Origin of the sequence: Acinetobacter sp. UBA1297 (genome assembly GCF_002307755.1) — a bacterium.
Classification (GTDB): domain Bacteria; phylum Pseudomonadota; class Gammaproteobacteria; order Pseudomonadales; family Moraxellaceae; genus Acinetobacter; species Acinetobacter radioresistens.
Map to the genome: position 1 here is coordinate 1 of NZ_DBUF01000007.1, position 57671 is coordinate 57671.

60 protein-coding genes (1 of these 60 running past the window's edge) are annotated in these 57671 nt (G+C 41.1%); 17 read left to right on the plus strand and 43 right to left on the minus strand.

Annotation, left to right across the window (positions count from 1 at the left end; genetic code table 11):
• Positions 1-50: 50 nt before the first annotated feature.
• The 4 genes from B3R63_RS03630 to rnk form a co-directional block, all read right to left on the minus strand.
• Positions 51-971 (minus strand): hypothetical protein, encoded by a 921-nt coding sequence (locus B3R63_RS03630; protein ID WP_286728331.1) that lies wholly within the window; start codon positions 969-971, stop codon positions 51-53.
• Between the two features lie 57 nt (positions 972-1028).
• The gene (locus B3R63_RS03635) at positions 1029-2162 is read right to left on the minus strand and encodes a toxic anion resistance protein (protein WP_286728332.1); all 1134 of its coding nucleotides are present in this window, start codon (positions 2160-2162) and stop codon (positions 1029-1031) included.
• A 23-nt stretch (positions 2163-2185) separates the two neighbouring features.
• On the minus strand, positions 2186-2968 hold the full coding sequence (locus B3R63_RS03640; RefSeq protein WP_286728333.1) for a tellurium resistance protein: 783 nt from the start codon (positions 2966-2968) through the stop codon (positions 2186-2188).
• A 205-nt stretch (positions 2969-3173) separates the two neighbouring features.
• Positions 3174-3578, minus strand: coding sequence for a nucleoside diphosphate kinase regulator (gene rnk, locus B3R63_RS03645; protein ID WP_005019540.1), 405 nt, complete (start codon positions 3576-3578; stop codon positions 3174-3176).
• A 419-nt stretch (positions 3579-3997) separates the two neighbouring features.
• Here rnk and B3R63_RS03650 point away from each other — a divergent pair, with 419 nt between their 5' ends.
• Complete coding sequence (locus B3R63_RS03650) at positions 3998-4357, plus strand: hypothetical protein (protein ID WP_248122021.1); 360 nt, start codon at positions 3998-4000, stop codon at positions 4355-4357.
• 318 nt (positions 4358-4675) lie between these two features.
• Entirely contained in the window at positions 4676-5101 is a 426-nt protein-coding gene (locus tag B3R63_RS03655) for a hypothetical protein (protein WP_286728334.1), read from the plus strand.
• A 248-nt stretch (positions 5102-5349) separates the two neighbouring features.
• Here B3R63_RS03655 and glyA read toward each other — a convergent pair whose 3' ends face one another.
• The 3 genes from glyA to B3R63_RS13875 all read right to left on the minus strand — a co-directional run bounded on the left by glyA (position 5350) and on the right by B3R63_RS13875 (position 7316).
• Positions 5350-6603, minus strand: coding sequence for a serine hydroxymethyltransferase (gene glyA, locus B3R63_RS03660; protein WP_005019534.1), 1254 nt, complete (start codon positions 6601-6603; stop codon positions 5350-5352).
• 192 nt (positions 6604-6795) lie between these two features.
• The gene (locus B3R63_RS13870; protein WP_286728335.1) at positions 6796-6987 is read right to left on the minus strand and encodes a hypothetical protein; all 192 of its coding nucleotides are present in this window, start codon (positions 6985-6987) and stop codon (positions 6796-6798) included.
• A gap of 71 nt (positions 6988-7058) precedes the next feature.
• A complete protein-coding gene (locus tag B3R63_RS13875; RefSeq protein WP_286728336.1) occupies positions 7059-7316 on the minus strand; it encodes a hypothetical protein in 258 nt (85 codons plus the stop codon).
• A 339-nt stretch (positions 7317-7655) separates the two neighbouring features.
• On the opposite strand from B3R63_RS13875, the gene B3R63_RS03675 reads away from it, so the two are divergent.
• A complete protein-coding gene (locus B3R63_RS03675) occupies positions 7656-8348 on the plus strand; it encodes a 3'-5' exonuclease (RefSeq protein ID WP_111281678.1) in 693 nt (230 codons plus the stop codon).
• Between the two features lie 84 nt (positions 8349-8432).
• Positions 8433-9002: a hypothetical protein gene (locus B3R63_RS03680; RefSeq protein ID WP_119878824.1), complete on the plus strand. Its 570-nt coding sequence runs from the start codon at positions 8433-8435 to the stop codon at positions 9000-9002.
• 475 nt (positions 9003-9477) lie between these two features.
• Here B3R63_RS03680 and B3R63_RS03685 read toward each other — a convergent pair whose 3' ends face one another.
• Positions 9478-9915 (minus strand): hypothetical protein, encoded by a 438-nt coding sequence (locus B3R63_RS03685; RefSeq protein WP_119878823.1) that lies wholly within the window; start codon positions 9913-9915, stop codon positions 9478-9480.
• A 1299-nt stretch (positions 9916-11214) separates the two neighbouring features.
• Between B3R63_RS03685 and B3R63_RS03690 the strand changes: the two genes are divergently transcribed.
• Positions 11215-12288 (plus strand): aromatic ring-hydroxylating oxygenase subunit alpha, encoded by a 1074-nt coding sequence (locus tag B3R63_RS03690; RefSeq protein ID WP_286728337.1) that lies wholly within the window; start codon positions 11215-11217, stop codon positions 12286-12288.
• A 57-nt stretch (positions 12289-12345) separates the two neighbouring features.
• Positions 12346-13287 carry a PDR/VanB family oxidoreductase gene (locus tag B3R63_RS03695; protein ID WP_286728338.1) on the plus strand — a complete coding sequence of 314 codons (942 nt, stop codon included), beginning with the start codon at positions 12346-12348 and terminating at the stop codon, positions 13285-13287.
• A 108-nt stretch (positions 13288-13395) separates the two neighbouring features.
• Here the strand turns inward: B3R63_RS03695 and B3R63_RS03700 are convergent, their stop codons facing one another.
• The 3 genes from B3R63_RS03700 to mhpT form a co-directional block, all read right to left on the minus strand.
• Positions 13396-14085, minus strand: coding sequence for a GntR family transcriptional regulator (locus tag B3R63_RS03700; RefSeq protein ID WP_114541913.1), 690 nt, complete (start codon positions 14083-14085; stop codon positions 13396-13398).
• A gap of 165 nt (positions 14086-14250) precedes the next feature.
• A complete protein-coding gene (locus B3R63_RS03705) occupies positions 14251-14697 on the minus strand; it encodes a MarR family winged helix-turn-helix transcriptional regulator (protein ID WP_286728339.1) in 447 nt (148 codons plus the stop codon).
• A gap of 71 nt (positions 14698-14768) precedes the next feature.
• Positions 14769-16007, minus strand: coding sequence for a 3-(3-hydroxy-phenyl)propionate transporter MhpT (gene mhpT, locus B3R63_RS03710; RefSeq protein ID WP_114541911.1), 1239 nt, complete (start codon positions 16005-16007; stop codon positions 14769-14771).
• 262 nt (positions 16008-16269) lie between these two features.
• On the opposite strand from mhpT, the gene B3R63_RS03715 reads away from it, so the two are divergent.
• The 7 genes from B3R63_RS03715 to B3R63_RS03745 all read left to right on the plus strand — a co-directional run bounded on the left by B3R63_RS03715 (position 16270) and on the right by B3R63_RS03745 (position 24116).
• Positions 16270-17103 carry a p-hydroxycinnamoyl CoA hydratase/lyase gene (locus B3R63_RS03715; protein ID WP_286728340.1) on the plus strand — a complete coding sequence of 278 codons (834 nt, stop codon included), beginning with the start codon at positions 16270-16272 and terminating at the stop codon, positions 17101-17103.
• Positions 17104-17153: 50 nt separating this feature from the next.
• Positions 17154-18605, plus strand: a complete 1452-nt coding sequence (locus B3R63_RS03720) for an aldehyde dehydrogenase (RefSeq protein ID WP_286728341.1) — start codon at positions 17154-17156, stop codon at positions 18603-18605.
• Positions 18606-18681: 76 nt separating this feature from the next.
• The gene (locus B3R63_RS03725; protein ID WP_286728342.1) at positions 18682-20568 is read left to right on the plus strand and encodes a feruloyl-CoA synthase; all 1887 of its coding nucleotides are present in this window, start codon (positions 18682-18684) and stop codon (positions 20566-20568) included.
• 73 nt (positions 20569-20641) lie between these two features.
• The gene (locus B3R63_RS03730; protein ID WP_286728343.1) at positions 20642-21781 is read left to right on the plus strand and encodes an acyl-CoA dehydrogenase family protein; all 1140 of its coding nucleotides are present in this window, start codon (positions 20642-20644) and stop codon (positions 21779-21781) included.
• Between the two features lie 51 nt (positions 21782-21832).
• Positions 21833-23089, plus strand: coding sequence for an OprD family outer membrane porin (locus B3R63_RS03735; protein WP_414630832.1), 1257 nt, complete (start codon positions 21833-21835; stop codon positions 23087-23089).
• A gap of 52 nt (positions 23090-23141) precedes the next feature.
• Positions 23142-23678 carry a DUF3237 domain-containing protein gene (locus tag B3R63_RS03740; protein WP_286728344.1) on the plus strand — a complete coding sequence of 179 codons (537 nt, stop codon included), beginning with the start codon at positions 23142-23144 and terminating at the stop codon, positions 23676-23678.
• 48 nt (positions 23679-23726) lie between these two features.
• Positions 23727-24116 carry a PaaI family thioesterase gene (locus B3R63_RS03745; RefSeq protein ID WP_286728345.1) on the plus strand — a complete coding sequence of 130 codons (390 nt, stop codon included), beginning with the start codon at positions 23727-23729 and terminating at the stop codon, positions 24114-24116.
• Positions 24117-24192: 76 nt separating this feature from the next.
• Here the strand turns inward: B3R63_RS03745 and pcaG are convergent, their stop codons facing one another.
• The 8 genes from pcaG to B3R63_RS03785 form a co-directional block, all read right to left on the minus strand.
• Complete coding sequence (gene pcaG, locus B3R63_RS03750) at positions 24193-24822, minus strand: protocatechuate 3,4-dioxygenase subunit alpha (RefSeq protein WP_286728374.1); 630 nt, start codon at positions 24820-24822, stop codon at positions 24193-24195.
• A gap of 14 nt (positions 24823-24836) precedes the next feature.
• The gene (gene pcaH, locus B3R63_RS03755) at positions 24837-25562 is read right to left on the minus strand and encodes a protocatechuate 3,4-dioxygenase subunit beta (RefSeq protein ID WP_286728346.1); all 726 of its coding nucleotides are present in this window, start codon (positions 25560-25562) and stop codon (positions 24837-24839) included.
• A gap of 35 nt (positions 25563-25597) precedes the next feature.
• A complete protein-coding gene (gene pcaC / locus B3R63_RS03760; RefSeq protein WP_004892353.1) occupies positions 25598-25996 on the minus strand; it encodes a 4-carboxymuconolactone decarboxylase in 399 nt (132 codons plus the stop codon).
• An 83-nt stretch (positions 25997-26079) separates the two neighbouring features.
• The gene (locus B3R63_RS03765; RefSeq protein WP_414630833.1) at positions 26080-26862 is read right to left on the minus strand and encodes an alpha/beta fold hydrolase; all 783 of its coding nucleotides are present in this window, start codon (positions 26860-26862) and stop codon (positions 26080-26082) included.
• A gap of 5 nt (positions 26863-26867) precedes the next feature.
• The gene (locus B3R63_RS03770; protein WP_286728348.1) at positions 26868-28220 is read right to left on the minus strand and encodes a 3-carboxy-cis,cis-muconate cycloisomerase; all 1353 of its coding nucleotides are present in this window, start codon (positions 28218-28220) and stop codon (positions 26868-26870) included.
• A 78-nt stretch (positions 28221-28298) separates the two neighbouring features.
• Entirely contained in the window at positions 28299-29504 is a 1206-nt protein-coding gene (gene pcaF / locus B3R63_RS03775; RefSeq protein ID WP_286728349.1) for a 3-oxoadipyl-CoA thiolase, read from the minus strand.
• 131 nt (positions 29505-29635) lie between these two features.
• The gene (locus tag B3R63_RS03780; RefSeq protein ID WP_286728350.1) at positions 29636-30289 is read right to left on the minus strand and encodes a 3-oxoacid CoA-transferase subunit B; all 654 of its coding nucleotides are present in this window, start codon (positions 30287-30289) and stop codon (positions 29636-29638) included.
• A 19-nt stretch (positions 30290-30308) separates the two neighbouring features.
• On the minus strand, positions 30309-30980 hold the full coding sequence (locus tag B3R63_RS03785) for a 3-oxoacid CoA-transferase subunit A (RefSeq protein WP_286728351.1): 672 nt from the start codon (positions 30978-30980) through the stop codon (positions 30309-30311).
• A 286-nt stretch (positions 30981-31266) separates the two neighbouring features.
• On the opposite strand from B3R63_RS03785, the gene pcaU reads away from it, so the two are divergent.
• Positions 31267-32091, plus strand: coding sequence for an IclR family transcriptional regulator PcaU (gene pcaU, locus B3R63_RS03790; protein ID WP_286728353.1), 825 nt, complete (start codon positions 31267-31269; stop codon positions 32089-32091).
• Between the two features lie 135 nt (positions 32092-32226).
• Here the strand turns inward: pcaU and pobA are convergent, their stop codons facing one another.
• Positions 32227-33420, minus strand: coding sequence for a 4-hydroxybenzoate 3-monooxygenase (pobA, locus tag B3R63_RS03795; protein WP_286728354.1), 1194 nt, complete (start codon positions 33418-33420; stop codon positions 32227-32229).
• A gap of 155 nt (positions 33421-33575) precedes the next feature.
• Between pobA and B3R63_RS03800 the strand changes: the two genes are divergently transcribed.
• From B3R63_RS03800 to B3R63_RS03810, 3 genes are all read left to right on the plus strand, one after another.
• Entirely contained in the window at positions 33576-34385 is an 810-nt protein-coding gene (locus tag B3R63_RS03800; RefSeq protein ID WP_286728355.1) for an IclR family transcriptional regulator domain-containing protein, read from the plus strand.
• Between the two features lie 396 nt (positions 34386-34781).
• Positions 34782-36131, plus strand: a complete 1350-nt coding sequence (locus tag B3R63_RS03805; RefSeq protein ID WP_286728356.1) for an MFS transporter — start codon at positions 34782-34784, stop codon at positions 36129-36131.
• A gap of 71 nt (positions 36132-36202) precedes the next feature.
• The gene (locus tag B3R63_RS03810) at positions 36203-37471 is read left to right on the plus strand and encodes an OprD family outer membrane porin (RefSeq protein ID WP_286728357.1); all 1269 of its coding nucleotides are present in this window, start codon (positions 36203-36205) and stop codon (positions 37469-37471) included.
• 248 nt (positions 37472-37719) lie between these two features.
• Here the strand turns inward: B3R63_RS03810 and B3R63_RS03815 are convergent, their stop codons facing one another.
• The 23 genes from B3R63_RS03815 to B3R63_RS03925 all read right to left on the minus strand — a co-directional run.
• Positions 37720-38109 carry a hypothetical protein gene (locus tag B3R63_RS03815; RefSeq protein ID WP_286728358.1) on the minus strand — a complete coding sequence of 130 codons (390 nt, stop codon included), beginning with the start codon at positions 38107-38109 and terminating at the stop codon, positions 37720-37722.
• A 23-nt stretch (positions 38110-38132) separates the two neighbouring features.
• Complete coding sequence (locus B3R63_RS03820) at positions 38133-38837, minus strand: M48 family metallopeptidase (RefSeq protein ID WP_286728359.1); 705 nt, start codon at positions 38835-38837, stop codon at positions 38133-38135.
• The gene (locus tag B3R63_RS03825) at positions 38834-40225 is read right to left on the minus strand and encodes a type I restriction enzyme subunit R domain-containing protein (protein ID WP_286728360.1); all 1392 of its coding nucleotides are present in this window, start codon (positions 40223-40225) and stop codon (positions 38834-38836) included. The genes B3R63_RS03820 and B3R63_RS03825 overlap by 4 nt, the downstream gene beginning before the upstream one ends.
• Positions 40206-44201, minus strand: a complete 3996-nt coding sequence (locus tag B3R63_RS03830) for a tape measure protein (RefSeq protein ID WP_286728361.1) — start codon at positions 44199-44201, stop codon at positions 40206-40208. The genes B3R63_RS03825 and B3R63_RS03830 overlap by 20 nt, the downstream gene beginning before the upstream one ends.
• A 66-nt stretch (positions 44202-44267) precedes the next feature.
• Complete coding sequence (locus tag B3R63_RS03835; protein WP_252146063.1) at positions 44268-44678, minus strand: YqaE/Pmp3 family membrane protein; 411 nt, start codon at positions 44676-44678, stop codon at positions 44268-44270.
• Between the two features lie 100 nt (positions 44679-44778).
• Positions 44779-45363: a hypothetical protein gene (locus B3R63_RS03840; RefSeq protein ID WP_265768610.1), complete on the minus strand. Its 585-nt coding sequence runs from the start codon at positions 45361-45363 to the stop codon at positions 44779-44781.
• Between the two features lie 82 nt (positions 45364-45445).
• Entirely contained in the window at positions 45446-46030 is a 585-nt protein-coding gene (locus B3R63_RS03845) for a hypothetical protein (protein WP_265768611.1), read from the minus strand.
• 85 nt (positions 46031-46115) lie between these two features.
• Complete coding sequence (locus B3R63_RS03850) at positions 46116-46502, minus strand: hypothetical protein (protein ID WP_265768612.1); 387 nt, start codon at positions 46500-46502, stop codon at positions 46116-46118.
• 182 nt (positions 46503-46684) lie between these two features.
• A complete protein-coding gene (locus B3R63_RS03855) occupies positions 46685-46993 on the minus strand; it encodes a hypothetical protein (RefSeq protein WP_265768613.1) in 309 nt (102 codons plus the stop codon).
• A 188-nt stretch (positions 46994-47181) separates the two neighbouring features.
• Entirely contained in the window at positions 47182-47928 is a 747-nt protein-coding gene (locus tag B3R63_RS03860; protein ID WP_265768614.1) for a hypothetical protein, read from the minus strand.
• Positions 47918-48112, minus strand: coding sequence for a hypothetical protein (locus tag B3R63_RS03865; RefSeq protein WP_265768615.1), 195 nt, complete (start codon positions 48110-48112; stop codon positions 47918-47920). Before B3R63_RS03865 ends, B3R63_RS03860 begins: the two co-directional genes overlap by 11 nt.
• Positions 48113-48121: 9 nt before the next feature.
• Positions 48122-48544, minus strand: a complete 423-nt coding sequence (locus tag B3R63_RS03870) for a phage tail terminator protein (RefSeq protein ID WP_265768616.1) — start codon at positions 48542-48544, stop codon at positions 48122-48124.
• Positions 48537-49019 carry a phage virion morphogenesis protein gene (locus B3R63_RS03875; RefSeq protein ID WP_286728363.1) on the minus strand — a complete coding sequence of 161 codons (483 nt, stop codon included), beginning with the start codon at positions 49017-49019 and terminating at the stop codon, positions 48537-48539. Before B3R63_RS03875 ends, B3R63_RS03870 begins: the two co-directional genes overlap by 8 nt.
• Positions 49020-49028: 9 nt before the next feature.
• Positions 49029-49469: a gp436 family protein gene (locus B3R63_RS03880; protein WP_265768618.1), complete on the minus strand. Its 441-nt coding sequence runs from the start codon at positions 49467-49469 to the stop codon at positions 49029-49031.
• 8 nt (positions 49470-49477) lie between these two features.
• Positions 49478-49849: a hypothetical protein gene (locus tag B3R63_RS03885; protein ID WP_265768619.1), complete on the minus strand. Its 372-nt coding sequence runs from the start codon at positions 49847-49849 to the stop codon at positions 49478-49480.
• Between the two features lie 10 nt (positions 49850-49859).
• Entirely contained in the window at positions 49860-50939 is a 1080-nt protein-coding gene (locus B3R63_RS03890; protein ID WP_265768620.1) for a major capsid protein, read from the minus strand.
• A 5-nt stretch (positions 50940-50944) separates the two neighbouring features.
• On the minus strand, positions 50945-51319 hold the full coding sequence (locus tag B3R63_RS03895) for a hypothetical protein (RefSeq protein WP_286728364.1): 375 nt from the start codon (positions 51317-51319) through the stop codon (positions 50945-50947).
• A gap of 3 nt (positions 51320-51322) precedes the next feature.
• Positions 51323-52303, minus strand: coding sequence for a hypothetical protein (locus B3R63_RS03900; RefSeq protein ID WP_265768622.1), 981 nt, complete (start codon positions 52301-52303; stop codon positions 51323-51325).
• A 59-nt stretch (positions 52304-52362) separates the two neighbouring features.
• Positions 52363-53568 carry a phage minor head protein gene (locus B3R63_RS03905; RefSeq protein WP_265768623.1) on the minus strand — a complete coding sequence of 402 codons (1206 nt, stop codon included), beginning with the start codon at positions 53566-53568 and terminating at the stop codon, positions 52363-52365.
• On the minus strand, positions 53565-55079 hold the full coding sequence (locus B3R63_RS03910; protein WP_265768624.1) for a phage portal protein family protein: 1515 nt from the start codon (positions 55077-55079) through the stop codon (positions 53565-53567). Before B3R63_RS03910 ends, B3R63_RS03905 begins: the two co-directional genes overlap by 4 nt.
• A gap of 8 nt (positions 55080-55087) precedes the next feature.
• Positions 55088-56623 carry a phage terminase large subunit gene (gene terL / locus B3R63_RS03915; RefSeq protein ID WP_286728365.1) on the minus strand — a complete coding sequence of 512 codons (1536 nt, stop codon included), beginning with the start codon at positions 56621-56623 and terminating at the stop codon, positions 55088-55090.
• A complete protein-coding gene (locus B3R63_RS03920) occupies positions 56624-57079 on the minus strand; it encodes a DUF2280 domain-containing protein (protein WP_101159983.1) in 456 nt (151 codons plus the stop codon).
• Between the two features lie 58 nt (positions 57080-57137).
• Positions 57138-57671: the 3' portion of a putative metallopeptidase gene (locus B3R63_RS03925; protein ID WP_265768679.1), read on the minus strand. It continues 108 nt past the right edge of the window; 534 of the gene's 642 nt are visible here — the last part of the coding sequence; its start codon lies beyond the right edge, outside the window; its stop codon occupies positions 57138-57140.

Here is a 57671-nt window from a genome sequence, read left to right on the forward strand (position 1 = left end):
AAAGAACAGAGCCGGTTTTTCGGGCCTGTTCTGATCTTGTTTTTCATGACTTAGCTGTTTAGGCGGTGTGTAATTCGCTCGGTTCTCAGTTGCAGACGGCGAGACAGTAAATAAAATATCAGGCTTAAAACAGCGCTCATTAAACTTATAGCTATGATTATAATATTTGCCCAATATGAAAGCTGTTGAGCCTGTCTTACCTGTGGCTCAACACTTTGAGCTAACGGTGTTAAAGCCTTTCCATAAACCTGGTGCTGCATGATCCAAAGCTGTTCTGGTTTAAAACCATACTCAATAAAGTCTGGATCAGTCTTCTCTGCTTTGACCAGTTCCACTATATAGGGAATAGCTGTATTTTTATCTGCAGGCTGGTGCAATAAGGCCGTTTGCGCGAGTATATAAGCTTGAACCGGTTTTTCTACATTTTCCTCAGCCAAGTAGTGTGCAATCGCACTATCTTGAATATTACGCTCATAATGTACCAGCTCATGCGCAGCTTCTTTTTCTTCATTGTTTAGGTCATATTGCACATAAGTCAAACCTGACCAGATAATGATAAATGCAATGAGCCATCCAACGAATTTTAAAATAAATGACTGAAAGCGAATATAAAAAAAATGAAATTTTCTGAGAAAATAAACTGTGAAAAATGCACCAAAGAAAGCTGCAAACAGTTTTAAGAATAACCAGCCAAACCATGACAGTAAATTAAAAAAATAATCGTGCTGTGGTGCAAGATCTGTCAGGCTAGCTTCGAGAGTTAAAGGTAAATGTAGTTGTTCTACTTGTTGAGAAAGACCAAAAAAACTATAGATAAAATCCTGCTGTAAAAACATGGCAACCACACTTGCAATAAATAAAGTACTGGTCGTTACGCAAAGTAGCATCACTTTATGCTGACGCTTTTTCAATACCAGCATCCCTGTTTCGATCTGTTTAGAACTCAACGCATATTCATCTAAAGGTGGCAAATAATATCTCCAAAGATTAATCAGGTATACTTAGGCTATTAATATAACAAAAACAGCTTAAGGTTTATTTGTCCCCGAATTTGATTCAAGCACAAGTTGATTCAGATTATCTTGTAACATACGCAATCGGCTGGTAGCTTCCTGACGTTTTTGCATACCTTCTTTCTGTACCTGAATCACATCATTTACTGTTTTAATGAGGGTATTTTGGACATGTTCAAGGGTTTCAATATCAATGACTGACCGCTGGTTGGCTTTAGCAGTATCTACAGAGTTCTGATGCAAAAGCTCTGCGTTACGGCGTAGTAATTCATTGGTTGCATCATCAATACTATTGGCAAGCTGTACACTGTTTTTCTGCTCGTTAAGCGAAATAGCCAAACTAATCTGGTTTTTCCAAGCCGGTAAGGTAATGTTTTTAATGGCATAAAACTTGTCCACCAGCATCAGATTATTGGACTGAATAATCCGGATCATTGGCAAAGTCTGCATAGCAGATTGCTGTAAAACCTGAAGGTCACTGATACGTTTTTCCAGATTATTCGCTAGATGATTTAAATCATAAATTTTTTGTGTAGTCGGCTGGTCTTGGGGGGGCTGTTCACTGAGCTTAGCGATTTGCTGCTGAATATCTTGCTGTTTAAGTTTTCCCGCAGCGACATAAATACCCAGCTGCCGATACTCATCCTGTACCCCATTAAACATTTTATCCAGTGTATCAACCCGGGCTTTTAACCCGGTCTGTGAAATTTCAATTTCTTTTACCAGAACATCAATCTGCTCTTTAGTAGTATGAAACTGCTGGTCAAAGTTCTGTTTGGCACCTTTAATCTTACCCAGCAAATTACCCAGAAAACCTGAACTTTTGGGTTTGTTTAAAATACTGGAAGTATTCAGCTGCTGAGCAACCTGTACTACCTGGTTGAGTTTCTGGCCGGTAGCATCGAGGTCTTTGTTCTGGACTAAATCTAGCAATTCATCCGTATAACAAGAGGTTTTAGTCGCAATATTTTTCCCATATTCAGCGACAGTATGATGACTCATATCATTTAACTCTTTATGGGCATTCTGGACTTCTGTAAAGTCTGAACCCTTTAACCCTATTTCCTGTAAATTTAGTTGCTGAAAATCCTGCTCCGATAAGTCTCTCGAAGTAACTATCGTTAAATCATTTTTTTCCAGATCGGCCATAATTCACCCTGCTTCGGTTTACTTTAATGTTTCTCTAAAGACTTCTTCAATGTTCTGATCAGATTTTCCCGGCTATTATCCAGCTTCTCTAATTCTGCATCGGAATGCTTTAAATTTGTCTGCTGCACATGGTATTGCCAAGCAGGAATCAGTACTTGCTGAGCTTCTTTAAACCGGTCTAAAAGACTAAAAGAAAGCTGCTGTGAAAGACGTATTTGTGTAATGGCAATATCATTACTTGCCTGTAACGTTTGTAATGTATTAATTTTTTTAGATAATCTTTCTGCAAAATTATCTAATGGATGCTGGTTTTTAATAAAGGCTGGATATTCATTAAGAAACTCCTGTGCAGCTACAATATATTTCGCCATTTGTTCCCGTAAACCCAGTAATTGCTGAAAACGCGCCTGTGATTTCTGAATCTCAATCTGTAACCGTTGACTCAAATGATCAGCCTGAGCAAGTAACCGGTCCAGATTTCTATAATATTCCACCTGCCCTGATTGATACTCGATATCAATTCCCAGCCATTTCTGTAATGCATTGAAATTACGTTTTTTCAGATATTTTTTAGAGTCAGCTAAAGCCTGAATCAGCTGTTCAATAGTCTGGCTTAACTGCCGGGTTAATTCAGGGTCTACTCCATTGAGGAGTACGGACTGTGCTTGAACCAGATGCTCGGCATAATGATTTAACCGGTATTGATCATAAATCAGAGGAACCAGATCATTGCGTTTTATGGTCAAAGTTTCTTGAGGAGTAACCTCAATCTTGGACAATGGAATGAGTTCTTGGAAATGCTGCATATAGACGCCGGGTATCGCCTCAAACAGTAAAATAGACTGATAATAAAATAACAGAACAATATGAAGTGAAGCTGAAAGCTATATTTTCAATTTAAACCAAATCTTTCAGACTACAAGCCGAAATAGCAGTTTTTACGTTTAAGTTTTGTCATAGTTAATTGAATAACTACAAAGAATAATGCCGTGAAATTTCACGGCATTTGATCTAACGATAATCACCCTCTCGCTCAGGCTGATATAGCACCTTTTCAATTTTTACTTTCATAAGGTGACCATCAGGTTGCGGCCATTCAATTTCCTGGCCTTCTGCCAGCCCTAAAATAGCAGCACCTATAGGAGCAAGTACATTGACTTGTCCTTTATCACCGCGAAAATCATGCGGATAAACCAGCTGGATTTCAGTCGGTTCAGTTGAAGGGGCTATCGTGATCAGCACTCGGGTATTCATGCTGACCACATTAGCTGGTATTTCATGTGGCTCTACTACTTCAGCCCGAGCAAGTTCATCTTCCAGATGTTCTATAGTCTGAGTCATATGAGATTGATGCTCGAGCATGGTTTCAAGACGATGCAAGTCCTGTGAAGAAATAATAATATTTGGTTTAGCCATATAAACTGACTCCTTCCATTTTAAATAAATATTGCAACGCTATAGATGTATATTTTCTGGTCTAGAAATAATTAATTACTTATCAGAAAAGTATTTTTCCACCCTGTTGTTTTTTATAAAACAACAAAAAGCTCCCCTTAAGAGGAGCCACAAAACATATAAAATGTAAAGAATGAAAAAAGTTATCCTTTACTGTATCCAGTTAAATGAAGAACGCTAATCTTTAAACAATAAGTTAAGCCTATTCATAGATGTAACATCTTAAACCAAGTTTCTCAACCATTTAATTTATAGCTTCTCAAATACTGATATAAGTTACCAAAATTAAACTTATACTTTTGGCTTACTATTCCACCACAATCATATATTTTCTTTTATTATTTTCATCCTATACTTTTTTAATCTTCCCCAAAATAAAAATGAATATGAAAGAAAAAATTCTTATGACTGTTTTTTTATCTTTATCAATCGCAGCTTGTCAAAGGCAGCCACAAGAGACAGACACGGCTCAACCATTGGACTCCAGCTCTCCTCTCGCCGCTCAGCTTGATCAGGCAGGTGAGAAAATTGGAAAATATCTGGATCAGTTAGACAATCCTAAGACCTCTCAACAAAAACGGATACAGATTTTATGCAAAGATTACCCTACCGTATATAAAACTGAATATATGCCTGCATTACTCAAACTACATTCAAATGAATATACTGCTGAAGGTTTACTTTTTGATCTGGATATTGTCTTAGACTTTTATAAAAAGGGCGCGAATATAGAATGCTAGACTTTCTATATTGCTCATATTATTTTATTAACCAAGTTATTCTGGTTATCTTCTTTTACTAAAATATTGAATATAAATTTTTTATAAACTTTCTTATTAGCAGAAATTCCTCTATTAAAAAATTTTTGATGTGAGCAAAAACAGAACTCATATTTTTACCATACAGAATAAGCCAGTTATCTTAAATATAAAATAGTGCTTTTAACTTTTTTATTCTTGCCTTAAGTTTAAATTGTTAGACAATGTCATTGTCTTTGTAAGCTATTGCTTTATATTGCTATAGACACGGCGTACAACAACAATAAATGGTAGATCATAATGGAATTAGAACTATTAGGTGAGCTATTTGGTGTAGAAATCCACCGACCTCTGCAAAGAGAAGAAATAAGAAAAGCGCTTATAGCCCGAAACGAACTAAGAGATCAATTAAAACAGGAGAAAAATCTTAGTAGCGACCATATTACATTGCAACTTAACGACAAGATTCATGTATTTGCCTACAGACTCGAAGAGAGTGAATCAGAACAATTTTATAATTATTTAAGTGAAGAATGTAAAAAACTAAAACCTGAACAAGATGAGCAGAGTCTTATCTCTACCTCTAATAATACACTTAAAACAGAAATCTCTCCCCTCTCTAGTGAAACTATGGAAGAGAAACAACCCATGATATGGAAATTTTTACCTTGGGTACTCGGAGTGATTTTTTTATTATTACTTTTCTCATTATTCACTTTTAGGTGATATACCTTTATATAGTGAAAGAGATAGGTTTAACCACCAAACAATCTAAGAGAATAAAAATAAAATATTATAAGATTAAAAATTTCTTGCTAAAGCTATTGATCTTTAGATTTTGAATAAGTTTGCTTTAAAACTATTATTTATAAAGAACTGTTTATGGGTTTATTATAGATATATGAACTTAAATAAAGCACAGTTTATAACACTAAAAAAGCTCCCACTTATGGGAGCTTTTTTAAAGAAATCACTTACTGAGCATAAACCGGGAATTTAGCGCAAACCGCTTCCACTTTCGCTTTTACATCAGCAATAACATTTTCATCGCCTTTGCTATCTAAAATGTCAGCCATCCAGCCAGCAAGTTCACGCACCTCAGCTTCACCAAAACCACGAGTAGTGACTGCTGGTGTACCTACACGGATACCCGAGGTAACAAATGGAGAACGTGGATCATTTGGCACGGAATTCTTATTCACAGTAATGTGGGCTGCGCCTAACCATGCATCTGCATCTTTACCTGTAATATCCTGTTTAATGAGTGATAACAGGAATAGATGGTTAGATGTACCGCCAGAAACGACATCATAACCACGCTCAATAAAAACTTGCGCCATGGTTTGAGCATTTTTAACCACTTGTTGCTGATAGGTTTTAAACTCATCAGACATAGCTTCTTTAAAGCAGATTGCTTTGGCCGCAATCGCATGCATTAATGGACCGCCTTGGTTACCTGGGAATACAGCAGACTGAAGTTTTTTCTCAATCTCTTCATTCGCTTTTGCCAGAATCAGACCAGAACGTGGGCCGCGCAAAGTTTTATGGGTAGTGGTTGTGGTTACATCAGCAATTTGAACCGGGTTCGGGTATACACCTGCTGCCACCAGACCTGCAACGTGGGCCATATCAACAAACAGATAAGCACCAACTTTATCAGCAATTTCACGGAAACGCTGCCAGTCAACAACCAGACTATATGCAGAGAAGCCTGCAACGATCATACGTGGCTTATGCTCTAAAGCCAGACGCTCAACTTCTTCATAGTCGATTTCGCCAGTTTCCGGGTTCAGGCCATATTGCACTGCATTATAGGTTTTACCGGAGAAGCTTACTTTTGCACCATGGGTTAAATGGCCACCATGAGCAAGACTCATACCTAAAACGGTATCGCCCGGATTCAGCAAGGCCAGGTAAACAGCAGAGTTTGCCTGTGAACCTGCATGGGGCTGAACGTTTGCATAGTCAGCACCAAAAAGTTCTTTAGCACGATCAATTGCCAATTGTTCAATAACATCAACATGCTCACAACCACCGTAGTAGCGTTTGCCTGGATAGCCTTCTGCATATTTGTTAGTGAGTTTTGAACCTTGCGCTTCCATAACCGCTGGAGAACAATAGTTTTCAGAAGCAATTAACTCGATGTGCGCTTCTTGGCGCTCACCTTCGGCAGCAATTGCCTGAGCTAATTCCGGATCAAATTCAGCAATAGAGATATTGGCAAACATTAGCGAGGTCCTATTAATTTAGGGCTTTTAAGCCGTGCTAAGATTGGCGCGTATTGTAACATGAAGTTTATTATTAAACAGAATGAACTTTACTCAGTTTTAAATAAAAATGGCTCATATTAAAAAACATGAGTCATCGCTTTAAATTCAGGTTATTGACTTGGCATTAGAGATTTTACATCCGAGATAATATTAGCCATATTCAACCCGTAAACACTGCCATGATCCCATTTGGTAGTAAGGACGAAGTTCATTTATACCAGGTTCACCGAGCCCTTCATAGTCAAGTGCTACCAGCATATAATCAGACTGAAGCAGGCCGTTAATCATATTTTTAATAACCGGATTTAGACTACTCCGGCTCGGTGCCCACTGATCAGCCACACCCGTCGTGCCATGTGCCCATGCAACTATCGGTCATCCTTTTGCTAGAGGTGTTCCCTCCGGGGTGAAAACTAACGCAGTAGCTTGTGTTTCTTTATTATTAATTTCGAGCATTTTATAGGCCATAACAACGCTTTCACCGGCAATAGCCACGTCTGTTTTGGTATAGGGGCTACAGGCGTAGCTAATACCGGGTTGTCTATATTATTTACTGGTATGGAAGGAACAGGCGTACTGACATTCTGGTTATCGTTGTCATCACTATCATTACACGCCGTCAAACCGATACTTATTGCAAGTACAGTACAGGTCAATACATGTCTTTTCATTATTTTATATCCTTATTTTAAGTTATTATCATTCACTGATTTTTAGGGTGTTCTTTCTTCTTCATGACACCCGTTCCCAATTTTTATAAAAAATAGCAAGAAATTTGTTTAATTATTCTCATATATAAATTTTAGAAACCAGATTGAAGGATTTTTTTCTTCAAAATAAGGTGAATGAAAGTCGAATTATTTTAGAAGCGACGTAATTTGTGGCTCAACTTGGTAAATGATGAGCTAAAAACCCTTCAATTAAAGCCCTGACAGGGTTTTTAAATTGTCAGAATAGAAATAATAATGTTAGATTTTGACTTTCTCTTTTGTTCAGGCATATTTTTCAACATGCAGGCCATTATTCTCGATACTGAAACACATACACTCAATGGACTACCGATTGAAATTGCCTACGCACCTGTCCAAATTGCTCAAGGCCGTTTGAGCCTAGACAAAAGTCAGTTATTTGACCAGCTCTACAGTATTGGTGAACAGTCAATTTCTTATGCCGCGATGGCAGTACATCATATTCTAGAAGCCGATATTGCTGGTCAGCCTCATTATAAGGACTTCAGTTTACCTGCCGAAACTGTCTATATTATCGGTCATAATATTGATTATGATATTCGTACCATTGAAAAATGTGGCATAGATACCTCAAATATTAAAGCTATTTGCACTCTGGCGCTGGCCCGCAAGGTTTGGCCCGATGCTGAGGCACATAACATCTCTGCACTGATTTATATGATCAGTAAAGGAAGTGATAAAGCAAGAGAATTACTCAAAGGTGCTCACCGTGCAGATGCCGATATTATTTTAACTGCAAATATACTCATGCATATTCTTTACCATCTAAATATTCAGAGTATTGAAGAACTTTATACTGCATCAGAAGACGCACGGATACCCCGTATTCTGAATTTTGGTAAACACCGTGGTACCGCAATTAAAGAATTACCTGGTGACTATGTAAACTGGCTGTTACGTCAAGAAGAGCTGGATCCTTATCTACGTAAGGCCCTAGAACAGACCCTAGTTTAGCCCCTTGATATTTAAAAATTTGTTCATCAAACTTTAATTTTTTTAATGTAGGGTTGCCTTGACTGATTAGGGGAAGTCGGGGCAATGTCTGATTATCAAAAAACACCATTAGGTATAGAAGTTTTAAAAAACAGATCAATTCATCTAAATGTACGCCAGAGACGTTTACTTATTCTGATTGGTACACCAGATTTTGATATACTTACGCCACAATTCAAGCAACGAATTGCAGAACCTGAGGTACTAGACCAGCTTTATAATATGGGACTAATCAGTTTTGAAGGTCAGCAAAAAGAAAAACTCATATCAGCAGACCAATTTGAAATAGAAACAGCCCCGATAATATTAATAAGTGATGACAGGCAAAATGAAATTATATATTCAGAGCGGTCCACTTCTAACGCTAAAATAAATGTTGAGCTCTTAGGGCTTCTAGCTATAAAAGAGTTAATGACGAGTCTGTTAAAACAATATTGTGGCTTAATGGCCAAACAGCTTATTGATCGCATTCAGCAAGCACACCATATTGAACACTTAAAACTTTGTCAGATGCAATGGCTGACGTGTCTGCAAGAAAGCCGGCTTCCACCATCAGAGCTTAACCGCGCCATGCAACAGATTAATCAGTCTATAGAGTATTTAAGACAGCATTGAAAATGACTTATTAAATCAGTCATTTTTACAAGTCAAAGATGACTGATTACCCTATACTCATTCCTTAGTCCGTAATTTTAAAATATATTTATAGGCAATTTTTTAGTTTATTTTTTACTCTTACTTGCTGCTATCGAATAGCTCAAATTAGATTAACTCATGAAATGATACATCTAATATTTGTGAAAATAATAAATATGCCAATACCTTCTATGATCTTGGTTGAGTAAAGTATCAAGACAGCTTCATACAACACAAAATGCTATGATAACTTTTTCACCTAGGCTCTCTTATAAGTTTTAAAATTCTCTAAAATAGGATTCTGGATATACGCTCGCTTCCCTACATACCCTAAATAAAAGGATTCTGCATGATTTCCATCTAAAGCTAAAAATACTCGTGATATAACGTCATTTTCAATAACAATAACATATTAATTTTTTTCAATATTTTAAGTAACTTATTTACTTTTAACTTACAGATTAAAATTAACGATTGCACTGTACAATAAAAAAATTATGCAAATTAAGCTGGATAAAATACAACCTAAATAATTTTTTAGAAGACTATCTACTCTAATATTATATCGATCTTTAAATTCGACTCCATAAGATGGAATTACTTCTGAAAAAGTATAATTTGGATTTAGCTCCAATTTTTTACTATTTGAGTTTGTGACTTCTTCTAGAAAAAACCTGTAAAAGCGGGATGCCTCTTCCCTTTCTAAGCGATGAGCAAATACATGGATCTGTCTGTCTAGCTGTAAATGAACTTCATAAAGTGATTTATACTTATCACGGACTAAATATTCTGCCAGAGCATTTTTTGCTTGTATTAAGGCTTTCACCTCAATACGTGAAATAGGTAAATAAATATTTACGCCAAACAATTCACCTGCCAAGCCTTTTTGCATGAAGAATGCCCCTTTTTTCAGGAGGGATATAATATCAATTAAATATAATACAATACATAAAAAGTCTTAATTAGTTCTACTACTATGGCCTGATGTAAAAACTTAGGGTTTAAAATTGAAAAAACCTCTGGTTAAGAGGTTTAATTTATTAGAAAATTTTTGATCTGACAGAATCTCCTGCCAAGTCTCCGTAAAGGCAAAAAATCAGAGTCAATATCACTACAATTGCGATAAATGATAGCCATCTCAAGATTCTCATGACAGCTCCTCATAATTTTATGAGTTTCACTTTTATCAATACAGATATATTTTTAATAATACAATTACTGTGCCTTGTAATAGGTATCAAAGTATTACTTAAACTCTGTGATTCTAGTGGAATGGAAGAAATTTTCTATCTTTATAATCTAATTGTAGCCTGAAAACATCCATTCTTCAGATAATATTATATACAGAATATATGCAGTTTAGTGAGATACCTTGTGCCTTCTATCATACTGGTTATTATAGTTGTTTTAGCTTTTTTACTTATTATACAGCACTACTTTATAGATAGTCCTAACCTAAACACAGCAGAACAAATACTCTTAATTATTCTTTTTGCTGTGCTGGTTGCTATATTGCGTGGTTTTATCCTTCATAAGAAAAATTTTATATGATTGCATATCAAAAATATCGTTATATATAAGCCATCATTTCGGCTGTTCATAGTCATTCTTATTTTTAGTAAGCCTTATCTAGCGAGGCTTATAGGATGTTATCGATTCTTATCATATATAAAAATGGTGCGCTCGGCGCGCACAAGAATAAAGTTTTATCTTTTTGATTAATAAATATAAAAAATTAATTCTTAACAGCATATACCGTATAAATATTATCTATTTTATATCTTACTTATTGATTGCCCCCCTGCATGAGTTTTCAGGCAATCGGAGCATCTATACAAGATCACAATCACTTGTAAATCTTCATAATAATACTGGGTAATAGTAAATAGTTTTTACTACAAATTGTGCAATTACACTATTTCCCTTTACAGGAACGTCTTTAATAGCACTCTCCCATGCTTCACACTAGGCAGAATCCGTCATCTGCTCAAGATAGCAACTATAAAAAGTTAAACAATTTTTCACAACTTGTATTTCTTAAAGAAACTAGTTCCGCATCAGCAAATCATAAAAGCAGATTTCACCTCTCAATATTAAAAATGGATCCAATCTATACTTTTATGGTACATTTTTTGTTGACTATTAGCATAAATAATCATAAATTGGATCCAATTGATAAGGAGATCAGAATATGTTCATTAAAAATGCTTGGTATGTGGCAGCACGTCCTGAAGAAGTTATGGAAAAGCCATTAAGTCGTCAGATCTGTGGTGAAAAAATGGTATTTTATCGTGGTAAAGAAAATAAGGTCTATGCAGTAGAAGACTTCTGCCCACATCGCGGTGCTCCACTCTCTTTAGGCTTTGTAGAGGATGGCAATCTGGTTTGTGGTTATCACGGCTTAGTTATGGGCTGTGATGGCAAGACAGTTGCTATGCCTGGACAGCGTGTTCGTGGTTTTCCATGTAACAAGAGTTTCAGTGTTGTAGAGAAATTCGGTTTTATCTGGGTATGGCCAGGTGACCAGTCACTTGCAAGTGAAGATCAGTTACCTGAACTTGAATGGGCAGATAATCCTGAATGGGCATATGGTGGTGGATTGTTCCACATCAATTGCGATTATCGTCTGATGATTGACAATCTGATGGATCTTACTCATGAAACTTATGTTCACTCAGCCAGTATTGGACAAAAAGAAATTGATGAAGCAGCACCTACTACTCGTATAGATGGGGATCATGTCATTACAGAACGCTATATGGAAAATATCTATGCACCTCCATTCTGGCAAATGGCATTAAGAGGCAACAATCTGGCTGATGATGTTCCGGTAGACCGCTGGCAGATCTGTCATTTCTTTGCGCCAAGTAATGTTCATATTGAAGTTGGCGTAGCACATGCAGGTAAAGGTGGCTATCAGGCAGCTGCCGAGCATAAAGTATCTTCTATTGTGGTGGACTTTATTACGCCTGAAACAGAAACCTCTCACTGGTATTTCTGGGGTATGGCCCGTCACTTCCAGCCAGAGAATGCGGAACTGACAGATCAGATCCGTGAAGGACAAGGCAAGATTTTCTCTGAAGATCTGGACATGCTGGAACAGCAACAACAAAACCTGCTCCGCTACCCTGACCGCAAGTTGCTGATGCTGAATATTGATGCAGGCGGAGTGCAAGCGCGCAAAGTGATTGATCGTCTGATTAGCCAAGAACAGGTTAACGAGATTGCAGGCAGAGAGCAGATTCCGTCAGTCACGCTTGGTTAAATAGTTAAAGTTTTAGAACAGTATTTTGATTTTTTAAATTTTAGGAGCGGCACTCACATGGAAGTGACTATTCATCAGATCCATCAACACAATTCTCAAATAAATTCATTTGAGCTCATGAGTTGTAATGGGGAGCCTCTACCTCCTTTTAAAGCAGGTGCTCATATTGATGTATATATGGGCGAAGGCTTAATACGCCAATATTCCTTGGCGAATTGCAGCAGTGAACAGCACCGCTATGTAATTGGTGTACTGAATGATCCAAACTCACGTGGTGGCTCACGCTTTATGCATGAACAGTTACAGGTGGGGCAACGCATTCAGATTAGTGAACCCCGCAACCTGTTTGAGCTGAATACAGAGCTTGAACATGCAGTCCTATGTGCAGGCGGGATTGGGATTACACCAATTCTGGCAATGGCCAAAGAGTTAAAACGACTGAACAAATCTTTCAAGCTGTTTTACTTTGTTAAAACCCGTTCGGCAGTGGCTTTTCATGAGGATCTCAATCTTCTAGGTGATTCAGTTCATCTGCACATTGATGATGAAGCCGCCACACATTGCAACTTACTAAGTGCGCTTGCTCAGTCTGACTTAGCACATCATGTTTATGTATGTGGTCCACAAGGTTTTATGGATTTCGTGATTCAGACAGCACAACAGCAATCCTGGCCTGAGACGCATATTCATAAAGAACACTTTAGTGCTCCAGTAATTGATAACAGTGAAGACGGTAGTTTCACTATTAAAGTTCAAAAAACCGGTCAACTGATTCATGTAGCACAAGACCAAACAGCTGTACAGGCACTTGAAGCTGCTGGCGTGAATATTCCTGTTTCTTGTGAACAGGGGATTTGTGGTACCTGTTTAGTGACAGTTGTCGAAGGTGAAATTGACCACCGGGATATGTACTTAACTGAAGAAGAACAGGCGGCTCAGGATCAATTTACTCCATGCTGCTCGCGTGCAAAATCTAAAATGCTAGTTATTGATCTTTAAAAAATAAAAAACTGCTATCTCATTAAAAATAGCAGTTTAATCTTTCTCCACTTTCCACCCTTCTGCACCCTCAGAAGGGATTTTTTTATTTAAAGAAAAGGCTTAAATTTAGGAATGCACATGTGAATTAAAAATAGAACGCATCATATCGCCCAGAGTGACTACATGGCTATGTTCACGCATCAGACTCTCTGCTCGTGCCGAATCACGATTTTTTAAAGCATTGAAAATGGCACAGTGTTGAATATGGGCATGATGCAGACGGCGAATTTCTGAGAGCGGATTATTTTTATCATAAGTTAAGGCTTGGGCAGAAGCCATAGGTAGCTGATTATTCTTACTTAGAGCCTGTACAATAGCGATATTATCTGAGCCTTGAATAATCGTATTATGAAAAATGGTATTGTAATAATGATAGATTTCAATATCCTCATTACTTAGTTCAGTTTTTTTAAATATTGGCTCTATTTGAGTAATGCACTGCATTAACTGATCTTTTTGCTGCGTACTTAGCCCTTTTTCTGCCAGTTTTTTTGCTGCCAGACCTTCAAGCACTCCTCGCACCTCAAGTGCATCCTGAATCAACTTGGGAGAAATTTCTCTAACTGTATAGCCTCGGGTTGGATTTTTTAATAATAATCCTTCTTGCTCAAGCAGTTTAAATGCCATACGCACCGGTTGACGTGAAACTCCAAGCATTTCTGCTGTTGGAATTTCAGCCATGCGAGCACCGCCCGGAATTTCACCTGAAATAATCATTTTTCTAAGTTCAATCAGTACTTGCTGACCTGATGACATGGACTTACTCATTTATAATATGTGTACTGATGCTACCGGGTGCGTGAAAATAATTCAACAGAAGTCATGAAGATCCTATTCAGCTTATTAAGTTGTTGCTTCCTCAAGAATAGACATTGAAAAAGTAGCTAGACGAACTCAAATCCGACCTAATGATGTAGAAAATTATTCTTCCTGAAAATGCTGTAAATTGGTGGCCATGATTTCAAGATTATTCCTGATCAAAAAGGCCAGATTAATATCCACGCCTTTTAGCATCGTTTTTTCCAGTTCCTGAACGACTGCCCGACACTCGCTTAATTTATTTAATCCTGCTTGAGTGACATTGACAAGAATACGACGACCATGAGAGGGGTCCGATTCCTTACTAATCCAGCCGCTACTTAATAAATCCTGTAGAATTTTATTAGTCGATTGGGGTTTGATAAAAGAACGCTCCGCCAGTTTGGCATTGGAGAGATTTCCTTTTGCTGCGAGTACTGACAATGCCGTGAACTGAGGCAAAGTAATATCTAAAGGCTTTAGGCGTTCATTCAGTAATTTACTGATAATACGATCAACACGAGCTATCATATAGCTCAGGGTTGGCAGTTGATTTAACTGATGTTCCATAATACTTAATTCAACCTTAAATTCTAACCATTAAAAAGTATGGCCAAATTGGCCATACTTAAGTCATCACATTACTGAGTTTGAGTTGATGTATTTAATACAGGGACCTGCCGTGAAACTTTTGATTTACGGACCAAAAGTAACGCTGCAATCATTGCCATTAAAATCAGTGGAATACTTGCACCAATGACCATCGCTGAACTTGAACCGAGCGATAACAGCATGCCTGCAAAAAGAGGCCCGGCAAAAGAACCAATTCGACCAACCGCAACCGCTGCACCAACCCCTGTTCCACGCATTTCAGTTGGGTAGAACATGGCTGCAAGACCATACAATGCAGACTGACCTCCTACAATAAATAGACCACATCCGACAGCAGATAATACAAGTAATGCCACGGTTGGTGAAATAGCCAGACAACACAGCGAGACTAGAATACCAATGTAAATCAGTTTGACCGTAGTACTCATTCGAATTTTATCTAGCAAGACGCCCATTAAAATTGAACCAAATATACCGCCAATATTATAGCCAATCTGAACATAGTTTGCTTCTGTCTTACCTAGGCCTTGTGCACCCATTAACAGAGGTAACCAGTTGAGCAGGAAATACAGCACCACAAGGGTAAAGAAGAAACTGACCCAGATCTGAATGGTAGAGAAACGACGTTCTTTGGCAAACAGCACTTCAAAGAATGGTGTCGAAGTTTTTTGCTTCGCTGCTGTTAAATAGTCTTTCGATTCAGGTAAGAATTTAATTAATAAAGGAATTAATAAAATCGGGGCAAAACCCCCGACATAGAAGATATGCCGCCACTGTGCATCACCTGCAAGTGCCATCGCGACAAATGAGGTCAACATACCGCCAAATGGAATACCACTGTACATAATACTGACAGCAATCCCTTTATGTTTCTCCGACACAGCTTCCGATGCCATAATAATCATCATTGGCAATGCACCGCCCATCCCAAGACCGGTCAAGAAACGAATAATCAGTAACAAGGTATAGTCTGCTGCATAGGCAGTTAACACCGACATAACACCAAAAACTAAAATACTTGTTAACAAAACTGCTTTACGCCCAATTTTGTCTGCAAACCGTCCACCAATAATTGCGCCTGGTAAGGTTCCCAAAATTGCTGCACTGAATGCCCATGCCATTTGGGCATTGTCCAGGCCAAACTCCGCTCGCATCCGTGGTGCTGCAACGCCCATCGATTGAAGATCAAAACCCTCAAACACCGCAATTGCAAAACACAATACGAGTGTAAGCGTAGCTTTACCTTTGCTACTTACACTATTTTCCATTCGTTATTGTCCTTTTAGAATTTTTTAATTCATACACTTCCTATGTATTGCCTTCCGTCCTAAGCAATTCAAAAAATATCACCTAAACTTACAATTTAATCAATATGTATTTTTATATTTTTACAATTTAAATATTTATTTTATTAAATTACATTGACTTATAAATTATTTTCAAAAAATGCAAAATAAGACTTGAATGTAAGTTTAACTGATATTAGATTAAGCCCCATCAGGACATAAAACGAACATTAAGGAGCAACACATGTCTTATCAAAACCGCTGGGAAACCGTTGATGTACAAGTTGATGCAGGTATTGCATGGGTTACTTTAAATCGCCCAGAAAAGAAAAATGCAATGAGTCCAACACTCAATAAAGAAATGATAGATGTACTTGAAACCTTAGAACTTGACCCTGCAGCGAAAGTACTTGTTTTGACTGGCGCTGGTGATTCATGGACAGCGGGTATGGATTTGAAAGAATATTTCCGCGAAGTTGATAATCAACCGGAGATCTTCCAAGAACGTATTCGCCGTGATGCATCTCGCTGGCAATGGCATTTACTTCGTTTCTATTCAAAACCAACAATTGCGATGGTAAATGGTTGGTGTTTTGGTGGTGGCTTCTCTCCTCTGGTTGCCTGTGATCTTGCCATTGCTGCAGAAGAAGCTACTTTTGGTTTATCTGAAATTAACTGGGGCATCCCACCAGGTAACCTTGTAAGCAAAGCAATGGCGGATACAGTTGGCCACCGTACTGCGATGTACTACATCATGACTGGCAAAACCTTCTCAGGTGTTGAAGCTGCCAATATGGGCTTAGTCAATAAAAGTGTTCCACTTGCTCAACTTCGTGCTGAAGTAACTGAACTTGCCAATAACTTACTTGAGAAAAACCCAGTTGTACTGCGTACTGCGAAAAATGGTTTCAAACGTTGCCGTGAACTGACTTGGGAACAAAACGAAGATTACTTATACGCCAAACTGGATCAATGTAATCATCGTGATGATGAAGGTGGTCGTGAACAAGGTCTAAAGCAATTCCTTGATGACAAGTCAATTAAGCCAGGTCTTCAAGCATACAAGCGCCCTGCTTAAGCAGTATCAATTCACATTCGTCATGATGGACATGTAAGGAAACATTTGCCATGCAAAACGTACAGTTACTTATTCACGGTCAATCCGTTGCAGCAAGTTCAGGACAAACTTTTGAAAGAATCAGTCCGATCGATGGCTCAGTTGCCTCAATCAGCTCTGCTGCAACTTTATCGGATGTTGATCGTGCGATCGAATCCGCACACGAAGCATTTAAAACATGGTCTGCCCTTTCTCCAACAGACCGTCGTTTAAAACTGCTTAAAGCGGCCGACCTGATGGATCAAAAAACTGAAAAATTTATTCAGACTGCGATTCATGAAATAGGTTCAACTGCAACGTGGTATGGTTTTAATGTTCATCTTGCAGCCAATATGCTACGCGAAGCTGCAGCTATGACCACACAAATTGATGGCAGTATTATTCCATCAGATGTGCCGGGCAATATGGCGATGGGCATTCGCGTACCCTGTGGTGTTATCGTCGGGATGGCACCATGGAATGCCCCTGTGATTCTTGCCACACGTGCTTTAGCAATGCCTCTTGCCTGCGGTAACACTGTGGTTCTTAAAGCCTCTGAAGCATGTCCTGCAACACATCGTCTGATTGGTGAAGTGTTACATGAAGCAGGGATTGGAGATGGGGTAGTCAATGTCATCACCCATGCGGCCCAAGATGCTCCTCAAATTGTAGAACGCTTAATTAGCCACCCACTAACCAAGCGTATTAACTTTACCGGTTCAACCCATGTGGGCCGAATTATTGCTGAAACAGCAGCAAAATATTTAAAACCTGTCCTACTCGAACTTGGTGGAAAAGCACCTGTGATTGTGCTTGATCAAGCTGACATCGATGAAGCGGTCAATGCCGTGACCTTCGGTGCATTCTTTAACCAGGGTCAAATCTGTATGTCGACAGAACGTGTTCTTGTTGATGAAAAAATTGCTGATTCCTTTATCGAAAAACTCGTGGCGAAGGTCAAAACTATTCGCGCTGGCAATCCACTTGAGAATGATGCCCCACTTGGTGTACTGGAAAGCTTAAAAGCAGCTGCACGTATTGGGAAGTTAATTGAAGATGCACGTGAAAAAGGTGCAAATTTACCACTCGGCTTGGACATCCAAGGTGCTATTATGCAACCTACAATAGTGGTTGATGTCACCAAAGAAATGCAGATTTATGCCGAAGAATCGTTCGGTCCTGTCTGCACAGTACAACGCTTTAAAACAGTTGATGACGCCGTAGAATTGGCAAATGATTCTGAATTTGGTTTGTCAGCAGCCGTGTTTAGCCAAGATTTAGCACAAGCGCTTGCCGTAGCAAAACGGATTGAATCCGGTATCTGCCATATCAATGGTGCCACTGTACATGATGAAGCACAAATGCCATTTGGTGGTGTCAAACAAAGTGGTTATGGACGATTTGGCAGTAAAGTTTCTGTGGCTGAGTTTACTGAATTACGTTGGGTGACCATACAAACCAGCCCACGCCACTACCCAATTTAACGAAAGTAAGAGAGTTGACATGAAGTCAACTCTTTTCGTTGAAAAAGAATAGATAAAAATACATGGAGTAATAACAATGGCACACATGACAGTTCAATCACATAAGTATCCTGAACGATTTGTTAAATTAGGCAGTCATGAAACACATGTTGAATATAAGAATGACGTCTTATACATTTCTCCCAAAGAACAACTTAAGCCTTATCCGCAAAAATTAACCGATCGTTTATTACAGTACGCAGAAACACACCCAAACCGTGTCTTCGCCGCTAAACGTGATAGTTCAGGTCAATGGATTGAACTGACATATGCAGAAACTGTGAATCGTGCATGGCGTATCGCCCAAAGCTTAAAACAATATCCGCATTTATCGACCGAACGTCCCATTGTTATTTTGTCTGGTAACGATCTCGAACACCTCACCTTATCCATGGGTGCAATGCTTGCAGGAATCCCATTTTCAGCTATTTCCCCTGCTTATTCTTTAATTTCCAAAGATTTTGGTAAACTCAAATATATCTTTGATGTCCTCACGCCAGGTTTAGTTTTTGCCAATGATGGGGAGGATTTTGCTACTGCCATTGAGCACTGCCGTAATGCTGATGATATTGAAGTCGTTACAAACTCTGGCAAACTCGGTGAAAAAACTTGTATTGCTTTCTCTACGCTTCTTGAGTCTGAAATTACAGATATTAAAGCGCACTACGAAACGATTGATGAACATCAAATTGCTAAATTTTTATTTACCTCTGGCTCGACCAAAATGCCAAAGGCAGTACCGACCACACATTTGATGCTCTGCACCAATCAGCAAATGTTGCTGCAAACTTTCCCTGAATTTGAAGAAACACCACCGATTTTGGTCGATTGGTTGGCATGGCATCATACTTTCGGGGGCAGCCATAATGTCGGAATTGCGCTCTATAATGGCGGTACGATTTATATTGATGATGGCAAACCGGTGCCAGGAAAAATGAATGAAACTATTCGTAACCTGAAAGAAATTTCACCAACGGTATATTTAAATGTACCGAAAGGTTGGGAAGAAATCACGGTAGCACTTGAACAGGATGCTGAACTCCGTGAAAAATTCTTTAGCCGTGTCAAAGTATTGTTTTTTGCTGGAGCTGCACTATCTGAAGCAGGTTGGAACCGTCTAGATCAGATTGCACAAGCCCATTGCGGTGAACGCATCCGTATTATGAGTGGCTTAGGCATGACAGAAACCGCGCCATCTTGTGTATTTACTACAGGTCCTAAAGTCATGGCAGGCTTTATTGGCTATCCAGCGCCGGGCTGTGAAGTCAAACTGGCACCATGTGGCGATAAACTTGAATTTTGTGTTCGTGGCAAAAATGTCATGAAACATTATTGGCGTCTGCCTCAAGAACAACAAGCTGATATTTTCGATGAAGAAGGGTTTTACCGTACCGGCGATGCTGTAAAACTTGTTGATCTAAACGACCCAAGCCAAGGCCTTATGTATGACGGACGTATTGCCGAAGACTTTAAACTCAATACCGGCACCTTTGTTAATGTGGGCACCTTACGGAATAAAGTCCTGATTAATGGCAATCTACTTATTCAAGATGTCTGCATTACCGGTTCTAACCTGAATGCGATTGGTTTTCTGATTTTCCCGAAACTTTCAGCTTGTGCTGAATATGTCGGTTTAGATCTTAAACACACGACGGCCCAAGAAGTGTTGAGCCACCCTAAAGTGCAGCAATGGTTTAAACAATTTCTGGTGGACTTCAATAAAGACGCTACTGGCAGTTCAAATACCGTATCAATGCTGTATTTAATGACAGAAGCTCCACAGCTGGATGCCGGAGAAACCACTGACAAAGGTAACTTAAATCAGAGTGGCATTTTAAAACGTCGTGCTGCCATGGTGCAGGAGCTTTATGAAAAACACGTTAATAATCTACTAATTATTCGTATTCCAACCCTTAAACAATAAGCCCTTACCCTGAATTTAGCAGTGCTTTTTATAGCGCTGCTTGGGCAGTTGCATCCAAATTAAGGATAATTCTATGCAAAAAGATAGTGATTTCGAGCTATTTCGTGATAATTATCAACGTTTTTTAGCAGAACACGTTGCACCATTTTATGAAAATTGGGAAGAACAAGGCTTAATCCCACGTGAACTATGGCACAAGCTTGGAGAAAATGGCTTTTTATGTGTTGACGTCCCTGAAGAGTACGGGGGCTTTGGTGCACCGATTCACTATTCACAAATGTTAGTCCAGGAAACAGCCAAAGCTGGTTTTACTGCCTTGGCAGTAGGTATTGGCGGGCAAAGTGAACTTGTCTCCCCTTATATTCAAAATATTGGTAGCGAAGAACAAAAACAATATTGGTTACCAAAAATGGTTTCAGGTGAGGTGGTCACTGCGATCGCAATGACGGAAGCCAATGCTGGTTCAGATTTACAAGCAATTCGCACCCAAGCCATTTTAGATGGCGATCATTATGTGGTAGACGGTTCTAAAACCTTTATTTCTAACGGACATCATGCCGACTTAATTGTACTGGTTGCAAAAACTGACCCGCAAGCACGAGCAAAAGGCATTTCCATTTTACTCGTTGATGCTCATTTAGATGGTGTGAAAAAAGGGCGTAGTCTGAAGAAAATTGGACTACATGCACAAGACACTGCTGAACTGTTTTTCGATCAAGTTCATATACCTAAAAATCAACTTTTAGGTCAAGAAGGTCATGGTTTTAGCTATTTGATGCAAGAACTGCCACGTGAACGCCTCAGTATTTCACTCATGGCAATTGGATCAATCCAAGGTGCCATCGACATTACCAAAGAGTATGTGCTTGAACGTAAAGCCTTTGGTCAAGCTTTATCTCAATTCCAAAATACACGTTTTGTGCTTGCGCAAGCGCAAATTAAAGCGCTTGCTGCTGAAGCATTTGTTGAACGCTGTAAAGATCTATATAGCCAAGATGCCCTAAGCGTGACTGAAGTGGCCGCATTGAAATGTTTTATTACTGACACCCAATGTGAAGTTATTGACCAGCTCCTGCAACTTTTTGGGGGCTATGGTTATATGCAGGAATATCCAATTTCACGCTTTTTTGTCGATGCGCGTGTGCAAAAAATTTATGGGGGAACCAATGAAATTATGAAGGAGATCGTAGCACGCGAACTCTTGGGGAAATAAAGCACGCTTGATTTAAAAACGATATTTTCAATAATGTTTCAGGATGAAATAATGATAAAAAATTTATGGATTACACTGTTTTTACTTTTAACTACACCTGCTTTTGCCAATAGTTTTATTGAGCAAAGTAAAGTGGATTTAACGGCTCGCAACTTCTACTTCGATCGCGATTTCCAGGTTGAAAACCGTTATCCGGCACTCCGGGACTGGAGTCAAGGCTTTATTTTCAAAGCCCAGTCAGGTTATACCGAAGGTCCTATTGGATTTGGTATCGACATTTTGGCTACTGTCGGGTTTAAGCTGGATGGTGATGCAAAGTATGGTGGTACAGGAAACCTACCACGTAATGCCGGAACGAATGAGCCAGCAGATCAATATGGGGAAATTAGGATCACGGCTAAAGCCAAAGTTGCTCAAACTGAAGTTCGCATCGGTACATTACAACCGTTGACACCAGTACTCGTCGGTTCCCCTGCTCGCCTATTACCCCAAACTTATCGTGGGGTTGCAGTTCAGTCTAAAGATCTACAGGGTCTCGATTTACAAGCATCCTATATTGACAAGGTCAATCACCGCGATTCGACTAATTATGAAAATATTAAAATCTCTGGGGTAAACGGCCGTTATATATCAGCCGAAACGGATCATTTGTATTATGTCGGTGGTCATTACGACCTCAAGAATTATCCGCTAAAACTGACTGCCTTCCATATGGATGTCGAGGATCTATATCATCAGTCATTGTTAGGTATCACCTACAAGTATGCCTTTAATGAGGATACCGCACTGACCAGTCAGCTACGCTACTATATAAGTGATGCTGATGGTGCTGCCAAAGCAGGTAAAGTCGATAATAATCTGATCCATAGCCACTCCGAGCTAAAACATCAAAATCATAAATTTATTCTTTCCACCTTCCATCATCTAGGCAATACTGCCTTCCCTTATTTAACAGGCGGTGAAACTGGCTTAACCATCGACACATGGACAGGCGAATTCTTAAATGCCAAAGAACGTGTTTATAGTGCCCGTTATGAATATGATTTTAAAGACTATGTTCCGGGCTTACGTTTTATGACCCGCTATACCCATGGTAGTAATATTTATGCACCGCAACTCGGGAGTACCGATTTTGAGGAAGATGAACTCGATTTTGATATTGGCTACACGCTGCAAAATGGCCCACTGAAAAATCTTGGACTACGTGCACGTTATGCCATTTATGATAACGATATGCCGATCACTGCCAACATTAAACCGGCCAATGAAACCCGTATCAATATTGATTACACATGGAAATTTAAATAATACATTCAAAGGCTCTAGTTTTTAGGGCCTTTTTTATTTTAAAGGATGATAAATGAAATATTTATTTGGTATTTGGATCGGTCTAAGTTTATGTGCACTCACTCATGCAGATACACAGTTTTCGCCCCCACCACTTAAACTTGAACCTTTGGCCACCTTCAAGGTTGAATTAGATGCCCCCGTTTGGGAGTTAGGCAAAACGGCAGATATGGGAGAAAGACGGATTATTCCGATTACTGGTGGTACCTTTGAAGGTCCTTCATTTAAAGGACGTATTTTGAACAATGGCGCAGACTGGCAAATTGTAGATAGCAAAGGCCTAGCGATTATCGATACACGATATCTTTTGCAAACTAATGACGGCGCATTGATTTATTTACAGACTAAAGGTTACCGACATGCTACACCTGAAATTTTGAAACAGTTAAGTACAGGTAAAGATGTCGATCCAAGTCAGTATTATTTCAGGTTAACTATGCAATTCGAGACTAGTGCACCCCAATATGCCTGGTTAAACCAAACGGTAGCTGTAGGCAGTGCAATGCGTTTAGGTAAGGCGGTGATTTATGATGCATTTACCTTAAAATAAAAGAATAAGAAAAAATAAGTATTTGTAAAGATTGAAGGATTCATCACTATGGAAAACAAGATTTTGGAACATCTCCCACCAATTCATCATTTATTGGGGGGGCATAATATTCAATGGGATGCTGAAAGACGTCAACTTACCGTGAACTACATTGCGCTCGAGAGCTTTACCAATCCGCGCGGTAGCATCGAAGGCGGTATGATTTGCGCTATGCTCGATGATGCTATGGGGGTTTTGGCAGCACTAAATCAGACTTCAAAACCTGCCGCGACGATTAATTTATCGATGGATTTTTTTCGACCATGTGAAGTCGGTGAAGTACAGGCAAAAGCGTGGTTTATTAAAGAAGGGCGTAAAATTCTCAGTATCGAAAGTGAAGCCTGGCAGCAAGGCAAATTAGTTGCCAAAACAAGTGCAGCTTTTATGGTATTAGACTAAAACAAAAATTAAAGTAATTAAAAAAGGTCAGTGAAATCACTGACCTTTTTTGTCGTTTTAGCTTTCCTTCAAACGCTTAGATATCAAGGAATACCGTTTCATTATCGCCCTGGATACGCACATCAAAACGATAAACCACTTCACCATCACATTCTTCACGTTTGGCGATTAAAGTCTGACGACGTGGCGCCCATTCAATTCCATTTAGCAAGGGGTCTTTAGTATTGGCTTCTGCCTCATCATCAAAATAAATACGGGTATGTAAACCTAAGTTAATACCACGTGCAAAAATGACTAAAGCAATATGCGGTGCCTGAAGAGTGCCTTTACGCCCAGGTACAGCACCTGGCTTGATGGTATCAAAGCTCCATAATCCTGTTTCAAAGTTTGCAGCCGCACGGCCCCATCCAAAGAAATGTGGATCAGGCTGTTTACCTTGAATATCTTCCTTGCTTGGGTAAACACCATTTGCATCTGCCTGCCAGATTTCGACCAATACATCACGTAAAGGTAGACCGAGGCCATCAAATACCTGACCTTCAAGGCGAATACGTTCACCTTGAGTTTCAGCTTTAACTAATTGGTTATTAAAACTATGCTCAAATACTTCAATGCCTGCCTGATTTGGCATCAGGCCAATATGGACGTATGGACCACCTGTTTGAGATGGTGTTTCATGTAATTCCTGAAAATTCCAACCGTTCATCATGATACTCCTTATCACGTTAATTCATTTTCAAAATAAGTTCCGCGGCGACCACGTAAAGTAATGTCAAAGCGATAACAACGGCTGTCAGCCTCAATGAAATTACTCTTGTCTTCCAAGGCAATCAAAGCACGGCGTTGCTGCTCTGAAGGAACCGTTTTTAGAATTGGGCAGCTGTTAATTAAAGTATCGCCTTCAAAATAAAATTGCGAAATGAGACGTTGTGCCCAGCCATCTGCCATGACCGAGAAATGAATATGTGCAGGACGCCATTCATTGATACGGTTACGCCAAGGATATGGACCCGGTTTAATGGTACGGAAAATGAAAAAACCATTTTCATCCGTCAGCATACGACCACAACCACCAAAGTTAGGATCCATTGCACCAATATATTGGTCATTTGGATGACGATAACGACCAGAGGCATTTGCCTGCCAGACTTCAATCAGGGCATTTTTAACCGGGCGACCAAATTGGTCACGCAAGTAACCATGAATAATGACACGTTCACCAACAGGTAAACCATCTTTGGCATAGTTCAAAATCAAGTCATTGTCTTTAGGCCCTAAAAGTGCTGAGGTGAAATGTGGTGCCGTTACTTCAGTCAGAGTTTGCGCAATTGAAATGAGTGCATTTTTCGGCGAACGCAGCACACTGGTTTTATAACCCGGTGCGTAGGCCGGTGGATGATCATCCGTATTACGTTGCGCATAAACGCCTAGTTGATTCTGAATCATGAATCTCTCCTTGTTCAATTCTAAAAAATCGTCCGTTATTTAAGTTTGGTCGGTGCAATACCAAGTTCTACAAAAACTTCCTCTGCCATGTGCATTGCAGCGTTTGCAGCAGGTAAACCTGCATATAAAGAAGCATGTAAAAACAGTTCTTTAAGCTCATCTTTGGTAACACCATTGTTAAAACATGCACGAATATGCATACGTAACTCAGCTTCACGACCCAATGCGAGCAAAATACCGATAGTTACCAGACTACGGGTATGACGTGGTAAACCTGGACGTGACCATACTTCTCCCCAAGCAAAACGACTGATGAAGTTTTGGAAGTCTTCATTAAAGTCATTTAAATTTTCCAAAGAGCGTCCGACATGTGCTTCACCTAACACTTCCGTGCGCACTTCTATTCCTTGTTTGTAACGTTCTTCATCATTCATGATCAATACACTCTTTAACGCTGATAAGGCGGAGTGAAAATGTCTGAGGAACACCTTCATTCCATAATGACGCTGAATTCAAATCAATGCTTTGCAATAAACGCGGCAAGGACTTGGTTAAATTGTTGTGGTACCTCAATATTTGATAAATGTGATGCATCAACCACCGCAATCTCACAATTTGGCATATGGGCCTGCATAAATTCGCCATCTGCCACGGTGGTGACCGGATCTAAGCCACCACATAGTGCTAAACATGGCACTTTAATATTGGCAATTTGGTTACGTAAGTCTGCGTTTGCAAGCGCGCGGCAAGATGCTGCATAGCCTTTCGGCGGTGTCACCGACAAACTTTGAATGGTCTGCTGTGCAAGGTGATCGTGGATATAATCAAATTTGTCGCTGAACCACCGGGTGTGTGTTGTGCTGACAATCTCTGCAAGACCTTGTGCCTCAACAGCATCTGCACGTGACAACCATGCTGCCTCTTGACCGATTTTTGCCGCTGAATTGGCAATCGTCATGCTGATAAAACGCTCTGGTGCATCTAGACCAAGTTGTAGACCTGTAATGCCGCCCATCGAAATGCCACAAAAATGCGCTTTTTCAACTCTGAAGTGATCAAGAATATCAATGACATCATTAGCTAAGTCGCTCAGCGTGATATTTTCAATGACCGCACTTTTACCATGACCGCGGGTGTCATAACAGATCACAAAGTAGTCTTGAGCAAATGCAGCAACTTGAGCCTGCCACATGCCGTGATCTGTACCCAATGAGTTCAAAAAAATAAGGGCTGGATGAGCGGCATCACCAAAAGTGTAAACTGCCAATTGTTGGCCATTACGATTATTGATAAGTGTCATGATGGCTATTTTCCTTGAACACGTTGCAATACTGCATCGATCTGCTGCTGGGTATTACCTAAATAATTTTGTGGATTAAAAATCTGGCTTAATTGTTCCGAATTAAATACAGCTAAAATTTCAGGATGATTTTGTGCTACTTCTAATAAGTGACGTTGTTCAGCAACTGCCTGTTTACATGCGGCCTCAACTAGATGATGTGCATTGAGTCGGCCTAACCTCGGTGCCAAAGACATCATGAGGGCTTCTGCCATAATTAAGCCTTGAGTACATTCTAGATTGCGGCACATATTGTCCGTCTGTACTTCCAAGCCCTCAAAAACTTCTATCGCACGTTGCAGGCTACCAGCACACAACTGGAAGATTTCAGGCAGTGCCAGCCACTCAGCATGCCACGCTCCCAAACTACGTTCATGTTCCTGGACCATACTTTGATAGATACTCGACATGAGTGCAGGGACACGATTGGCTGCTGCCAGAATTGATGCAGCTGCAACAGGATTACGTTTATGCGGCATCGTCGATGATCCGCCACGCCCTGCTCCGCTTGGTTCAAACACTTCTGCAATTTCGGTTTGCATCATCAGTGACCAATCGCGTGCCATCTTGCCCAAGTTACCTGTAATTGTGGCAAGCACATGGGCTATTTCCACAATACGATCACGTTCACCATGCCAAGTACAATCCGGGACATTGAGTTGAAGTTCTGCTGCAAATGCCTTTACAACTGCACTGCCTTGATCAATAAGTGACGCAAGTGTGCCAACGGCTCCACCCAATTGTGCAGTGAGTGCAGAATTTTTAAGTGCTTGTACACGTTCAAGATCACGTTGCAAACTTGCTAACCAGCGGGCAGTTTTATGACCAAAGGTTAGTGGTAGGCCTTGTTGTAACCATGTCCGACCTATCATGACTTGGTCACGATAGCGTTCGGTCAAGTTTCGAGTTGCTGCTATCGCCTGGATGAGTTTAGCCTCAATTAAATTTAAGCCATCACGACACTGCAAAACACATGCAGTATCAATAATATCTTGGCTTGTTGCCCCCCAATGCACATAGCGCGAAGCATCTTCATCGACTTTTTTAACGGCAGCCGTCAATTGCTTCACAAAGGGAATTGCAATATTTCCAGCAAGTCCTGATGCACTTGCAAGCGCAGTAAAGTCAATGACCTCATTCACCTGTTGTTGGGCAACGTGCACAATATTTGCTGCCGCTGAAGCAGGAATCACACCCACTTTTGCCTGAGCTCGAGCCAATGCTGCTTCTGCTTGCAACATATAACGCACTACCCCTTCATCACTAAACATTGCAGTGATCTCAGTTTGGTAAAATAGACTTGCGTACAATTGGCTCATTTGAATATCCTTTTTCTAACTCGTTTTAAATACCTTTCATTGTTTTGTTTTTAAGCAAAAAATGAAAGGTATTTAAATTTATACACGTTCAATAATCAAAGCGATGCCTTGACCGACACCAATACACATTGAACATAGAGCGTATTGACCACCGGTTTGTTCAAGCTGGTTCAGTGCAGTCGTCACCAAACGCGCGCCAGATGCACCCAGTGGATGACCCAAAGCAATCGCACCGCCATTTGGATTGACTTTCTCTGAACCGTCTTCGATACCCAAGTCACGGGTACATGCCAACGCTTGAACAGCAAAAGCTTCATTCAGCTCAATCACATCCATCTGCTCTAAAGTCAGACCGGTTTGCGCCAGTAATTTCTTGATGGCGGGTGCAGGACCAAAACCCATGATACGCGGTTCAATACCAACAACAGTTGAACCAATAATTTTGGCACGTGGTTTTAAACCGTGTTGAGCAACTGCTTCATCAGATGCGATTAAAAGAGCAGCCGCACCATCGTTAATCCCGGAAGCATTACCTGCCGTTACTGTACCGTCTGCTTTTACCACAGGTTTCAATTTCGCCAATGCTTCTGCGGTAGTTGAAGCACGTGGATGTTCATCAGTATCGACAACGATCGGTTCGCCTTTACGCTGAGGAATCACTACAGGAATGATTTCGTTTTTATAGAAACCTTTGGCCTGCGCTGCTGCGGTACGTTGCTGGCTGGTCAAGGCAAATTTGTCCTGATCTTCACGGTTGATGTTGAACTGTTCCGCCAAGTTTTCAGCGGTTTGCGGCATGGTGTCCACGCCGTACATTTCTTTCAGTTTCGGGTTAATGAAACGCCAGCCCATGGTGGTGTCTTCGATCTTCTGGCTACGGCCATACGCCGTTTCTGACTTGCCCATCACGAATGGAGCACGCGACATGCTTTCTACACCGCCGGCAATAATTAGATGGGCTTCACCGGCTTTAATCGCACGTGCTGCTATCGCAACTGCATCCATCGATGAACCACACAGGCGGTTCACGGTCGTTGCCGGCACCTGATAAGGCAGGCCTGCAAGCAGAGAAGACATACGACCGACGTTACGGTTGTCTTCACCAGCCTGATTGGCACAGCCATAGATCACGTCATCGACCTGTTCCCAGTTCACACTTGGATTGCGTTCCATCAAAGCTTTAATTGGCACTGCACCTAAGTCATCTGCACGGACAGGTGCGAGGCCACCGGCATAACGGCCGAATGGGGTACGGATGGCATCGATAATATATGCATTTTTCATTTGTTTAATCCTTTTACCTCCCTTAATCCCTCCTGAAAGGAGGGAGACTTTACACTCGGTTTAAATTTCTTTCGTGTAAAGTTCCCCTTTAAAAAAAGGGGATATAGGGGGATTTTATCTTTTGAAACTACTTAAGCTTGAGTCTCATCAATCAGTCTGGCACCAGTCATTGACTGCAATTCTTCAAATGACAGACCTTCGACTTTCTCAATCACTTTCATCCCTTCATGCGTGACATCAATCACACAAAGATCGGTATAGATACGGTCGACACATTTCAGGCCAGTAGCCGGATAAGACAGTTCAGCCACAATTTTTGGCTCGCCTTTTTTGGTCACGTGATCGGTCGTGATAAAGACTTTCTTCGCGCCAACAGCCAGATCCATGGCACCACCGACTGCAGGAATCGCATCTGGCGCACCGGTATGCCAGTTGGCCAGGTCACCATTTTCAGCCACCTGGAAAGCACCCAATACTGCGATATCTAAGTGGCCGCCACGCATCATCGCGAATGAATCACCATGATGGAAGAAAGAACCGCCTTCGAGTAAGGTCACGAATTCTTTACCGGCATTGATCAGCTCAGGATCGCGGTCTTCTTCAGCAGGAGGAGGACCGAACGCCAGCAGGCCATTTTCAGAGTGTAGAAAAACGTCTTTGTCGCTTGGCAGGTAGCTTGAAATTTTGGTCGGTAAACCAATACCGAGGTTCACATAAGCACCATCAGGAATGTCTTGTGCCACACGTTCAGCGATCTGGTCACGGGTCAGTTTGTTATAGCTCATTATCTATCTCCGATGCCAATTACTGTGCAGGTTTAACTTGAACAACGTGTTGAACAAAAATTCCCGGAGTGATGATGTGCTCTGGATTCAGTGCACCCAGTTCAACCACTTCAGAAACTTGGGCGATGGTCACATCTGCTGCCATTGCCATGATCGGGCCGAAGTTACGGGCAGATTTACGGTACACCAGATTCCCCCAACGATCGCCTTTAGAAGCTTTAATTAAAGCAAAGTCAGCTTTAATTGGATTTTCTAAAACGTAGTCTTTACCTTCGTAGTTCATGGTGGGTTTGCCTTCAGCCAGCAAAGTACCAAAACCGGTAGGCGTGTAGATTGGACCTAAGCCCATACCTGCCGCCTGAATACGGCAAGCCAGATTACCTTGTGGCACCAGTTCCAGTTCGATCTTGCCTGTACGATAGAGTTCGTCAAATACCCATGAATCAGACTGGCGCGGGAAAGAACAGATAATTTTACGCACAGCGCCCGCTTTAAGCAGTTTCGCCAGACCATAGTCGCCATTACCAGCATTATTATTGACGATCACCAGATCTTTAATACCGAGTTCGATCAGACCATCAATCAGTTCAGCAGGCTGACCCGCTGTACCAAAACCGCCAATCATGATGGTAGATCCGTCTTTGATTTGTGAAAGTGCTTCAACCAGTGAAGTAGAACTTTTATCGATCATCAAATAACTCCGTGTGTTGCCACTCAGTACAAAAATTTTGAGAACCTAAGGTTCTGGTTTGAACAAATTCTGGACGGAGAACAAATTCCTACCAAAATCCTTAGAATTCTGTGTGATCTATTCTTGATAAAATCCAAGCTTTCGACTACGGTTTAATAATAGTTTTGTACGATTTACAGAATATACGTACGATGATCGAACAAAAACTATCGTGATCTCTTAGGAGTGAATAAAGAACCCGTAAAAAACACCTAGTGAAGTAATATATGAAGATCAAGGAACTAACATGACAACCAAGGACGGTGCTCGCGATCAGTTGATCCAGAACCCTGAAAATAAAAAAATGATCCGTCATGAAGACTTCATTGCCGGAGTGAGTAAAGGATTGGCGATTCTAGATTGTTTTGCCAATGATCGACATCGTTTAAATATTACTATGGCTGCAGAAAAAACAGGACTCACACGAGCTGCTGCACGGCGTCATTTACTGACTCTGGAATATCTTGGTTATTTAGATTTTGATGGACATTTTTATTCTTTGAGTCCCAAAGTACTTAAATTTTCAGGGGCTTATCTGAGTGGAGCACAGTTACCCAAGATTGCTCAACCACTTCTTAATTTACTGACCCAGCAAACTTCATTAATTTACTCCGTGATGGTCTTGGATGGTTTTGAGGCCATTACCATCGCGCGTAGTGCCGCACATCAACAAACTGATCGAGTCAATCCTTATGGCTTACATCTCGGTAATCGATTACCCGCGCATGCTACTTCAGCAGGAAAAGTTTTATTGAGTTATTTAAGTCGTGAGTCACAGCAAGAATGGCTTGAGCAATATCCTTTAAAATCGCTCACCAAATATACCTATATAGATAATGAGGCATTCTTGGATTTATTACAGCAAATTCGTGCTGATGAATTCTGTTATTCCGCAGAAGAACATGAACTTGGTGTACATGCGCTTGCGGTTCCAATTTATAACCACCGTGCCAATGTTGTTGCTGCTTTAAACATTGTTTCCCCTACTGGACGTACCAGCAAAGAATATTTATTACAGCATATTTTGCCTTTACTGCAACAAACAGCGCGTGAATTCCGTCAATTTGTTTAAGTAATTTTCTACGTATAATGCGCATGTTTTTAATGAGAATTCATACTCGAAAATAAAAAACACATCGGATTCAAATGAACTCGATGTGTTCCAAACAACCTTGGGTTTAAACGAAGATATTGTTAAAAACAGCGTTTAGCTCGCTTTTTGTAGCGGTAGACCAACATAATTTTCAGCCAGTGTAGTCTGACCTGCTTCTGAACCTAAAATATAGCTCAATTCCGCTTGTTTGATTTTATGTTCAAATTCAGTCTCTGTTTCAAAGCGATGGAGTAAATGCGTCATCCACCAAGAAAAACGTTCTGCTTTCCACACCCGTTTTAAACAGTTTTCTGAATAGCTATCAATTCCCGCTTCTGAACCATTGGCATAGTATTCAATCAAGGCTTTAGACAAGAATGCGATGTCTGATGCTGCAAGATTTAAACCTTTAGCACCTGTTGGCGGCACAATATGCGCCGCATCCCCTGCCAAGAATAATTTGCCGAAACGCATTGGCTCTGTTACAAAGCTACGTAATGATGCAATACTCTTTTCAATTGAAGGACCTGTAATTAACTTTTCACGGCTTTCAGGATCAAGACGGTTTTTCAATTCTTCCCAGAATTGCTCATCTGACCAGTTTTCAACTTTGTCTGTTAATGGGACCTGTAAATAGTAGCGACTACGTGTATTTGAACGCATACTGCATAATGCAAAACCACGTTCAGATTGTACATAAATCAACTCATCTGCTACTGGCGGTACATCTGCAAGTACGCCTAACCAGCCAAATGGATAGACTTTTTCAAAAGTCTCGATCTTATCTTCAGGAACACTTGCCCGGCATACACCATGATAGCCATCGCATCCTGCGATAAAGTCACACTTTACTGTTACCTGACGACCTTCATATTCAAACGTTACTGATGGCTGTTCACTATAGAATTCGTGAATTTGCACTTTGTTTGCTTCGTAGAATGAAGTCAATTCAGCTTCAGTACGTGCTAGCATCAAGTCCTTGGTTACTTCTGTTTGACCATACACGGTCACCTGTTTGCCACCAGTCAGTTGCGTCAGGTTCACACGATACTTTTCACCGTTAGTTAAAATTTCAATACCGTTATGTGGCAAGCCCTTTTCTCTTAGTTGAGCATCTACGCCTGCCTCTGCCAAAAGGTCAACTGATACCTGCTCAAGAATGCCTGCACGGATACGGCTTGCTACATACTCAGCGCTACGCTGCTCAATTAAAATATGCTCAATACCAGCTTTATAGAGTAATTGTCCAAGCAGAAGTCCTGCTGGACCTGAGCCAATAATTGCAACTTTAGTATTTAAAATTTCCATATGCTGACACTTCCTAAATAACTATCCATTTTTTACAAGCTAAGAAATTTTTATGTTTCCGCCTAGACTTTAGCCTCAATTCCTACCGAAATAGATGACTTTTGGCCGGTGATCGGACAAGATATTTAAGAAAATAAATAATGAGGGATATATAATTGCGCAAGGATTTAATTTTTAGTGATAACAATAATGAGTCTATTCAATATGATGATTACATTGCAGGTCTAGCAAAAGGCTTAAGTTTGCTAGAATGCTTCGGTATTGAACGTCAAAAGCTCAATGTTACTCAGATTGCTGAACGTACCGGACTAAGCCGTACTGCGGCACGACGCTATGTCCGTACACTCAAATTTCTGGGTTATCTCGATACAGATGAACATTTTTACTGGCTAACCTATAAGGTGCTACGCTTTTCCAGTGCTTATCTCAGTTCTGCATATTTACCGAAAGTTGCCCAGCCCATGCTTAATCTCTTAAGCATAAAAACTGCTTTAAGCTATTCGGTGGCAGTGCTGGATGAACATGAAGTTGTGCCTGTCGCAAAAAGTATCGCTCCCCAAATTGACACTAATAAACTTAGTCCGCTTGGTGTACATCTAGGGAACCGCTTGCCTGCTTATGCGACTTCAACTGGGAAAATTCTACTTTCACGCTTAAGTCATGTAGCACAACAACAGTGGCTAGATAAATTTAATTTAAAACGGCTTACCCCCTATACTATTACAGATCCGCAGGTCTTTTTAAAAATATTAGAAGAAGTGAGTCAGCTTGATTACTGTATTTCTACTGAAGAACATGAATTAGGAATTACTGCAATGGCAGTACCCATTTTAAATATGCAGGGAGATACTGTCGCTGCGCTAAACTGTATTGGCTCAAGCAATCGTATTGATACCAACTATTTAATTCATACTATCCTTCCATTACTTACAAAAACTGCTCATGATTTACGGGCAATACTTTGATGATATTTCATGATTTTTATACTAAGCAATTGATTGCAAGTATTCTTTTTATTATAAAATTAACATCCTTATTCATACTTTTTAATTCCTAGTATTTCAGTAGATTATTCAATCATTTCCTATATTCTTTGGATCCATTTAATCCAAAAAAACGATTACTCAATATATTTTATATTTGATTTTGGATCCAATAATGCTAAATTCACCACATCGCAAGTATGCTGATTAAATCTTCAGCAAAAGAACATGGACGGGTTCTAGCCTGCGATGGACATCTTAAACATTACTAGGACGATACCTTTAAATCAGAAAAATAATGCAATGTTAATAAACTAATCACGTTTATTTACACATCGCATCTGTTGGTTTAGGTGTCTGCTTCCATGGAGAAAGTAAATGGTTCAGAACCCGCGTGAGGAAATGAATAATAAAACCATGAATAGATATCAATGGTTTGTTATCGGTATTTGTATTCTTTTAAATGTCATCGATGGTTTTGATGTACTGGTGATGGCATTCACTGCATCATCCGTATCTGCAGAATGGGGCCTTACAGGCTCACAATTAGGCATGCTCTTGAGTGCCGGTCTGTTCGGTATGGGGGCAGGTTCTTTGTTTCTAGCGCCTTGGGCAGACAAAATTGGGCGTCGTCCATTAATCTTACTTTGCCTACTAATCTCTGGTGTCAGCATGATTGCTGCTTCACTGGTACAAAATGCGACTCAACTCGGTATTATGCGTTTTATTACCGGTCTGGGGATCGGCGGTATTTTGGCGAGCAGTAATGTGATCGCCAGTGAATATGCATCTTCACGTTGGAGGAGCCTGGCAGTAAGTTTACAATCCACTGGGTATGCAATTGGTGCGACTATTGGCGGTATGATAGCCATCGCCTTGATCAGCCATTTTGGTTGGCGCTCTGTATTCCTTGCAGGCGGTTTAACAACTATTTTTATGTTGGTGGTCACATTCTTTACTTTGCCAGAGTCTCTTGACTATCTACTGGTTAAACAACCAAAAAATGCTTTAGATCGTATTAATCACCTTTGTCAACGTATTGGTTTAACTCGTATTCCTCAGCTTCCTGAAGTGGTATTCAATACAGCACAACCCAAAATAGGAATTGCAAAATTATTCACTGCAGGTCTTGGTCTGCAAACCATTTTACTTTGGTTGAGTTTCTTCTTTGTGATGTTTGGGTTCTACTTCGTTATGAGCTGGACACCAAAAATCTTGTCTGCAAATGGCATGACCACTGAACAAGGGGTGACTGCAGGTGTACTGATCAGTGCTGGGGGCATGTTTGGTGCAGCACTGATTGGCCTAATTAGTGCACGTGTACGTGTATTCTATGTACAAGCTGTTTTCTTGGCATTAACTGCCATATTAATTCTACTTTTTGTGAACAGTACTGGTACGCTCACAATTGCCTTTATCTTGTCAGTTTTCCTAGGTGTATTATCAAATGGCTGTGTAGCCGGTCTTTACGCCATGTCGCCATCAATTTATGAAGCAGATGTTCGTGCTACAGGTGTAGGCTCTGCAATTGGTTTTGGCCGAATTGGTGGGATACTATCTCCATTAGTTGCAGGTGCTTTCCTGGATGGTGGTATTTCTTCACTCACCTTATACGGCTACTATGCAGGTGCTTTCGTACTAGCTATTGTGACTGTTCTTAGCCTCTCTAAATTGCAAAATAAACATGCCGCTCAATTAAATTTCCAAAGCTCTACTGTGAATTCATAACAGTTTCATAACTGCTTTATCATGAGCCAAACATGAAGTTTGGCTCTATTCAAATATATAGGGACAAAATTATGAGATTTACTGCAATCTTTTTAGGGACACTTACGTCTGTCATTTTAGCTCCTGCTTATGCAAACAGTTTTATTGATGATTCACAGGTCACATTGACAGCACGTAATTTCTATTTTGATCGTGATTATAAGCATGGAGACAGTTTTCCTGCAGCACGTGACTGGGCTCAGGGTTTTATCTTGAAAGCAAATTCTGGTTATACACAAGGTGTTGTCGGATTTGGTGTAGATCTCTTGGGCCTGGCAGGGTTTAATTTATTGGGCAATAGTGTGGATGAATATGCTGCTTCAGGTTTATTACCTGTAGGCAAAGACAGAAAGCGTGCTGACCAATATGGTGAAATCCGTTGGACCGCCAAGGCAAAAGTACAGGACTCGACTTTACATGTAGGGACATTAACACCGATGTTTCCTGTATTATTTTCCAGCCCTGCCCGTCTATTTCAGCAGAACTATCGTGGTGCTCATCTCCAGTTTAATGAAATAGAAAATTTAAAGGTTCACGCCCTTTATACAGACCGTGTCAACCAGCGAGATTCTACTAACTATGAAAAAATTCGAGTAGGTAATCCTAATGGACGGTTCAACACTGCTGCTGAATCTTCTGGCCTGCATATGTTAGGGGCTGAATATAAGGTAAATGATCAGATTGCGACACAAATTTTTCATACAGACTTACATGATGTATATCAACAAAGTTTCTTGGGTCTAAAAACCAAACATAATATTGGCATCGGTAATTTCCTATCTGATTTACGTTTATTCGTGAGTGAAGATTCAGGTGATGCCCTTGCAGGTGATATCGAGAACCAGCACTTCAGCGGGATCTTCGGTTTGAATCGTAGCAATCACACCTTTAGTCTTGGCTATATGCAATCGTATGGTGATACTGCCCTACCTACATTAGCAGGGGCTGAACCTGCAGTATTCCTAGACAGTATGAGTGCTGACTTTACGAATATTAATGAAAAAGTCTACCACGTCCGTTATGACTACGATTTTAAAGACACGGCACTTAATGGTCTTAAATTTATGACCCGTTATAGTAAAGGAGTGGATATTGAAATTAGAAATCTACCGGGCGAAGAATTTGAACAAGATGCACTAGATTTCGATTTAAGCTATCGCATTCCAACAGGTAAGCTTGAAGGCTTAAACCTGCGCGCGCGTTACAGTCATTATCGTAATGATATGCCTGCACAAGGTATGGCTTTCCGCTCTGATAATGAAACCCGTGTAAATATTGATTACACCTGGAAGTTTAAATAAATCTTAATTGATTTTGAAAAATAAAGGGTCTTGATCTGACACTACTCTTTTGAGTAGTGTCAGATCCTAATTTACTTTTATTGAAATACATTAAAAACTAGATCACTTAAATAGATTAAATTATTATTTTTGAGATGGTGGCAATTGAACTCACTATTTAAACCAATGAAAAATCTCTAAATTTGAATTGTGCATTAACCCTGAAAAACCCAAATCAAGAAGGTGCTCAAATGAGCATCTTCTTGATTTTATACGCTTTCAATAAAGACAATTAATTTTAATAAACTTCTTTTATCGTGAAAATTTACACCAATACCGTATTCAGTTGGATTTTCATCACATCGTGATTGACTACTTTTAGGAAATTGAGCAAATGCAGAATTCATATTACCTTGCTGGGCAAAATTAAATTCGATATTTTCCAATTCTTGAAGATCATCTTTTAATACAACAAATGCAGGATGAATCATCAATCTAGAGGGTTCTGTATTTTGCTTTTGAGTATCTAATAAACGTTTCACATAGATGTACTGCCCATTCTTTAATTGGAATTCATAAGCATATTCTCTAGTATTCGTTTGTTTGATACCCTGTTCCTTTATTGCATCATATATTTCTTTACAGCTTAAATATCTCATTTTCTAACATCAATAAAATAAAACTATAGGTCAGTTAATGGTTGATCACGCAGAAGAGCTTTTCGCTGCTTCCAGTCTGGTAAATATTGGTTCATGTAAGCTAAAAATTCATCATTGTGAGTACGGACGAATAAATGCACCAATTCATGCACTACAATATATTCCAAGCATTCATAAGGTTTTTTAGCTAACTCAAGATTAAATAATGTTCGAGCCGTATCAGTATTACAACTTCCCCATTTTGTTTTCATCTTTCGAATACCATAGGCAGAAATCGTAACTTGCATTTTCTCTTGCCACTCGAACAACAATTCATCTAAAGCTGTCTTTAGCTCTACTCGGTAAAAATCCTCAATTACTTTACGACGATTATCTACCGAAGAATTCGGGCTTACATATAGATCCAACCATTGACCATGCTTCTTTATACAATGCTTACCAGATCGCTCGATAACATTTAATCTGTAATGCTTACCCCACAAATAATGACTTTCGCCACTCATCATTTCACGCTTAGATTGTCGTCTCTGCTCATTAAAATCTGCCTGCTGCTTTTTGATCCAGGCTAATCGCCCAATGACTGCCATTCGCACTGCTGTTTCAGACATATTTAAAGGTGCAGAAACTCGTACATCCCCCAAAGGAGGATGTACGGTAATATTCAGATTTTTAACATCTTTACGATGTACTTCAATATGAATTGAGCCAATCTTTAAAGTTGAGATCAATGATATTCCTGATGCTTTTGGGCAAGCGTTAAATAGGCTATTAGAACATTTTTATCATTAATACCCAATTCTCGGCTTAGACCTCTGAGCAAAATTTTCTCTTTTGCATCATCACCCACCCATGCAGCCAATTTGTTAGATTGGATAGCTTTATCAATCTTTTGCGTTAATTCGATATCTTTACCAAAGTTATCGAATAATGCTTGTTTACCTGGAGTGTTGATTCCCTCAGGATAATCATTCCGTCCAGCTGGCTGAGCCACTTTTCGTGTGAGATCACGTATTTTCTCAAGATACTCTTTATAAGCAATCGCATTTTTACGTCTGAGCTCTATAATTTCATTAAGTAAAACAGACATTTGGTCGTAGTAAATTGGATTTACAGGATTCTCTTCTACGATCTTTTTACGGACGTTATTTTCAATTGCCTCAGCCATTGATTCAGGATTTCTTCTGATGTTTTCAGGTACACCTTTAAAATCATCATCGCCTCTTAGAATTAGATCAATTAACCCAAACTCTTCAAACTTAATGACTTCTTCGCTACTTTCTGCCTGAATATACATATCCAGTAACTGACGCATCGCAGGCTCATAGACCTTCATGTCAACAGCATCACCGCTATGTGCTTTAATTTCTTTGCTCACATTTTCAAAGAACTTTACATCCGCTTCTAGATCGGTAATTTCCTGTGATGTATATCCCGCTTCTGGTAACTCATTAGCAATGCTGGCATAGCTGCGCAATAATTTATTCACTGCCTTATACAAAGCTAAGCGCAACGACTCTTTTTCCTTTATTTCTTCGGAATTCAATCCTGATTTACCGCAGAAATAATGTTGATAGTCTTGACTCAGCCGAGGTGCAGGTACAGGTTCACATAATGCTTTGACTGCTTCGAGAGCCGTATCCAAATCTAAACGTGCAGACTGAATACGATCCTTCAGTAATCCATCCACATCTTCTTTGTCATATCCATCTAAGGCTTCAGATGTATAATCTTTAATGGTCTTATCAATAGATTTAAAAAGGTCTTTGTAGTCAATGATATAACCATACTCTTTATCATCAGAATCCAGACGATTCACACGACAGATCGCTTGGAATAAGTTGTGATCCGCCATCGATTTATCGATATATAGGTATGTAGCTGACGGTGCATCAAATCCTGTGAGTAATTTATCGACTACAATGAGTAGCCGCATTTGACCAGGTTCTTCAATAAATTTTTTCTTTACCTGTTTTTCGAATTCTTCCACCAAATTCCCTGCTTGATCTGCTGGCTTTTCAAAGTAGTCTGCCAACATTTGGCGATAGATATCATACTTGGCTAGTTTTTCTGTTAGTCCAGCCCCTGACTCTTCGCCTTTAATACTCGTTGCCTGCATACTCTTCCAGCTTTTCCAGCTGCTCGGCAATGAACATGTAGTTGCCGGTCTGTTTCTGGTTGTCGTATGCAGAGACACCATAACGCGCAGCATATTCATGAGAGGCTGAACGGTAATAACCACCCGGACCCTGTTGAGCGGTCTGGAACAGTTCTTTAGCTTTCTGCTTTACATTGCCCCCATAACCCATTTCAGTCAGCTGCTGCTCAATCTCATCAACTGAATAACCGTTTTTAGCCATGACTCCAGTTTTAGAGACTTTGAGCTTGCCCTGCATGGCAGTAAGCGCTTCTGACCAGGCTTCAGTAGAGGATTTGGCCTCCTCTCTTGCCACCCGGCCAGCTTCACGGTAACCATCACCAATAGCACTGGCTGAGCTCTCAACCCGATTATTGGCTTTGGCCCAGTCATCCATGGTTTTGACTGCTGCTTTGCCACTGCTATCTACTTCAGAAGTTAAGCCATAATAAGCAAGCTGGGATTCATAGGCTGCGATTTTAGCTGCATCACCTGAAGCATAAATCTTGTCAGCCATATTGATTAAAGCCTGTCTTAACTGCTCAATCGAAGCGGTACCACTTTGTTTTAACAAATTAAAAGCCTTCATCTGGGCATCAGCCATTTTACTAGCTTCTTCCCTCGATGTTAGACCTAACAGTCTGTAAGCTTTTTCTACCTCAGAAATATTGGCCGGTAACTTGCCATTCACCTGATCCAGATACTCCATACCCGTCTGAACCTGCTTGGCAGAAAAGACACCCTGCTCCTCAAAAGAGATCAGCTGAGCTTTGGCGGCATCAATTTCGGCAGGTGACTTAGCTTGCTCGGCCCACCTCTCCCATCCCTGATAGATCAATTCAGTTGCGCGTGATCCTGTTACTCCCATAGATTCCAGACCACTTGCGTAGCTATTCAGATGAGTTCTATCTGTAGCAAACTTCTCTGACACCCTATTCAGCGCAACGTCCAGATCAATACCTAATGCTGCAGCTGCTTTACGGGCCTTATCTGTAGCATTGGTTTGTCCTTCAGTCGCGGCAGTACCTTGTTGCATTGCACTGACAATAGCCTTGCCTGAATTATCAAATTCAACTTTAAGCCCTTGAGCTGCCAGTGTAGTTTGCAAGGTTTTTTGGGTAGCAAGATCTGCAACTTTTTGGGTACCATCCAAAGCTGCAAGCTGGGCATTTATCCATTCTTGTGCAGCTTGAATCTTCTCCTCGGTAATTTTCTGACTTTCAGCTTGATAGGCTTTTTCTTTGGCATCCAGATCAGCCAAACCCTTTACAGCTAAATCAATAGAGGCCTGATTACCAGATCTACGCGCGTCCTCTAATTGTTGATTAAGCCTGATCCGTTCATCGCTTATTGCCTTATAGTCAGCCTTATGCTTCTCCTCTTGAGCTTTGAGTTGATCTAGTGTCTGCTGATTTTGGGTAATACTTTCAGCGTTCTTTTGTTCTTGGGTTTTGCCAATTTCCTCCCAAGCTTTCTTACCTTGAGATTCAAATTGTGCTAAATCACTCTTAGCATCCTCAAGCCATTTTTTAGAACGAGCATCCATCTCATTCATTTCACCAATGGCTGACTGCTTAACATCACCCCAAGTAAATTTACTTTTCAGTTCTGCCCATGCAGCTCCCAATGCATATAAACCACCTGTGAATAGCTTTACAGAAACTCCAATTGCTACAAAACCATCAGTTAAAAAGCCAAGGGCTACATTTATGAGTTGTAGAGCTTTAGTAAAGCCATTCGTATTAGCATTTGCCTCATTTATTCCATTATCAAAGCTAAGTATAGTGCTCAATACAGTATTGAAAATATCATCTAAAGCTTGGCCAGTATCAGCTAAAGTTGATATTAACGTTTTTATACCATCATAGGCCGTTTGAAGAGCTATATATAAAGCATCTATTGTAGATGGGTCTATTTGACTAAGCCGGTCACTGACCCAACTTAACCCGTTACCCATATCTTCAATAATAGGCTTTAATAAACCCATATTATCAGCCAATGTGGAAAGCCATTGAGCTACAGTTGCTGAAGATCCATTGGCCTGATCCATCTCACCAATCAGAATCTGCCAAGAAGTTGCGATCTTTTGTAGTGCGTTGCCTACGGTAAGCGGGAAACGGTTATAAGTTTCCTGTACAGCATCAGCCTGGCTATGAAGTGCCTTAACCACCCTCTCAGCAGTTAATTCGCCATTCTCGGCCATTTTACGCAATTCGCCAGTAGTGACACTTAATCCCCGAGCCAAGGCTTCAGCAAGACCGTATCCACCTTCCATAATGGAGTTAAATTCTTCACCACGAAGAACACCGCCTTGCATAGCTTGAATAAATTGCTGTATTGCACCTTCTGCAGCCTCAGCTGAACTGCCACCGATTTTAATAGCTTGCGTTACTGTCTTGGTAAGCTCTAGTGCCTGCTTTTGTGACATTTCCATGTCTTTAGCAACTGCATTTAAACGGGTAAATAACTCTCCTGTAGCTTCCAAGCTTGAGTTAGTGGCCAATGCCACTTGATGCACCCCCGCCATTGCATCAGTAAAGTTGCCGCCTTCTTTAGTTGCAATATTTATTCGCGCAGAAAGATTAGCGTAACTGTCAGCAGCCCGAATAATCTCTTGTACACCTAAACCGATACCAATAGCAGCTAATGCACTGACCAAGGCAGAAACAGCAAATCGAGTAACATCCATACCCTTAGATAGTGTGGATATACCTGAATTTGCTTTTTCTGCTGCCGGTTCAACACCATGAAGCTCATTTTTGAGTTTCTCAATCTGTTGTTCGGTAATTCTGGTAACGCGCTCAACTTCTTCAGCCGGCAATTTGCTATTGGCTTTAAAGTCCTCTAACTTTCGTTCAAGTGCAGTAATCGCATCATTGATAACTGTAGGCGGTTTAATGCCTAGAGCTTCATAGATTTCATGTCCGGTCTGCTTTGCGCTGGTTGTAGCCTTATCTGCACTGGTCGATACACTACGCATTGCAGAGGATGCTTGTGTATCAAAATCTGCAAATGCTGCTTTGGTCAGATCAACTGCCTGTTCAAGACCTTTGACCTTTTCTCCTGCAGCCTTAATTTCATCAAGAGTAACAGCTTCACTACTTTGTTCTAATGCCGAGAAAGCATTTTTTGCTGCCAGCAACTCACTTTCAAGCGTATTAATACTGCTAGTGCCGATACTACCAATTCGCTCAATTTCTTTAGTGCTGAGATTGGCCCCCTCACCCATTGACTGAATTGCACGGGTCGCAGTCTGAGCTTCACCTACTACTTGGCCAAGATCTACTGAGCTAAAACGTTGCAACTGATTAATCGAAGACTGGGTGGCATTGTCCACGCCACGCATGGCATTTACAGCAACGTCCTGATAGTAATTAAATGCACTGGACGTTTCTTTAATAGCATCTTCAATACTTAGAACACGATCTTTTGCAATCTCGATATCTTTTAAGGTGCCATCCGTACTTTGCAACCGAACCAATTCAGCTTGAGCAGCTTTTAGTGCCGAGTTAAGTTCATTGAGACCTTGCTCACCAGTGCTCGACATTGAGCGTAACTCACCTGCACTGATAATCGATTTGTCACCAAGAGCTTCAATTTCCTTGGCCGCTGTAAAAAATTTGGTACCCAGCAGTTCTGCAAGTTGAAGCGCATCACCTGGAATGGCTTCACCGATTTCAAAGCCTGCCTTATTTGCCTTAGTTGCAGTATCCTGAAGTTCGCTACCAAGATTATTGATCTTGCTGGCAGCCTGATCAGCTTTCTTCTGCAAATCATCCGGAACTATTTTTCCAACATCTTTTGCAGTTTCAGTAGAAGCAGCTTTTAACTTATCAGCCTCACTTTTAATTACAGCGATAACGGCCTTTGTAATACTTTCAGATTGTTCAACATTAGACACATAATTCTTTGTGTCGGCTTCCATTACAAGCTTAAACGATAATTCTTTACCGGCCATATTTTTACTCGCAATAAAAAACCCACCAAATGGTGGGCTATATGAAGTGATAAAAATTTAAATTATTTATTCAATGGTTGATCCGCAATGCTTACATTTTCGAGCATCGAATCGAATATATTCACGGCAGTCAGGACATTGCTTTTGTTCAACTCCATTGTCGTCTATCTTTAACCGTTGTCCAGCGTTATAAGAAAAACCATCATTTGCAACAAGTTTAGTTTTTGATGCGGATTGTTTTTTATGAAGCTGTACATGCTCTTCTGGTAAAGCTTTAACAACTTTTGGGACTGGTCGATATAATTGTACCTGGTTACTACCACAGGCACTACACACTTTACCACCAGACCTCCGCCAGATTTCGTAGATAACACCAGGCAAAAATCCAATACAAAGCAGGATAATTGTTATAAAAAAACTACCCTTTGTTTTCGGCTCTCCCACATGACCGCATGCAATACACTCTACTGTTGCCATTCTCATGCCCTTATTTTGAGATATTTTTTAGCATCTTAACCGACTGGTCTAAATTATCGCAATGTGAAAGAACATCCTTGTTCACTTATATCTCTTTATTCTATGCACTTATGTTCATATCCATCAGGTATTTCTCTGCCTGTGCATGAGTAATCGAGATCAAACTGCATCTACAGCCTTCTTGCGGTCTGCTCCAATGCTCAACAGCCTGTTCCTGAAACTCCTTATCAAGAATATTAAATACTTTGCTACTGAAACTCTTACAAGTTTCCGGGGTATGGTCATCAATAATGGGGGCCCATAATAAGTAGCTCGAATTCTTATCCTTGCTATGCTCATAAATATCTTTAACGACCAGACAGTTAAAAACAAACATCTGTCTATTTGCAAACCAAGAGCGATAGTCACGACTGTTTTCCAGAAGTGTCCAGTTCACATGAGGTCGAATATGATCAGGGACTAAAGCAATATATCTTTCAGCAAATTTCTTGAATAAAATTCTATTGCTTTTAAGCTTCTCATTATCAAGATGACTCAGGAGGTCTAGTATCTCATGCTTAAAAAACTTTGAGTCGGCACCGCATGCCACACCCATATTTATCAACTCTCTCTGCTCGTCACTGCTGAATGAGTTAAACCATTTCTTATATGCTGCTCTACTTTCCGCTGTTAATACTCTTTTCATGATTAAGCTCAAGTGCACTTTTATAATACCGACCATTCTAATCGGAAATGGTAAATTTAATTATGTGAAAATGTTACATAATTCACACTATTTCTTCTTTTAGCTCATCAAGAAACTTCTTTAGTTCTTTAGCAGATGCATGCTGAGCGGATCTCACTACACTGGTCAGGGCTGCAAGCTTATTCCGGTAATCCTTTTGGGCTGATTTTAAATACTCACTGTAAGCACCATAAGTCATATTCATAATTTCGGTATGAGTATGGCCAGCACTGATCAGTAGCTGGAATGAGTCAAACCAGGTGGAATCATTGTCTTTTACTACCTGCTTTTTATTACGGCGTTTAGGCTGGTCTTCTTTAAAATAAGCGCCGTTCACCTGTAGTACTGCTGATAAAACTTCTTTAAATTGCTGTTCCGATGTCGTGGCCAGATCAATCAAACTGGTTGCTGGAAGCTTGGTGGCCAGACTGCATATACCCAGCACTTCAATTGAATGAGCCTTAAAAAGTTGAGTTAAAATTTCATCTGAATAATCTTTTCCCTTTAAGAAGCCTTTTACCTTTTCGACATGTACCGCCCATTGGTCAAAATCTTTCATCTGGATCTGGTGAACTTCAACATCATTCACTGTGATAGAGCGATTAGCTGCTAGAAAAAAATCATTCATGATGGAATCTCAAAATAAAGTTCAGGAAATAAAAAAGCACCCGAAGGTGCTTTTATTCATTTAATACTATGTTTATCTCTCAGGTTTAAGGCTTAACCTCAGTAACATTGATAGGCTGATCCTTAATTAGTTCTAGAATACCTTCACCATTTTTAAAGTGGATTGATACCCCTTGGCTATTTGCTAAGCGGAGCCCGCTTGCTGATACGGCTCGTTTAAGTCGATAAGTTTTACCTGACTGATCACTTAGTTCTGCCGTTTCAAAGTTATCTGTAGTTCTAAGGATATATGTTTGATTATTTGGTCCAATAAACTTTAGTAATTGCTGTTCTTCAGTAACATTGATGATCTGTTTGGGCTTTAAATTTTCTGAGGATTCGTCTGTAGTAGGATTTTTAGAAGCCTTAGCCATATTAGAATTACACCCCATTAGAAATATACCTGCTGCTAGCGCCAAGAAGAGATATTTCATACATATGTTCTCCATTTTTAATTTTTGAATTCAATATAGATGCCTAATGGTGCCCATCTTAAAAGTAAAACATCAAAACATCTGTTAATTTTTGATAATTATTCTCATTATCAGGAAACTATAGAACAGATAAAATCAATATTTCACCCTATCCTTCTGAATATAGTAGCCCAATGTAACATTCATCTGTATCGCTTTAATATCTCTTGCAATTTAAACTCTATCTGTGAATCGCTCAACTTAGGTAACTTTATCAGTTTCTCTATATCATCCTGAACTTCGTAAACAAAATAAAGCGTGGACCCCTTATCGTATTTGATTACTAATCCATTGCCCTGTAAATTTCTTATTCTTTCATTTACCTCTGGTTGTTCACCTGCCAAAACCAAAGTGTAAAAAGAACCCTTTTTTGATAAGAAAAAGGCAAACTTGGTCAAGGCCATTGCGTGCAGATAAAAATCTTGCACTTCCTGATATAGCGCTGGTGTCATTTAATAAATCCAATCAACACTGAAGGTCAGTTTTTACCTTTAAAAACCGTACCATACAGGTTAATAAAATACTTTTTATCCACCCAAAAGAAAAGATATCCAAAGGTATTAAGCAATAAACAGGCACAAAAAAAGACGCTTATGCGCCCCTGTGCCTGTATTTTGGATTTAGTTACTCAGATTTAATATCAAGCTGCTACATTAAAACGATCAATGTGGCCAAACATGCTAAGTTCAGCATCATTTACCTTGGTAATGTCAGCCAGACATTCGCCCTCAATATCGTAACTAGAGAAATCTTCATTGATCAGATCAAATTCTGTCTCCGGTGAGAACTCCACACGCCATAAGGTTACGGCAACCTTATCCCCTTTATAGGTATCAACACCTTTAAAGAAGAAGCGGTATTCATTGCCGATATCGTTTGCAATCGCAGTACGCGTTAATTTTCCGGCTTTACCTGACCACTTAACGTCACCAGTCGGTGCAATATTAAAAATCACTGTACCGAATGCCGAATCGAGTACATAGGTACTGGTATCAATATCTGTATCAGCGCCGTCTTTAAACTTAATTTCTGACAGATTACGCTCACCCAGATCAATCATGGTCCCAGCTTCAACAGTACCTAGTGAGCGATCAGCGATAGTGCTTGCAGATATTTCAGTAACTTTACCACTCATCACCATGGCAAGGTTTTGCTTGGTTACCTCTTCCAAGGTACCGCTTACGGATACTCCTGTCTGCTTGCGTAGTACAGCATCTTTCGTACGAAAACCTGTTTTTGACTCATAGTGATCGGTTGAATCCGAAGTAATTTGAAGCTGCAGGGCCGGCATACTTCCTACTGGAAACATACCTGATACTGCACCATTAATAATTTTAGCCAGGAACAGTTCACCCTGTAACGAAATAACATCTGGTTTATTTCCCATCTGCTTTTACCTCTTTTGTAGTTTTTGCTGCAGCTGGTTTCGACTCTTCAGAGGGCTTTTCTACCTCCTTGATCGTACCTGCATCTAATTGCTGTCGGATTTCAGCATCGGTGAGTCCACCCACGAAATCCCCTTTTTTGAAACGCCCTAATGGTTGTTGGGCTATATATTGTTTTGCTGCCATGATTGGCTCCTAGATAAATCGTTCTGATTCAAATACTGCTGTGAGATATGCAAAACCTGTACTGAAGGCTTCTTTCACATCAACCAGCATCAATTCCCCACGTGCCGAGGCTGGCTTCCAGCCTGAGAGCAACTGAATAACATCTTCAAGAAGATTACCCGCCTGATCTGTTACCGCTGAACCATCTATAGACTGTGAACGGGCATTCTTACAGGCCACGGTGACCGCCCACTGCTGGCTGATCATGTTCATTTTTCCCTTGCCCGCACTATCCTTAGGACGAACCCGCACGAAGTTGACGTGAGCTGATGGGGTTACCTGAGACATTTCAGTCACCAGTACAGAGTTCAACGGCGTATAGATCTGCTTGAAATCCGGAATCTCCTTGAGCTTCTCGGCAATTTCTCCACGTACTGCAAAAAAGTCAGACACCTATATGCCTCCCGATAATATTAAGGATCTCTTCATCATCATCCTGATTGATGCCCAGAAAGGTACGAGAAGGGATATTGACCTGTTTCACTTTCCTGAACTGGCCACCCACCGCAAAGGTTAAGTACTCCGCCGTTTTAGGCAGAATGGTTGCACCAAAATGAAAAACATGGGCGTACATTTTGTTTGAACCCCACTCAACACCATCAGGGCGCAGGTTATAGTGCAATTCATTCATTAATTCACCCGTATCACGGCCTGTTTGACCATTTTGCGTTCGGGCTCGCCATGACTGTTTCCATGGGTTACCGTCTACATCATGCTGGCCAATAAACCGTTCTTGAGTGGAGTGAACCCCATAGCCACCAATCTCGACAAATATATCCTCCTTTCTGCTGTCGAAATCGGCCATATGCTGCAGTACTGCCATTACGGCAGATTCATTGTCAGGACGAATTGTTATAGCAAAAGCCATACCTCCTCCTTATTTAAATGAAGGCATCTTGTCTAGCGTTTCATCACCAAACACGCCTCCTACATAACTGGTTCCGATGGGCATTGTGGTAGGCCGGCCCTTGGGCTGATCATCTATAATTTCATTGGTTGCGGTCTGAATCTGTAGATGTGCTTTCTCGTCTTGTACCCGTTCAAGAAATTTAATCGCATCCTTATAACGGTTACGTACTTCTTCAGTGGGTTGCTGGTAATAAAGCCGGTAACGGGCAATATCACAGGCCATGCGGTTCAGATTACTGGGCACATTGGGAAGAGGTAGAGGATAACGGCCACCGATATAGCCGTTAATCTCTTCTGCCGCATCCTGAAGTGCTTCATTGATAGTAGCGGCTGCATCTGCATGCATCAGCTTTAACTCTTCAATGTCATTAGCAAACCGCTTCACCATGTCTGCTTCTGTTGCGTACATAGATCACCTTACTTGGCTGTATCAGCACCCTGTTCAGCTGGCTTGTCACTGGTCTTAGACTTAGATGCTGGCTTGGCCTTTTCAAGCTCAGCCACTTTTGCCTTAAGTTCAGCAATTTCCTGCTCAGCCTTGGCTTTATCAGCAGCAGCGGTCTGATTGGCTTCAGTTAAAGTAGTATTTGCTGCTGTCAGCTCTGTATTAGCCTTTTCAAGCTCAGCTAAACGTGCAGCGGCACTATCTGCTTTAGGCTCTTCCGGCTCCTGATATTCTTCAATAGCCCCAGATGCTAAAAGGGCCTGAATACGTTTTGCTTCAAGCCCTTTGATTTCATCACCTGGCATAAAATGCCCGATGGATTGTTTTGCTATGTACTTCGGCATTTAAGCCTCCTTATAGAGTAATGAAGCCGGTCCCACCAACTACGCCGTTCTTATTCGATGGAATGACCAGTGGAGCAGATTCGGTCATCAGCATAATGCCGCTTGGATCTTCACAGTACCATTGACGGTCAAAGTACTGCTGAGCCACACCATTGGCCAGCATATTTTTAATCTTACAATGAGCCACCGAGCCATTGGTATCCGAGATCAGACTGAAATAGTCTTTCTCAATGAAACGGTTCACCTTACCCTTATGACGGTAGGTTGCATCGTAAACCCAGAATTCAATTCCATCAAAAGTGCCTTTCAATGTAGCAGTCTCACTTACGCCAAAGCTTGGTGTAACTGGTACAGAGATTCCAGCATAAGGCTTGATGAATTCATCCTTGAATTCTGAATTATTCCATAGAGCTGCCCAAACCGAACCCGACATGATAGCAAGCTTAGCTTCACCACCATCAGCGGCCAGTTGACGCTCTAGCATACGTTTAATGTCATCAACAGGCTTTGCTCCAGCTTCATTCCAAGGTATTGCAGGAGTGAAAAGCAGAGATGCATCACGACGGTAATCCACCAGGTTGTACTCATAATCATCTGAATGCAGCAGGTATTGACCATTTTTTAGAAGATTAATGGCCATCATCAAAACCGAGTTATCAATCGCATCATGGTTCCGTTTCATAACAGCGATTTGAGCAATTACCATTTTCTCCTGGTCAGAGAGCTGCTGGTTACCGGTAGAGATAATGCCAGCTGTACGCAGACGCTCCAGCAAAGCAAGCTCAAAGGTTTCTGCAGGTGTTACCTGATTTTTAGGTTTGTAGTAAGCCGGTTTCACATGGCGTACTTCACCGGATTGATCAGTATCAAAAGGTTTACCAGGTTGCTGTGGCGATACCAGTGGTGCCAAGTCGTGTTCAGCTGTTACTTCAGCTAGTGGTACGTAATCCCGAGCGAATATCGGGCGGTTTGGAAACAGGCGGTCCAGCAGCCATGTATCCATCGGACGGAAGTTGTTATGAATGAGAGTAAGCTCACCCACATCAAGAAGTTCAAGCGGAGTACCGTCAATATTAAAAGACTGTGGCATGTTGATTACACCTTAGAAAGTTCGATTTTGTTTTTGGTTGCTTTGGCGCGGACAGCATCATATTTCGCCTTGTCCAGCAACGCCCCATTTAAAGACACGGCCTCAACGTTAAATACGCCGCCGTAGTACATTGGAATTTCTATCCCTTCAGCCGCTTTAATAGTTGCTTCGGCTGCGGTAACGTTCTGGCCACAGATCACATCCCAGGATGATTCATCTGTAGCATGAGTCAGTACATTGTCATCAGATAATGTCAGTAGATCGCCGTAATTGTAGGCGGTACCGGCCGTTACCTTGGCATTGGCACGGCGCAGCTTTTCATTGTCGAGTACCAGTTTACGTGTAGTAAGTGATACCGGTGGAATATAGTGAATAGGCATGAATTATTTCCCCTTGTTTTGTTCAGCGAAGGCTTTTGCACCTGCTGTGAATTGATGCTCCTGGTTACCGCCCGATCCGCCTTGTCCTTGCCCACCTTGGCCACCAGTAGCCTGATGATTGAACAGGTAGTTCAGTGCAGGATTTACACTTGGTGTTTGTTGTTGCTGCTGGCCAGCTGGTGGCTGCTGCCCACCCGCCGAAAACTGTCGAAGCTGCTTTGCAGTAAAGGCAAAGACGGTATCATCCATATTGGTATAAGCCGTTTTGTCTTCAGCACTGAACTGTGTTTTCAGCTCAGTTTCTAAAGCTGCAATCTCATCAGCACGTTTCTGTGCTTTAAACTGTTTCAGCTCTTCTAGCGCATCATCACGCTCCTTTTCTGCCTGCTGTTTGGCCTGTTGTGCTTTTTCTAGTTCGGTCACGTCTGTATCCTCTTCTGGTAGTTGATTGGAGTTAGGTTTGCCTGAGAAGGCTTTGATTGATGTATTCCGATCAGCACCGGTAGAGCAGATCGTGAATTCACGAATACGGTTGTTACGAAAAACGGCGATAGGTCCGGTAAATGACTGACCATTAACCACAACGGTCTGGCCTGTATTTACCTCTTCAACTGAACCCGGATCAATAAACATGGACATTTGAAATGGAAACTCGTCATCAGAGTCCTGGACAATCTCCTTGGCCCGTTCATTAGTCAGGAAGTGTCCTTCTACATCGATCTTTCCATTGGTATCGACTTTTTTAACTACACCAATACGATTAGAGCCGAAGTGCTCTTCCAGCAATGCAGTAGGTGAATCAATTTCGATACCCTCAAGATCAAAGACCACACCAGTACGGCCCCAATACCAGTGACCATCTACACGTCCACCGCTATACGCCGTACCTCTAAATGTACGCTTTTCTCCCTCTTTGGCCTGAGGTACCTCAATGGCTGATGTATTAAATAGAAACTTTAGCCGTTCTTCATTTGGATCTGGCATTTTTCATGCTCCATAAAAAAACCACCCCTGATGGAGTGGCTCAAATTAATTTCCTAAGTTTAGTTAGTTAAGGCTTTCAGTGTATAAATCATCTGGCCATTTACTATTTCACTTGAAACCACCTGAAAAGATAGGCCTAAGGGAAACAGTACGCCTTGCCCTGCATTTAGCTTTTCCAGATCAATACCTAAACCTTTAGCATTCTCAATCTGAATCACGATGTTTGAGCTAGAACCTGCAAGTATTAACGGCGCATCCAGTGTAATGACCTTACCTACCTCCAATGATGCAGCGCGGTTTAGTGAAGCTGATCCGGTCACTGTAGTTGCACTATTTGATGCTACTGCCTGTAGCCTGCCTAAATCCTCCTTCAGCCAGCGTTCAAGTACTTCCTCAGCCAGAGTGACAGGTGGCTGCTTTAACTGCGCCGTAAGAGCTGAATCATTGCCCTGTACATAATCCAGGAAAGTCTTAATTGTACTTGGACGTATTTCCGGATCTAAAGGTAAAACTGTCTCAACAATAGTTTCAAATAGATCACGGCTCTGCTCATCCATTGGAGCAAATAAACTGGCCAGCTTTTTACTTGCCGTCCATTCAGCCTTGATGACCTCTTTCTGCTCCAGCAAAAACGCTTTATCCAGGTCAGAATCCAGGATCTTCTGATCTACCAGACCAGATAAATCGCCATAGGTCATTGGACTAGTACTCCATCCCATTTCCTCAGCCACTTCCGGTAGCTGATCATCTGGCGTAATACCATATTTCAATGCCTGCTTCTCGGTTAAGGCAATCACTGTACAGCGACACATAAAGGACCACGGCGGGTAATACATGAGCCAGAACGGATCATCGATATGACGGATAATCCGGTTCAATGCCAGATGACTTGGACGGACCCGGCTATCATCGATAGCTGAATACATCAGGTATGGTCGTTTGTCTCTATTGCGTTGCTGCTGTTGCCAGCGTCCATGACTATACGCCGTCTGAATATTGGTCCTAAAAACATTCTTGAGATAAGGCTCACTGAGCTTGATCTCATTTTCAGCGACCAGTTTCTTAAAGTCCTCAAATGTCGAGCCATCTGCAATAGCCTTGTTTACAGCGGCTATCACAGTCTGGATCTGTTCTATGCTCGATAAAAAACTGACCGTGGTGGCCAGTTGTCGTGTCTTGAGATCCAGAGAGTAAAACTCATCAGGCAATACGATTTTACGAGACCGGGCAAACTGTAAGGCCTCTAAGAATGTGACTGGCTTCATTTCCCCTCACTTGCTGTTATATACCCCAGCACATCACCTGCATATAAAGCCCGTTCCAGATTCGCCGTGAACTGCGACTGATTGGCTTCAGGCATAAGCTGTATCAGATGAAAGGCCAGTTCTTCTGGTGTTTCACTCTTCTGCAAAAGCTCATTTACCTGGGCATTATTTAAGAGTTCGATATTGCGCTGTGCATCAGTCAGCTCTTCTACTTCCTGCTGCTCAGGTGATAGCTTTCTGGTAGTTGCTGCAAAGCTAAAGGCTTTATGGGGTAGTGCATTGAATTGAACATTCTGCCCTACCGGTAAAGCTAAAGGCTCCTGAAGATCACCTGGATGCAAACCATATTCACGTTCAAAGTACTGACCACTAAAGTGAGCACCTGCTGTTTTAAGCTTGGCATCACGTTCAGCCTGATCACCTTTAAGCGGCTTGTCTTCAAGAATGACTATGGTGTGTCGTTGCCATTGGTTAATATCACAGAGTGCATTCAAAATAGCTTGGACAGTCGGGGTAATCATTCTCAGATCAGCTTTGAACTTATCATCCTGGACTTCCTTGTGAACCTTGCCCAGTGCCATAGAGCCGGCACCATCAGTACCACTGGTCAGTGTCTGACCCAAGATCACCTTCTGGATACGGCGCTCCAGGTTCTTGTCAAAAGTTTCATAGGCTCCACTACCGTTACCATTGCCATTACCCGTCCCTTGCACCGTAATTTCATCCTGATTTGAAATCGCAATGACTGAGCTTGCATGAGCATTGAGTAGTGCGCTTTTCATCGCCTCATTTTGTCCAGTCGCAGATTTACCAACCAGTATCGGCATACCAAACTTTTCAACAAACTTCGCCCAGAACTTAAAGCCGTTATTTTTAAAGAACCACACCCAATACAAACGGCTTAATAATGCCTCACCATAAGGTTGCTCATAAGTCGGCTTGCATCGAGTCAAGAAGTGCTTGAAGCGTTGGTCTACTTCCTGATCCTGACGGATCTTGTTGTAGTTGGCCAACAGTAATAAACGGCCATCATTCTTTGGCTCATACCATTGCAGCGGTTTCTCGCCAATCCAGTTAAACCCAATGAACGGCGTGATGGCATCGCCATCAATATGCAGATTCGGCGTTTCCGGTTTGTTATAGATTGCTTCTAAAACCGAGTAGCCATACCAACGGGCGTTCTGTGCACCAATGATAATTTCAGACCACCATTCACGCAGATGCTCAGTCAGGATTTTTGCTGCTGAAGTATCAGCAGGTTCAATACGAAACGGCGCACTTTCCAGTTTATCCTGGCGTTTCTCAATACACTGGTATATCTCGTCATCGTACATCATGACTTTCAGCCGGTGACGGGTGACACCTGCCTTACGCAGAACCTCATCGCCGTCAGGCATCTTGGTCAGATAGTTGATGAGAGCAAGTTCAGCCTCATGAGAGTACATACCACCTGAAACCGGTTTTGAACTCTCAGGCTGTTTGACATTCGCCTTTTTACTTTTTTTAGCCATAATAAAACCTATGAAGCCGGTGGGCTGTAATTCAACATTAAAACTGCATCTTCAATGGCATCGATCAGGGTGTCCACCTGGTCGTCATGATCATGGGTAAAGGCGGCATTGAATGCTTCACACTCTTCAAAGAAGTCGCCAACCCAATGAGCATTCTTGGGAACCATCACAAAACGATCTTCAGGCTTATCCTTATAATTCGCCTCAAGATGAACCTGTACATCCATAAAGCGAGAGAGCTTGTCGATATTTCGCTGTACTGGTATTACAGCAACACCAGAGTAAGTCCCGAGTGTCTGGATCAATTGGGTACCTGAGGCCTTGTCCTCTACCTTCATGTAACGAATAGGTTTGGTGTGCCAGATATATTCCTTATGCTTATCCAGAAAGGCTTTTGCCTGACGGTTAAGATCTGGGGCTTCCCATTTACCACGCAAGAGATCCAGCAAATACAGCTTGCCATCTATCCCCATACCCACCAGCAGAAATACCGAGTAGTCGTTATGCTCTTTAACTTTCTGGGCTGTATCGACTAGAACGGCGCGCCACTTTAATTCTGGTATATCTGTATAGAATCCAAACCATTCAGACTTAATCAGGTCTCCACCCAATTTCTTAGGCTGCTGCATGTACTGGCTTGAGAAGGTGTAGCGGGAAACTGTTGCCCCTTCCTTATCCTTACCGCCCTTTTCAAGCTGTAATAAAGATTGAAGTGACTCTTTCTTTGGCCAGTAGCTTTGACGGCCCTTTTCATCACGCTCAGCATCTCGTGGTACCAGCTTTTGAATATGCTCTGGCAAGGTACCAATATAAGCATCATCAATCAGTGCCGGGATAGAAATCTGTGTCCACTCACCTGGTAAATTTCCTGTCATGACAAAGTTAGTCGGATCTTCAGTATGAAGCCGCTGCATGATCATGATGATTGGGGTGTCAGACTTGGCCTTACGTGAGTTCACGGTATTGAGTAGCTTTCGATTCGCGGCATCTCGCTTGATCTTACTAAAGGCATCCTCAGGCTTTAACGGGTCATCAATGATGATACAGCCAGTAAAGCCATCGTCTGCCAAGGTTCCTGCTCGCCGCCCTGTGACCTGTCCACCCATGGAAGCTACATACACATGACCAACGTCATAATCCTCAACTGTAATTTTCCACTCTTTCTTGGAGTCGGTGCTGTTTGAGACTGATAAATCCCACATCTGGCGAAAGTCTTTTGACTTCACAATGTCACGCGCCGTATCCGATACGCCTTCAACCAGTGATTGCGAGAATGAAAGATAAAGAAACCGTGAACGAGCATTTAATGCTAAACCACGTGGGATCAGGTTCGTGGTCAGCTCAGTCTTACCGGCGCCGGGTGGAACGTTGATCACCACGTTTGCAATCTCACCCGCTATAACCTGATCAATGATCCATGAGATATAGACGTGATGCCAGTTCACCGTAAACTTAAAGCCCATACGGGGCTTGAAGAAACGCCGTGTGAAATATAAATGCTCATCTTCACACAGCTTCTTTTCAACCCGTGCTTGCAGATCCATTTAATATTCCTCTTGGGCCTTCCTTACTGCTTCAGCTACCTGTTCATCTGTAGCCTGAGTCACTGTGGTTTGAGTGACTTCACTGGTGACTTCAGTTTTATTAGTAAACTGTCCCCCAACATCTTTTGCAGCCTGTTCGAGAATCTTAAGAATTGTTTTGGCATTCTTGGTCTTCTCCAGTTGCTTTTGATACTGTTTAAGACGGTAGTACTTACTCGCAATTGGAATATCAATCAGACCCTCATCAAACTTTTGGCGAGTATCATTGAATAGCTGAACATACTTCTTGCTTAAGTTACGCCCAGCCACTTTAGTCGGGTCATAAGATGAGCACTGCATCCGGTCAATTTCAATATCAAACTCCTGTTTTACCAAGTCCGCTACTTCTTGAGGTGTATCACGGCATGCAAGAGCTTGAACTATAAATATTTTTACAGGCTCTTTTAGGGTTGCCATAATCACCTCTTTGTATGACTACGTATGACAAGGCAGGCAAAAAAAAGAGCCCTTAGGCTCAATTGATCACACACGTTCCACAACACGCAGCAATATTAGTTTCAGAAACAAACGGCGCATTCTTCGCGATTTCCAGTAAACGCTTAACTGACTCATCAGCTCCCCAGCGTTTAGTCTCACCAAAGAATACTTCTACATCGTGGCCAGCAAGATAATGCTTTGGTAAGCCGGTCATATCGCTATAAATGATTTCGCCATCCGAATCACGTTCAACACCGATGTGATAAAGCTCATGCTCAATCAAACGGCAGAACTCCCGATCATTAGAGTTTTCGCAAAAGCTTGCGTCTACTGTAATGAGATAAACAGGTACATAGCCGAACCAGTCCCGCATCTGTTGTTCCTGTCTAGCCTTCTTCCAGCCACCTTGGTTAAACATCACCTTTTCACATTGGCCCAGTACCATACGTTTTTTCGCTATTGCCGCAGATGAAGCCCAAGCAAATGCCAGGAAGGTTTCATCATCATGAAGCAGCTCAGCGATATGATCATGATCCGGATTGTGCAGCTGGCCACCCAAGGTTAAAAAGTT

What these genes read in the sequence shown, in the direction of transcription:
- B3R63_RS03635 (WP_286728332.1), bottom strand. Translation starts at nt 2,162, where the DNA reads ATGGCCGATCTGGAAAAAAATGATTTAACGATAGTTACTTCGAGAGAC.
- B3R63_RS03640 (WP_286728333.1), bottom strand. Translation starts at nt 2,968, where the DNA reads ATGCAGCATTTCCAAGAACTCATTCCATTGTCCAAGATTGAGGTTACT.
- rnk (WP_005019540.1), bottom strand. Translation starts at nt 3,578, where the DNA reads ATGGCTAAACCAAATATTATTATTTCTTCACAGGACTTGCATCGTCTT.
- B3R63_RS03650 (WP_248122021.1), top strand. Translation starts at nt 3,998, where the DNA reads ATGAATATGAAAGAAAAAATTCTTATGACTGTTTTTTTATCTTTATCA.
- B3R63_RS03655 (WP_286728334.1), top strand. Translation starts at nt 4,676, where the DNA reads ATGGAATTAGAACTATTAGGTGAGCTATTTGGTGTAGAAATCCACCGA.
- glyA (WP_005019534.1), bottom strand. Translation starts at nt 6,603, where the DNA reads ATGTTTGCCAATATCTCTATTGCTGAATTTGATCCGGAATTAGCTCAG.
- B3R63_RS13875 (WP_286728336.1), bottom strand. Translation starts at nt 7,316, where the DNA reads ATGAAAAGACATGTATTGACCTGTACTGTACTTGCAATAAGTATCGGT.
- B3R63_RS03675 (WP_111281678.1), top strand. Translation starts at nt 7,656, where the DNA reads ATGCAGGCCATTATTCTCGATACTGAAACACATACACTCAATGGACTA.
- B3R63_RS03680 (WP_119878824.1), top strand. Translation starts at nt 8,433, where the DNA reads ATGTCTGATTATCAAAAAACACCATTAGGTATAGAAGTTTTAAAAAAC.
- B3R63_RS03685 (WP_119878823.1), bottom strand. Translation starts at nt 9,915, where the DNA reads ATGCAAAAAGGCTTGGCAGGTGAATTGTTTGGCGTAAATATTTATTTA.
- B3R63_RS03690 (WP_286728337.1), top strand. Translation starts at nt 11,215, where the DNA reads ATGTTCATTAAAAATGCTTGGTATGTGGCAGCACGTCCTGAAGAAGTT.
- B3R63_RS03695 (WP_286728338.1), top strand. Translation starts at nt 12,346, where the DNA reads ATGGAAGTGACTATTCATCAGATCCATCAACACAATTCTCAAATAAAT.
- B3R63_RS03700 (WP_114541913.1), bottom strand. Translation starts at nt 14,085, where the DNA reads ATGTCATCAGGTCAGCAAGTACTGATTGAACTTAGAAAAATGATTATT.
- B3R63_RS03705 (WP_286728339.1), bottom strand. Translation starts at nt 14,697, where the DNA reads ATGGAACATCAGTTAAATCAACTGCCAACCCTGAGCTATATGATAGCT.
- mhpT (WP_114541911.1), bottom strand. Translation starts at nt 16,007, where the DNA reads ATGGAAAATAGTGTAAGTAGCAAAGGTAAAGCTACGCTTACACTCGTA.
- B3R63_RS03715 (WP_286728340.1), top strand. Translation starts at nt 16,270, where the DNA reads ATGTCTTATCAAAACCGCTGGGAAACCGTTGATGTACAAGTTGATGCA.
- B3R63_RS03720 (WP_286728341.1), top strand. Translation starts at nt 17,154, where the DNA reads ATGCAAAACGTACAGTTACTTATTCACGGTCAATCCGTTGCAGCAAGT.
- B3R63_RS03725 (WP_286728342.1), top strand. Translation starts at nt 18,682, where the DNA reads ATGGCACACATGACAGTTCAATCACATAAGTATCCTGAACGATTTGTT.
- B3R63_RS03730 (WP_286728343.1), top strand. Translation starts at nt 20,642, where the DNA reads ATGCAAAAAGATAGTGATTTCGAGCTATTTCGTGATAATTATCAACGT.
- B3R63_RS03735 (WP_414630832.1), top strand. Translation starts at nt 21,833, where the DNA reads ATGATAAAAAATTTATGGATTACACTGTTTTTACTTTTAACTACACCT.
- B3R63_RS03740 (WP_286728344.1), top strand. Translation starts at nt 23,142, where the DNA reads ATGAAATATTTATTTGGTATTTGGATCGGTCTAAGTTTATGTGCACTC.
- B3R63_RS03745 (WP_286728345.1), top strand. Translation starts at nt 23,727, where the DNA reads ATGGAAAACAAGATTTTGGAACATCTCCCACCAATTCATCATTTATTG.
- pcaG (WP_286728374.1), bottom strand. Translation starts at nt 24,822, where the DNA reads ATGAACGGTTGGAATTTTCAGGAATTACATGAAACACCATCTCAAACA.
- pcaH (WP_286728346.1), bottom strand. Translation starts at nt 25,562, where the DNA reads ATGATTCAGAATCAACTAGGCGTTTATGCGCAACGTAATACGGATGAT.
- pcaC (WP_004892353.1), bottom strand. Translation starts at nt 25,996, where the DNA reads ATGAATGATGAAGAACGTTACAAACAAGGAATAGAAGTGCGCACGGAA.
- B3R63_RS03765 (WP_414630833.1), bottom strand. Translation starts at nt 26,862, where the DNA reads ATGACACTTATCAATAATCGTAATGGCCAACAATTGGCAGTTTACACT.
- B3R63_RS03770 (WP_286728348.1), bottom strand. Translation starts at nt 28,220, where the DNA reads ATGAGCCAATTGTACGCAAGTCTATTTTACCAAACTGAGATCACTGCA.
- pcaF (WP_286728349.1), bottom strand. Translation starts at nt 29,504, where the DNA reads ATGAAAAATGCATATATTATCGATGCCATCCGTACCCCATTCGGCCGT.
- B3R63_RS03780 (WP_286728350.1), bottom strand. Translation starts at nt 30,289, where the DNA reads ATGAGCTATAACAAACTGACCCGTGACCAGATCGCTGAACGTGTGGCA.
- B3R63_RS03785 (WP_286728351.1), bottom strand. Translation starts at nt 30,980, where the DNA reads ATGATCGATAAAAGTTCTACTTCACTGGTTGAAGCACTTTCACAAATC.
- pcaU (WP_286728353.1), top strand. Translation starts at nt 31,267, where the DNA reads ATGACAACCAAGGACGGTGCTCGCGATCAGTTGATCCAGAACCCTGAA.
- pobA (WP_286728354.1), bottom strand. Translation starts at nt 33,420, where the DNA reads ATGGAAATTTTAAATACTAAAGTTGCAATTATTGGCTCAGGTCCAGCA.
- B3R63_RS03805 (WP_286728356.1), top strand. Translation starts at nt 34,782, where the DNA reads ATGGTTCAGAACCCGCGTGAGGAAATGAATAATAAAACCATGAATAGA.
- B3R63_RS03810 (WP_286728357.1), top strand. Translation starts at nt 36,203, where the DNA reads ATGAGATTTACTGCAATCTTTTTAGGGACACTTACGTCTGTCATTTTA.
- B3R63_RS03815 (WP_286728358.1), bottom strand. Translation starts at nt 38,109, where the DNA reads ATGAGATATTTAAGCTGTAAAGAAATATATGATGCAATAAAGGAACAG.
- B3R63_RS03825 (WP_286728360.1), bottom strand. Translation starts at nt 40,225, where the DNA reads ATGCAGGCAACGAGTATTAAAGGCGAAGAGTCAGGGGCTGGACTAACA.
- B3R63_RS03830 (WP_286728361.1), bottom strand. Translation starts at nt 44,201, where the DNA reads ATGGCCGGTAAAGAATTATCGTTTAAGCTTGTAATGGAAGCCGACACA.
- B3R63_RS03835 (WP_252146063.1), bottom strand. Translation starts at nt 44,678, where the DNA reads ATGGCAACAGTAGAGTGTATTGCATGCGGTCATGTGGGAGAGCCGAAA.
- B3R63_RS03840 (WP_265768610.1), bottom strand. Translation starts at nt 45,363, where the DNA reads ATGAAAAGAGTATTAACAGCGGAAAGTAGAGCAGCATATAAGAAATGG.
- B3R63_RS03845 (WP_265768611.1), bottom strand. Translation starts at nt 46,030, where the DNA reads ATGAATGATTTTTTTCTAGCAGCTAATCGCTCTATCACAGTGAATGAT.
- B3R63_RS03850 (WP_265768612.1), bottom strand. Translation starts at nt 46,502, where the DNA reads ATGAAATATCTCTTCTTGGCGCTAGCAGCAGGTATATTTCTAATGGGG.
- B3R63_RS03855 (WP_265768613.1), bottom strand. Translation starts at nt 46,993, where the DNA reads ATGACACCAGCGCTATATCAGGAAGTGCAAGATTTTTATCTGCACGCA.
- B3R63_RS03860 (WP_265768614.1), bottom strand. Translation starts at nt 47,928, where the DNA reads ATGGGAAATAAACCAGATGTTATTTCGTTACAGGGTGAACTGTTCCTG.
- B3R63_RS03865 (WP_265768615.1), bottom strand. Translation starts at nt 48,112, where the DNA reads ATGGCAGCAAAACAATATATAGCCCAACAACCATTAGGGCGTTTCAAA.
- B3R63_RS03875 (WP_286728363.1), bottom strand. Translation starts at nt 49,019, where the DNA reads ATGGCTTTTGCTATAACAATTCGTCCTGACAATGAATCTGCCGTAATG.
- B3R63_RS03880 (WP_265768618.1), bottom strand. Translation starts at nt 49,469, where the DNA reads ATGTACGCAACAGAAGCAGACATGGTGAAGCGGTTTGCTAATGACATT.
- B3R63_RS03885 (WP_265768619.1), bottom strand. Translation starts at nt 49,849, where the DNA reads ATGCCGAAGTACATAGCAAAACAATCCATCGGGCATTTTATGCCAGGT.
- B3R63_RS03890 (WP_265768620.1), bottom strand. Translation starts at nt 50,939, where the DNA reads ATGCCACAGTCTTTTAATATTGACGGTACTCCGCTTGAACTTCTTGAT.
- B3R63_RS03895 (WP_286728364.1), bottom strand. Translation starts at nt 51,319, where the DNA reads ATGCCTATTCACTATATTCCACCGGTATCACTTACTACACGTAAACTG.
- B3R63_RS03900 (WP_265768622.1), bottom strand. Translation starts at nt 52,303, where the DNA reads ATGCCAGATCCAAATGAAGAACGGCTAAAGTTTCTATTTAATACATCA.
- B3R63_RS03905 (WP_265768623.1), bottom strand. Translation starts at nt 53,568, where the DNA reads ATGAAGCCAGTCACATTCTTAGAGGCCTTACAGTTTGCCCGGTCTCGT.
- B3R63_RS03910 (WP_265768624.1), bottom strand. Translation starts at nt 55,079, where the DNA reads ATGGCTAAAAAAAGTAAAAAGGCGAATGTCAAACAGCCTGAGAGTTCA.
- terL (WP_286728365.1), bottom strand. Translation starts at nt 56,623, where the DNA reads ATGGATCTGCAAGCACGGGTTGAAAAGAAGCTGTGTGAAGATGAGCAT.
- B3R63_RS03920 (WP_101159983.1), bottom strand. Translation starts at nt 57,079, where the DNA reads ATGGCAACCCTAAAAGAGCCTGTAAAAATATTTATAGTTCAAGCTCTT.